The sequence below is a fragment of the Streptosporangium nanhuense genome, assembly GCF_059358815.1.
The window spans coordinates 1-56,994 of record NZ_JCADBG010000022.1; the positions used below are offsets into that span (position 1 = coordinate 1).

The 56,994-nt window shown below is 71.3% G+C and carries 49 protein-coding genes, 1 rRNA gene and 1 riboswitch (1 of these 51 only partly in view); of the genes, 27 read left to right on the forward strand and 23 right to left on the reverse strand.

Going from position 1 to position 56,994, the window contains the following annotated elements:
- Window positions 1-142: 142 nt before the first annotated feature.
- Window positions 143-259, forward strand: a 5S ribosomal RNA gene (gene rrf, locus AC5L38_RS33520).
- 144 nt (window positions 260-403) lie between these two features.
- Here rrf and AC5L38_RS33525 read toward each other — a convergent pair.
- A complete protein-coding gene (locus tag AC5L38_RS33525) occupies window positions 404-1,378 on the reverse strand; it encodes a serine hydrolase domain-containing protein (protein ID WP_495246812.1) in 975 nt (324 codons plus the stop codon).
- Window positions 1,379-2,551: 1,173 nt separating this feature from the next.
- Here AC5L38_RS33525 and AC5L38_RS33530 point away from each other — a divergent pair.
- Window positions 2,552-3,736, forward strand: a complete 1,185-nt coding sequence (locus AC5L38_RS33530) for a sugar phosphate isomerase/epimerase family protein (RefSeq protein WP_495246813.1) — start codon at window positions 2,552-2,554, stop codon at window positions 3,734-3,736.
- Window positions 3,737-3,972: 236 nt separating this feature from the next.
- On the forward strand, window positions 3,973-7,311 hold the full coding sequence (locus AC5L38_RS33535) for a PQQ-dependent sugar dehydrogenase (protein ID WP_495246814.1): 3,339 nt from the start codon (window positions 3,973-3,975) through the stop codon (window positions 7,309-7,311).
- 264 nt (window positions 7,312-7,575) lie between these two features.
- Here the strand turns inward: AC5L38_RS33535 and mctP are convergent, their stop codons facing one another.
- The 5 genes from mctP to AC5L38_RS33560 form a co-directional block, all read right to left on the reverse strand.
- The gene (gene mctP / locus AC5L38_RS33540; RefSeq protein WP_495246815.1) at window positions 7,576-9,234 is read right to left on the reverse strand and encodes a monocarboxylate uptake permease MctP; all 1,659 of its coding nucleotides are present in this window, start codon (window positions 9,232-9,234) and stop codon (window positions 7,576-7,578) included.
- 4 nt (window positions 9,235-9,238) lie between these two features.
- A complete protein-coding gene (locus tag AC5L38_RS33545) occupies window positions 9,239-9,451 on the reverse strand; it encodes a DUF3311 domain-containing protein (RefSeq protein ID WP_495246816.1) in 213 nt (70 codons plus the stop codon).
- 350 nt (window positions 9,452-9,801) lie between these two features.
- The gene (locus AC5L38_RS33550) at window positions 9,802-10,356 is read right to left on the reverse strand and encodes a VOC family protein (RefSeq protein ID WP_495246817.1); all 555 of its coding nucleotides are present in this window, start codon (window positions 10,354-10,356) and stop codon (window positions 9,802-9,804) included.
- Between the two features lie 107 nt (window positions 10,357-10,463).
- On the reverse strand, window positions 10,464-11,276 hold the full coding sequence (locus AC5L38_RS33555) for an MBL fold metallo-hydrolase (protein WP_495246818.1): 813 nt from the start codon (window positions 11,274-11,276) through the stop codon (window positions 10,464-10,466).
- A 168-nt stretch (window positions 11,277-11,444) separates the two neighbouring features.
- Window positions 11,445-12,635 (reverse strand): cytochrome P450, encoded by a 1,191-nt coding sequence (locus AC5L38_RS33560; protein ID WP_495246819.1) that lies wholly within the window; start codon window positions 12,633-12,635, stop codon window positions 11,445-11,447.
- A gap of 336 nt (window positions 12,636-12,971) precedes the next feature.
- Between AC5L38_RS33560 and AC5L38_RS33565 the strand changes: the two genes are divergently transcribed.
- Window positions 12,972-13,886: an SDR family oxidoreductase gene (locus AC5L38_RS33565; protein WP_495246820.1), complete on the forward strand. Its 915-nt coding sequence runs from the start codon at window positions 12,972-12,974 to the stop codon at window positions 13,884-13,886.
- Between the two features lie 201 nt (window positions 13,887-14,087).
- Here the strand turns inward: AC5L38_RS33565 and AC5L38_RS33570 are convergent, their stop codons facing one another.
- Window positions 14,088-15,191 (reverse strand): helix-turn-helix transcriptional regulator, encoded by a 1,104-nt coding sequence (locus AC5L38_RS33570; RefSeq protein ID WP_495246821.1) that lies wholly within the window; start codon window positions 15,189-15,191, stop codon window positions 14,088-14,090.
- A 394-nt stretch (window positions 15,192-15,585) separates the two neighbouring features.
- Here AC5L38_RS33570 and AC5L38_RS33575 point away from each other — a divergent pair, with 394 nt between their 5' ends.
- The 3 genes from AC5L38_RS33575 (at window position 15,586) to thyX (ending at window position 20,053) form a co-directional block, all read left to right on the forward strand.
- Window positions 15,586-17,727, forward strand: coding sequence for an anthranilate synthase component I (locus tag AC5L38_RS33575; RefSeq protein ID WP_495246822.1), 2,142 nt, complete (start codon window positions 15,586-15,588; stop codon window positions 17,725-17,727).
- A gap of 123 nt (window positions 17,728-17,850) precedes the next feature.
- On the forward strand, window positions 17,851-19,248 hold the full coding sequence (locus tag AC5L38_RS33580) for an amidohydrolase (RefSeq protein ID WP_495246823.1): 1,398 nt from the start codon (window positions 17,851-17,853) through the stop codon (window positions 19,246-19,248).
- Window positions 19,249-19,321: 73 nt separating this feature from the next.
- Entirely contained in the window at window positions 19,322-20,053 is a 732-nt protein-coding gene (thyX, locus tag AC5L38_RS33585) for an FAD-dependent thymidylate synthase (RefSeq protein WP_495246824.1), read from the forward strand.
- 23 nt (window positions 20,054-20,076) lie between these two features.
- Here thyX and AC5L38_RS33590 read toward each other — a convergent pair whose 3' ends face one another.
- Both AC5L38_RS33590 and AC5L38_RS33595 read right to left on the reverse strand, forming a co-directional pair.
- Window positions 20,077-20,406 carry a ubiquitin family protein gene (locus AC5L38_RS33590; protein WP_495246825.1) on the reverse strand — a complete coding sequence of 110 codons (330 nt, stop codon included), beginning with the start codon at window positions 20,404-20,406 and terminating at the stop codon, window positions 20,077-20,079.
- Window positions 20,407-20,807: 401 nt separating this feature from the next.
- Window positions 20,808-21,923 (reverse strand): globin domain-containing protein, encoded by a 1,116-nt coding sequence (locus tag AC5L38_RS33595; RefSeq protein ID WP_495246826.1) that lies wholly within the window; start codon window positions 21,921-21,923, stop codon window positions 20,808-20,810.
- Window positions 21,924-22,412: 489 nt separating this feature from the next.
- On the opposite strand from AC5L38_RS33595, the gene AC5L38_RS33600 reads away from it, so the two are divergent.
- Together AC5L38_RS33600 and AC5L38_RS33605 are read left to right on the forward strand one after the other, a co-directional pair.
- Window positions 22,413-23,099, forward strand: coding sequence for a gamma-glutamyl-gamma-aminobutyrate hydrolase family protein (locus AC5L38_RS33600; protein WP_495246827.1), 687 nt, complete (start codon window positions 22,413-22,415; stop codon window positions 23,097-23,099).
- 172 nt (window positions 23,100-23,271) lie between these two features.
- Window positions 23,272-24,204, forward strand: coding sequence for an alpha/beta hydrolase (locus tag AC5L38_RS33605; protein WP_495246828.1), 933 nt, complete (start codon window positions 23,272-23,274; stop codon window positions 24,202-24,204).
- Between the two features lie 127 nt (window positions 24,205-24,331).
- Here the strand turns inward: AC5L38_RS33605 and AC5L38_RS33610 are convergent, their stop codons facing one another.
- From AC5L38_RS33610 to AC5L38_RS33620, 3 genes are all read right to left on the reverse strand, one after another.
- Window positions 24,332-24,748 carry an SRPBCC family protein gene (locus AC5L38_RS33610; protein WP_495246829.1) on the reverse strand — a complete coding sequence of 139 codons (417 nt, stop codon included), beginning with the start codon at window positions 24,746-24,748 and terminating at the stop codon, window positions 24,332-24,334.
- Window positions 24,749-24,828: 80 nt separating this feature from the next.
- Window positions 24,829-26,010, reverse strand: coding sequence for an acyl-CoA dehydrogenase family protein (locus tag AC5L38_RS33615; protein ID WP_495246950.1), 1,182 nt, complete (start codon window positions 26,008-26,010; stop codon window positions 24,829-24,831).
- 174 nt (window positions 26,011-26,184) lie between these two features.
- On the reverse strand, window positions 26,185-26,793 hold the full coding sequence (locus AC5L38_RS33620; RefSeq protein ID WP_495246830.1) for a class I SAM-dependent methyltransferase: 609 nt from the start codon (window positions 26,791-26,793) through the stop codon (window positions 26,185-26,187).
- 233 nt (window positions 26,794-27,026) lie between these two features.
- On the opposite strand from AC5L38_RS33620, the gene clsA reads away from it, so the two are divergent.
- From clsA to AC5L38_RS33660, 8 genes are all read left to right on the forward strand, one after another.
- Window positions 27,027-27,623: a cardiolipin synthase ClsA gene (gene clsA / locus AC5L38_RS33625; RefSeq protein WP_350977386.1), complete on the forward strand. Its 597-nt coding sequence runs from the start codon at window positions 27,027-27,029 to the stop codon at window positions 27,621-27,623.
- 3 nt (window positions 27,624-27,626) lie between these two features.
- A complete protein-coding gene (locus AC5L38_RS33630; RefSeq protein ID WP_495246831.1) occupies window positions 27,627-30,128 on the forward strand; it encodes a sugar phosphate nucleotidyltransferase in 2,502 nt (833 codons plus the stop codon).
- 285 nt (window positions 30,129-30,413) lie between these two features.
- Window positions 30,414-30,926, forward strand: a complete 513-nt coding sequence (locus AC5L38_RS33635) for a double zinc ribbon and FHA domain-containing protein (RefSeq protein WP_329079681.1) — start codon at window positions 30,414-30,416, stop codon at window positions 30,924-30,926.
- A 26-nt stretch (window positions 30,927-30,952) separates the two neighbouring features.
- On the forward strand, window positions 30,953-31,603 hold the full coding sequence (gene ftsR / locus AC5L38_RS33640) for a transcriptional regulator FtsR (protein ID WP_425581855.1): 651 nt from the start codon (window positions 30,953-30,955) through the stop codon (window positions 31,601-31,603).
- 79 nt (window positions 31,604-31,682) lie between these two features.
- Window positions 31,683-32,153 (forward strand): bifunctional nuclease family protein, encoded by a 471-nt coding sequence (locus AC5L38_RS33645; protein ID WP_326639501.1) that lies wholly within the window; start codon window positions 31,683-31,685, stop codon window positions 32,151-32,153.
- 144 nt (window positions 32,154-32,297) lie between these two features.
- The gene (locus tag AC5L38_RS33650) at window positions 32,298-32,918 is read left to right on the forward strand and encodes a MerR family transcriptional regulator (protein ID WP_440087401.1); all 621 of its coding nucleotides are present in this window, start codon (window positions 32,298-32,300) and stop codon (window positions 32,916-32,918) included.
- A 15-nt stretch (window positions 32,919-32,933) separates the two neighbouring features.
- Window positions 32,934-33,026, forward strand: a riboswitch (glycine riboswitch).
- A gap of 182 nt (window positions 33,027-33,208) precedes the next feature.
- The gene (gcvP, locus tag AC5L38_RS33655; protein ID WP_495246832.1) at window positions 33,209-36,064 is read left to right on the forward strand and encodes an aminomethyl-transferring glycine dehydrogenase; all 2,856 of its coding nucleotides are present in this window, start codon (window positions 33,209-33,211) and stop codon (window positions 36,062-36,064) included.
- 113 nt (window positions 36,065-36,177) lie between these two features.
- Window positions 36,178-36,960, forward strand: a complete 783-nt coding sequence (locus tag AC5L38_RS33660; protein WP_495246833.1) for a hypothetical protein — start codon at window positions 36,178-36,180, stop codon at window positions 36,958-36,960.
- 112 nt (window positions 36,961-37,072) lie between these two features.
- Here AC5L38_RS33660 and AC5L38_RS33665 read toward each other — a convergent pair whose 3' ends face one another.
- Window positions 37,073-37,393 carry a hypothetical protein gene (locus AC5L38_RS33665; protein ID WP_495246834.1) on the reverse strand — a complete coding sequence of 107 codons (321 nt, stop codon included), beginning with the start codon at window positions 37,391-37,393 and terminating at the stop codon, window positions 37,073-37,075.
- A 163-nt stretch (window positions 37,394-37,556) separates the two neighbouring features.
- Here AC5L38_RS33665 and AC5L38_RS33670 point away from each other — a divergent pair, with 163 nt between their 5' ends.
- Window positions 37,557-38,189 carry an alpha/beta hydrolase family protein gene (locus tag AC5L38_RS33670; RefSeq protein ID WP_495246951.1) on the forward strand — a complete coding sequence of 211 codons (633 nt, stop codon included), beginning with the start codon at window positions 37,557-37,559 and terminating at the stop codon, window positions 38,187-38,189.
- 6 nt (window positions 38,190-38,195) lie between these two features.
- On the opposite strand, the gene AC5L38_RS33675 is transcribed toward AC5L38_RS33670, so the two are convergent.
- Window positions 38,196-38,387, reverse strand: a complete 192-nt coding sequence (locus AC5L38_RS33675) for a DUF5999 family protein (RefSeq protein WP_329094021.1) — start codon at window positions 38,385-38,387, stop codon at window positions 38,196-38,198.
- A 424-nt stretch (window positions 38,388-38,811) separates the two neighbouring features.
- Window positions 38,812-39,399: a TetR/AcrR family transcriptional regulator C-terminal domain-containing protein gene (locus tag AC5L38_RS33680; protein ID WP_495246835.1), complete on the reverse strand. Its 588-nt coding sequence runs from the start codon at window positions 39,397-39,399 to the stop codon at window positions 38,812-38,814.
- A gap of 196 nt (window positions 39,400-39,595) precedes the next feature.
- Here AC5L38_RS33680 and AC5L38_RS33685 point away from each other — a divergent pair, with 196 nt between their 5' ends.
- Entirely contained in the window at window positions 39,596-39,997 is a 402-nt protein-coding gene (locus AC5L38_RS33685; RefSeq protein ID WP_495246836.1) for a hypothetical protein, read from the forward strand.
- A gap of 345 nt (window positions 39,998-40,342) precedes the next feature.
- On the opposite strand, the gene AC5L38_RS33690 is transcribed toward AC5L38_RS33685, so the two are convergent.
- The 3 genes from AC5L38_RS33690 to AC5L38_RS33700 all read right to left on the reverse strand — a co-directional run bounded on the left by AC5L38_RS33690 (window position 40,343) and on the right by AC5L38_RS33700 (window position 43,224).
- Window positions 40,343-41,002, reverse strand: coding sequence for an isochorismatase family protein (locus AC5L38_RS33690; RefSeq protein WP_495246837.1), 660 nt, complete (start codon window positions 41,000-41,002; stop codon window positions 40,343-40,345).
- Between the two features lie 193 nt (window positions 41,003-41,195).
- On the reverse strand, window positions 41,196-42,437 hold the full coding sequence (locus tag AC5L38_RS33695; RefSeq protein ID WP_495246838.1) for an isochorismate synthase: 1,242 nt from the start codon (window positions 42,435-42,437) through the stop codon (window positions 41,196-41,198).
- 19 nt (window positions 42,438-42,456) lie between these two features.
- On the reverse strand, window positions 42,457-43,224 hold the full coding sequence (locus AC5L38_RS33700) for a 2,3-dihydro-2,3-dihydroxybenzoate dehydrogenase (protein WP_495246839.1): 768 nt from the start codon (window positions 43,222-43,224) through the stop codon (window positions 42,457-42,459).
- A gap of 388 nt (window positions 43,225-43,612) precedes the next feature.
- On the opposite strand from AC5L38_RS33700, the gene AC5L38_RS33705 reads away from it, so the two are divergent.
- Entirely contained in the window at window positions 43,613-43,822 is a 210-nt protein-coding gene (locus AC5L38_RS33705) for an MbtH family protein (protein ID WP_495246840.1), read from the forward strand.
- A gap of 299 nt (window positions 43,823-44,121) precedes the next feature.
- Here AC5L38_RS33705 and AC5L38_RS33710 read toward each other — a convergent pair whose 3' ends face one another.
- The 3 genes from AC5L38_RS33710 to AC5L38_RS33720 all read right to left on the reverse strand — a co-directional run bounded on the left by AC5L38_RS33710 (window position 44,122) and on the right by AC5L38_RS33720 (window position 47,360).
- Window positions 44,122-45,546, reverse strand: coding sequence for an RNA polymerase sigma factor (locus AC5L38_RS33710; protein WP_495246841.1), 1,425 nt, complete (start codon window positions 45,544-45,546; stop codon window positions 44,122-44,124).
- Window positions 45,547-45,741: 195 nt separating this feature from the next.
- The gene (locus AC5L38_RS33715; protein ID WP_495246842.1) at window positions 45,742-46,116 is read right to left on the reverse strand and encodes a hypothetical protein; all 375 of its coding nucleotides are present in this window, start codon (window positions 46,114-46,116) and stop codon (window positions 45,742-45,744) included.
- A 50-nt stretch (window positions 46,117-46,166) separates the two neighbouring features.
- A complete protein-coding gene (locus AC5L38_RS33720; protein ID WP_495246843.1) occupies window positions 46,167-47,360 on the reverse strand; it encodes an AMP-binding protein in 1,194 nt (397 codons plus the stop codon).
- 117 nt (window positions 47,361-47,477) lie between these two features.
- On the opposite strand from AC5L38_RS33720, the gene menB reads away from it, so the two are divergent.
- Together menB and menD are read left to right on the forward strand one after the other, a co-directional pair.
- Window positions 47,478-48,329, forward strand: coding sequence for a 1,4-dihydroxy-2-naphthoyl-CoA synthase (gene menB / locus AC5L38_RS33725; protein ID WP_495246952.1), 852 nt, complete (start codon window positions 47,478-47,480; stop codon window positions 48,327-48,329).
- Window positions 48,330-48,552: 223 nt separating this feature from the next.
- Window positions 48,553-50,211, forward strand: a complete 1,659-nt coding sequence (gene menD, locus AC5L38_RS33730; protein WP_495246844.1) for a 2-succinyl-5-enolpyruvyl-6-hydroxy-3-cyclohexene-1-carboxylic-acid synthase — start codon at window positions 48,553-48,555, stop codon at window positions 50,209-50,211.
- Between the two features lie 126 nt (window positions 50,212-50,337).
- On the opposite strand, the gene AC5L38_RS33735 is transcribed toward menD, so the two are convergent.
- Both AC5L38_RS33735 and AC5L38_RS33740 read right to left on the reverse strand, forming a co-directional pair.
- Entirely contained in the window at window positions 50,338-51,072 is a 735-nt protein-coding gene (locus tag AC5L38_RS33735) for an ABC transporter permease (protein ID WP_495246845.1), read from the reverse strand.
- Window positions 51,069-51,755 (reverse strand): ABC transporter ATP-binding protein, encoded by a 687-nt coding sequence (locus tag AC5L38_RS33740; RefSeq protein WP_495246846.1) that lies wholly within the window; start codon window positions 51,753-51,755, stop codon window positions 51,069-51,071. Before AC5L38_RS33740 ends, AC5L38_RS33735 begins: the two co-directional genes overlap by 4 nt.
- A gap of 155 nt (window positions 51,756-51,910) precedes the next feature.
- On the opposite strand from AC5L38_RS33740, the gene AC5L38_RS33745 reads away from it, so the two are divergent.
- From AC5L38_RS33745 to AC5L38_RS33765, 5 genes are all read left to right on the forward strand, one after another.
- Window positions 51,911-53,011, forward strand: a complete 1,101-nt coding sequence (locus AC5L38_RS33745; protein WP_495246847.1) for a sensor histidine kinase — start codon at window positions 51,911-51,913, stop codon at window positions 53,009-53,011.
- A 301-nt stretch (window positions 53,012-53,312) separates the two neighbouring features.
- Window positions 53,313-53,954 (forward strand): response regulator, encoded by a 642-nt coding sequence (locus AC5L38_RS33750; RefSeq protein WP_495246848.1) that lies wholly within the window; start codon window positions 53,313-53,315, stop codon window positions 53,952-53,954.
- Window positions 53,955-54,066: 112 nt separating this feature from the next.
- Window positions 54,067-54,549: a YflT domain-containing protein gene (locus AC5L38_RS33755; RefSeq protein ID WP_495246849.1), complete on the forward strand. Its 483-nt coding sequence runs from the start codon at window positions 54,067-54,069 to the stop codon at window positions 54,547-54,549.
- A 298-nt stretch (window positions 54,550-54,847) separates the two neighbouring features.
- Complete coding sequence (gene dnaK / locus AC5L38_RS33760; protein ID WP_495246850.1) at window positions 54,848-56,767, forward strand: molecular chaperone DnaK; 1,920 nt, start codon at window positions 54,848-54,850, stop codon at window positions 56,765-56,767.
- Window positions 56,760-56,994, forward strand: partial view of a nucleotide exchange factor GrpE gene (locus tag AC5L38_RS33765; RefSeq protein ID WP_495246851.1) — the 5' portion only. It continues 626 nt past the right edge of the window; the window shows 235 of its 861 coding nt (coding positions 1-235); it begins with the start codon at window positions 56,760-56,762; the stop codon falls past the right edge of the window. The genes dnaK and AC5L38_RS33765 overlap by 8 nt, the downstream gene beginning before the upstream one ends.

Consider the following 56,994-nt stretch of genomic DNA (forward strand, 5'->3'; position numbering starts at 1 on the left):
GATAGGCTGGAAGTGGAAGCGCAGTAATGTGTGGAGCTGACCAGTACTAATAGGCCGAGGACTTGACCACAAAGCAACTTTTGCTCGCGTCCACTACGCAATTCTGAGACAACAAACAGTAGGTTTGTGTGTTTCATAGGGTTACGGCGGTTATGGCGAAGGGGAAACACCCGGTTACATTCCGAACCCGGAAGTTAAGCTCTTCAGCGCCGATGGTACTGCACCGGGGACGGTGTGGGAGAGTAGGTCACCGCCGGACAATCTTTCATGAGGGCCCCCACCGTTTGGTGGGGGCCCTCATGCTTTTCCGGACCCTTTTGCGGCGGCATCCGCCTGAGGTTTCCCGTGATCTTCCGGGGGCCTGTGAGGGGTTCCGGCTCCCGCGGATCACCGGCACAGGCGATCAACGGCACATGAGCCTTCCCGCCGTTGCGATCGCCTGTCCCGCCGCCGGGGAGTTGAGCTGCACCACCACCTGGCGCCGGCCGTCCTCGCTGCTCATGGCGATTCCCGAGTATCCGTAGATCATCCCGGAGTGGTTCCACACCCGAATTCCGCATGGCAGCCTGTCGGCGAAGACGCCCAGGCCGTCCGCGCGTTTCAGTGCGGTTCCCTCAAGCAATGGTTTCGGCGTCGCCCCTCTGGAGGGTTCACCGCCGGACACGGCCCGCTTCCCGCCGAACAGCGCCTCGTAGAAGCTGCCCACGTCCCGCGCGGTCGATACCAGCCCGCCCGCGGACCAGAAGATGGAGGAGTTCACGACCGTCGCTCCGGGACCGTCGCCCTGCCTGCCCGCGGCGAGCCCGGGGGGCCGTAGATCCCGCGGCAGTTCGGTGTCGCGCAGTTTCAGGGGGCCGGTGACGCGCTCGCGGAGCGCCTCGGCGTAACTCTGGCCGGTGACCTTCTCGATGATGAGACCGAGGAGGATGAAGTTGCCGTTGGAGTAACGGTTCACCCCGCTTTTCCCCGGCCTGCCGCCGTAGCCGAGGAGTTCCCGCGGCGGCCAGTCGCGCGTGTGCATGCCGCCGTCGACGATGGCGTCCATGAAGCGGGAGTCGGTGAGATAGTCCGGTATCCCGCTGGTGTGGTTGAGCAGTTGTTCCACGGTCACCCGGCCGGCGCCGGGAAGGACGCCGGGAAGCAGCTTGCCGAGCGTGTCGTGAAGGGCCAGCCGTCGCTCGCGTACCAGCTGCAGTGTGATCGTCGCGGTGAACGTCTTGGTGATGCTCGCGATCCGGAAGCGGTGGTCGACCCGCATCGGGGTGCGCGCCGCCGGGTCGGCGAATCCCGAGGCGGCCTCCTGGACCCTCCCGTTGTCGCGGACATGCACGACCGCCCCCGGGGATCCGGCCGCCGCCACCAGGTCATCCGCGATCATCTGGAGGGTGGAGGCCGAGCCGGCGGGATCCGGCGACGCCGGGGGACGCGGCCCTTCAGAGGACGACGAGGGAGAAGAGGGAGAGGAGGGGGACGCGGGCACGGGACTCGTTCGCGGGGGAGAGGGGGGCGGGGCGGCGCTGGGAGCGGGGGAACAGGCGGTCAGCGCGATCACCAGCGAGATGGTCCCGAGTCCGGTCGCGCGCATCCGGCGTTTCCCTTCTCGTTCCTTGTGCTCCTCGCCGGGGTCATCACTTCTCCCTGAACGCGACCTGAACGCGAACTGGACGCGGGTCGGAAGCGGGCCGGACATAGTCGGACATGGGTGGGACGCGAAAACCTCCGCCCCCCGGGCGGAACCCGGGCGGGAAGGATGTCAAGACGCTACAAGCGGCGCGGCGAATGGGAAAGCCCGCCTGATGGAGGCCCGGTCCTCGGATGGAGGTCCGGCGTCGGCTGCTTCCGGCCCCGCCGGTCGGCGGGATGCTCGGCGGCCTCGTACCACTTCGACGCGCTGCTTCGATGTGCCACTCCGATGTGTCATCAGACGGCTGTCGGATGTGTTCCCGATGTCTCAGCCGACGTGTCGCACTCGATCTGTCGCATCCGGCGCACAACCATGATGCTTCTGCCGATTATGGGCGAAAGTCCTACGCTTCTCAACCAAAGTACCCGCCGAACAGGCTCCGTGACGGTTCGTGGCGGGGTGAGTCGCCCGTCGCCGGGCGACCTCACAGGTCCGGCTGGATGCAGGGCGCGAGGGAGCCGTTCGGCGGTGCTATCTGCTCATATCGTTACAAACCAAGTCTGTTGTGGCGCCTCGGAGGGCGGTCACCCCGGCTCATCAGGCAAGATCCCCCGCCGAGGGGGCTGTTGGGGGCCGGTGGGCGGGGCTGCGGACCGAGGCGACTTTGGTCGTTGATCGTAGAAAGTTCAAGTGATCATGGCAAAAGTTCTTCCAAAAGCGTCAGAAGACGCGTAACTTCCACGCCAAGTTCTCTGCACAACATCAAGAGGGCGCGGTGAGTCGGTCGGTGGCGTTCGTGGGCGGATCTCCTCGAAGAGGTGACCCGCCTGACGGGGCCGCCGGCCTGCGGTGGAAGGGGATCTGCGGTCATCCGGCTGAGGCGTCGGGGATCACGGGACTCCGTCCACCCACACGGAAGCAGGAAACATGAGTGCACACGAAGAGATCGACGAGGTCGCGGGCGCGCTGCGCCGCGGGCTCGGACTGAACCGCCGCCAGTTCCTCGCGGCCACGACGGGGGTCACCGCGGTGGCCGCCGTCTCGGCGGTGGGCCCGCTCGCGTCGGCCGCGTACGCCTCTCCCGGTGACGACCAGGAGCGCGGTCAAGGTCACGGTCACGGCGACCGGAACGCCCTGGTGCCCGAGGCCAAGCGGGGCATCATCCTCTACACGGTTCGTGACGTGATCTCCCGTGACCCGGCGGCGAACCCGAGCCTGCCGGCCGGCTTCCGGCGCGTGTTCGAGGAGCTCTCGCGGATCGGCTACAGGCAGGTGGAGTTCGCCGGCTACCGCCAGCACGCGAACGCCGAGGGCGGGGCCGACCTGGAGACCGTCGAGGGAGCCAGGCTGCTGCGCCGCTGGCTCGACGACAACGGGCTCAAGGCCCAGGGCAACCACGGCTTCATCCCCGGCTCGTGGCCGCTCACCGAGGCCGATCTCGACCGCTTCAAGCGGACCCTGGAGATCGCCGGCATCCTCGGCATGGAGCACGTGGGCACCGGCGGCGACCCGACCAACAGCGCCTACAAGGCGGACTGGGACCTCGCGGCCCAGAAATGGAACGGTCTCGGCTCGATCGCCTCGGCCGCGGGGCTCAAGCTGTACACGCACAACCACGACGCGGCGTACGGCTTCCTCCTCGACACGGGCCCGCTCGACGAGCTCGGCCGGCCCACCCGCTCGTCGGGCGTCCGCAAGCTGGAGTACTTCCTCGACATCACCAGCCGCAGGCACGTCCACCTGGAGATGGACATCTTCTGGGCGCACGTGGCGCAGTACAGGTTCCGCACGTACACCGCGCGCGACGGCTCCACCCGGACCGACATCTTCGACCCGCTGAAGCTCGTACGGCAGAACGAGAAGCGGTTCCCGCTGTTCCACGCCAAGGACGGGAAGTCCAACACCGCCGCCGCCGACGGCTACGACATGGTGCCGTTCGGCACCGGTGACATCGACTACCGCGCCTTCTTCTCGAAGCTGGACATCGAGAAGCGCCACAACCCCATGTACGAGCAGGACAACGCGCCCGGAGGGGCCGAGGAGCCGGGCCGCTCGCTCCAGTACGCCGACCTCAGCCACAAGAACCTGGCCGCCCTGCGCCGCCGCCGCTGAGAGCGCGGCGGAGGACAAGGCGAACCTTTCGAAACCCCCTCAAGAACCCGAACCCCCCAAGAGGTCGCCCCCTCAAGAACCCGAACCCTCGCACCGAAGAACACCTCGCACCGAAGAGCACCTCGAAAAAACCCGGAGACGGGTTCCGCGGACCGCCACGTGATCGAAGCCGTTGTCGCGGCACGCGTGGTGACCCGCCTTGTCCTGACACCCCCCTGAAGAAGAGGCTCAGGAAGTTGAAGCGCACCCGCGCCATGCTCGGTGGAGCACTGGCCGCCCTGTTGTTGCCCCTTGTGGTGCCCGGCACCGCATCCGTACAGGCCCAGACCAGCGTCCTGGACGCGCCCACGGACTGGTCGAACTACGAGAAGATCACGCTGACCAAGAACGTCGGCGAGCCGATCGACCTGGCGGTGCTGCCCGACAAGAGGGTCCTGCACACCGCCCGTAACGGCGACATCCGCCTGACCGACGGCGCCACCGGCCTCACCAAGGTCATCAACACGATCCCCGTCTACGCGAACTCCGAGGACGGTCTCCAGACGATCGCGATCGACCCGAAGTTCGCCGAGAACAAGTGGGTCTACGTCTACTACGCGCCGAGGACGATGACGGCGCCGTACCCGCAGACGACCCCCACCGGTTCGGCGCCCAACTCGCTGCCCGCCGGGGCGGACGAGTCGTACTGGAACCAGTGGAAGGGCTACAACCAGCTGTCGCGGTTCAAGTGGACCGGTGACGCGCTGGACCTCTCCACCGAGCAGGCCATCATCAAGGTCGAGGCGCAGCGCGGGCAGTGCTGCCACGTCGCGGGCGACGTGGACTGGGACGCCGCCGGCAACCTCTACCTCGTCACCGGTGACAACACCCCCGCGGGCACGCCCGGGGCCAACGGCATGGCGCCCAACAACGACGCCCCCGGGATGAACCCCGGCCTCGACGCGCGGCGCGGCGCCGGCAACAGCAACGACCTGCGCGGCAAGATCCTGCGCATCACGGTGCAGGAGGACGGCACCTACACCGTCCCGGCCGGCAACCTGTTCGCGCCGGGAACGGCCAAGACGCGCCCTGAGATCTTCGTGACGGGCGTGCGGAACGCCTTCCGGATCGACGTCGACGACGCGACCGGCACGCTCTCCTGGGGCGACTACGGCCCCGACGCCGGTGCGGCCGACCCCGCCCGCGGGCCCTTGGGCTACGTGGAGTGGAACGTCACCCCCCTCGACAAGCCGATGAACAGCGGCTGGCCCTACTGCACCGGCAACAACTTCAACTACAACGACTGGAACTTCGCGACCTCGACGCCGCGTGAGTGGTTCGACTGCGCGGGCGGGCCGACGAACACCTCCCGCTGGAACACCGGCATCGCCAAGCTGCCGGCCGCGACCCCCGCGGACCTCTACTACGGCGACAACAACACCCACCAGCCCGCGGAGTGGGCCGGGCTCACCGACTTCGAGCCGGCGGGCGGCCAGGGGCCGATGGGCGGTCCCGTCTACAACTACGACGCGGCCAACCCGTCGCCGACGAAGTTCCCGGCGTACTGGGACAAGAAGTTCTTCTACGGCGAGTTCTCCCAGGACTACCTCGCGGCGTTCACCGTGACGGGGTCGGACGGGCCGGTGACCAAGCTTGAGCACTTCCTGCCCAACGACGCGCTGAACACGGCGGTGATGCCGATCACCGACAGCCCGATGGACATCGAGTTCGGTCCCGACGGGTCGCTGTACGTGCTCGACTACGGCGACGGCTTCTTCCGCGCCAACCCCGACGCGGGCCTGTACCGCATCGACTACGCCGAGGGGAACAAGACGCCGCAGGCGAAGATCGTCGCCAAGCCGGTGTCGGGCAGCGCCGCGCCGCTCACCGTCGCCTTCAGCGCCGAGACGTCCACCGACGCCGAGCCGGGCGCGCTGACCTACGAGTGGGACTTCGACGGCAACGGGACCTTCGACGCCACCGGCGTGACGGCCTCGCACACCTACCCGGCCCTCGGCCAGTACTCCGCCAGGCTCCGGGTGACCGACGCGCAGGGCAAGTTCGGCCTCACCTCGACCGAGATCACCGTGGGCAACACCGCGCCCGAGGTGACCATCCAGACGCCGGGCAACGGTTCCTTCTTCAACTGGGGCGACGCGGTGCCGTTCCGGATCGGGGTCACCGACAAGGAGGACGGCAACAACCCGGTGTGCAGCCGGGTGCAGTGGACCTTCGGCCTCGGCCACGACACGCACGCGCACCCCGAGACCCTCGGTTCGGGATGCTCGGGCGCCTGGCCGACCCCGGCCGACGCTCCCGAGCACGGCGAGACCGAGAACATCTTCGGCGTCGTCGTCGTGAGCTACCGGGACAACGGCGCCGGCGACATCCCCGGGGCGCTCGGCGACGCCACGCTCATCCTCAACCCCAAGGAGCTGCAGGCCGAGCACTCGGACGCGAACAGCGGCGTCACCAAGGTGGAGGACGAGAGCGCGTCCGGCCTGGCGAAGATCACGTCCTTCGACGCCGGTGACTGGATCGCGTACGACCCGGTGAACTTCGCCGGTGTCACCGGCGTGAAGACCCGCGCCTCGGGTGCCGGAACGCTGTCGCTGCGGTGGGGTTCGGAGACGGCGGAGCCGTTCGCCACCGTCACCGTGCCGGCCGGGTCCGGCTGGCAGACCGTGGACACCTCGCTCACCGGCGCCCCGACGGGCAGCGGCAAGCTCTACGTCACCTCGACCGGCGGCGTGGAGGTCGACGGGTTCACCTTCCAGGGCGACGGTGTCTCCGACGAGACGCCTCCGACCGTGTCGGCCACGCTCACCCCGGCCGCGCCGGGCGGGGAGAACGGCTGGTACACCGGCAACGTCACGCTGACGGTCACCGCGACCGACAACGGCACGGTGTCGAGCCGCCAGTACTCGCTCGACGGCACGACGTGGTCGAACGCCAACAACCCGGTCACCCTGACCGCCGACGGGACGGCCACCGTCCGCTACCGTGCGACCGACAGCGCGGGCAACGTCTCGCCGGTCGGCACCGCCACGGTGAAGATCGACAAGTCCGCCCCGGTCCTGACCGTGAGCGGGGTGGAGCCCGGCAAGTACGGTGACTCCGCGTCCATCACGCCCGTCTTCTCCGCGGCCGACGCGACGTCGGGGGTGGCGAGCGTGACGGCGGCCATCGGTGACCTGGCGGTGGTCTCCGGCGAGCCGCTCGCCCTGTGGAAGCTGGCACTCGGCGCGAACACGCTGACCGTCACCGCCAAGGACAAGGCGGGTCACGTCACGAAGCAGACCGTCGCGTTCGAGGTCACGACCTCTATCGCCGACGTGGAGAAGCTCATCGACATCTTCGAGGCGGCCGGGCAGCTGTCGGCCTCCGGCGCCGCGAAGCTCCAGGACAAGATCTCCAAGGTCATGGTGTCCGAGGACAAGGGGCGCGAGCGCGACAAGAAGAAGATCGTCAAGAAGCTTGAGCGCTTCGTCGAAGCGGTCAACGACCCGAAGATCGTCTCCAACCCGACGGTGAAGGCCACGCTTCTGCGTGACGCCAACGCCCTGATCGTCGCCAACGGCGGCACGCCCGTGTAAGCGGGACCACGGCCCCGACCTGAGGGTGTCGCCACGTTGACCACGGCCCCGACCTGAGGGTGTCGCCACGTTGACCACGGCCCCGACCTGAGGGTGTCGCCACGTTGACGGCGACGCGCTGACGACGACGCGGGGGGAGAGCCTGACAGGCTCTCCCCCCGCACTCGTTTCCGGGTACCGGGATCGGACTGCGCCCGGGATCCCGTCGGGGGTCTCGGACCCGGAGTACGTCCAGTGTGCCGGTGGATTCCGGGGCTTCGGCGCCTAGGGCTTGGGGCTCCGGGGCTTCGGGGTCTTGGGATCGGGGCCTGGAGCCGTCCCGTGGGTTCCGTGGGTGGCGAGGTCGAGATCCTTGATCCTGGGGTCGCCCTCGTCGGCGAAGTAGTGGTCGGGCTGGGTGGAGTCGACACCGTCGGAGGACTTCACGGCGCGCGCGATGACCGTGCCGAGCGCGGCGACGGCCAGGTTGACCGCGAGCGCGAGGATGCCCGCGTAGATCGTCATCTTGGTGTCCAGGCCCAGCTTCTCCAGCGGGAACGCCGACCCGGCGAAGTGCAGCTTGCCGGTGGCCGGGTTGCCGATGTTGTAGAGCAGGAGCATCCCGGCTCCCATGCCGCCGATCCATCCGGCGATCAGGCCGCCGCGGTGGAACCAGCGGGTGTAGAGGCCGAGCGCCACCGACGGGAGCGTCTGCAGGATGATGACGCCGCCGATGAGCTGCAGGTCGATGGAGAAGCCGGTGTCGAGGAACAGGATGCACAGCACCGCGCCGACCTTGACGAGCAGTGAGGTGATCTTCGAGACGCGGGCCTCGTCGGCGTCGCTCGCGTGCGGCTTCAGATACTCCCTGTAGATGTTGCGGGTGAACAGGTTCGCCGCGGCGATCGACATGATGGCCGCCGGGACCAGCGCGCCGATGCCGATCGCGGCGTACGCGACGCCGGTGAACCAGTCGGGGAACATCTTGTCGAACAGCTGCGGCACGATCGTGTTGTTGTCCGTGCCGATGGGCTTGATCCCGGCCGCGATGGCCATGAAGCCGAGCAGCGCGATCAGGCCGAGCAGCAGGCTGTAGGCGGGCAGCGCCGCCATGTTCCGCTTGATCACGCCGCGGTTCTTGGAGGCGAGCACGCCGGTGATGCTGTGCGGGTAGAGGAAGAGCGCGAGCGCCGAGCCCAGGGCCAGCGTCATGTACTGCAGCTGGTTGTTCGCGTTGAGCAGGATCCCGTCGCCGGGCGCGGCGCTGGCGGCGAACTTGTCCTGGGCGGCGCCGAAGATGCCCGACCAGCCGCCCTCGATCTGGGCGGGGATCGCGAAGATCGCCACCAGGATCACGATGTAGATCAGCGTGTCCTTGACGAACGCGATCAGCGCGGGGGCGCGCAGGCCCGACTGGTAGGTGTACGCGGCCAGGATCGCGAACGCGATGATGATCGGCAGGTGGCCGGTCACGCCCATCGACTTCAGCACGGCCTCGATGCCGACGAGCTGGAGCGCGATGTAGGGCATCGTCGCCACGATGCCGGTGATCGCGACCAGCAGCGCCAGCGTGGGCGAGCCGAACCTGGCCCGGACGAAGTCGGCCGGGGTCACGAAGCCGTGCACGTGCGAGACCGACCAGAGGCGGATCAGCACCAGGAAGACGATCGGGTAGACCACGATCGTGTACGGCACCGCGAAGAAGCCCATCGCGCCCGCGCCCCAGATCAGGGCGGGCACGGCCACGAAGGTGTAGGCGGTGTAGAGGTCGCCGCCGATGAGGAACCAGGTGACCCACGAGCCGAAGTTGCGGCCGCCGAGCCCCCACTCGTCGAGGCTCGCCAGGCTGTCCGGCCGGCGCCAGCGCGCGGCCACGAACCCCATGCCGCTGACCACCAGGAACAGCACGGAGAAGATGATGATCTCTGTCAGGTGAGCTTCCATCGGGTCACCGCCGCCGCTTCGTCATCTGGTAGACGATCGTGGTGCACGTGACCCCGACCGCGATGAAGGCGAGCTGCAGCCAGTAGAACAGCGGAAAACCGAAAAGCCGGGGCTCATCGGAATTGTAGAGAAACGGGAGCAAAGGTAGGATGATCGGTACGATAAGCAGCCAGTTCCATGGGCTGCGATCGCTCCGGTTCCCGTTTGGAGTGGTCAACACGGTCTCCTTGAGCTGGAGAAGGGACGTCCGGACAGGATCGTCCCCTTCGGCTGACCGGCAGCGTAATTACGCGGTCGTTTCATTCAGGTCACCGAGCGCCGAGCGGCACGGGTGGCGCGACGAACGGCAACACGGCTCCGCGTTCACGGCCGCAGGCGAGGTCAAGGGGGTCTTACCTCCCGCACCGCTCCACTTCGCCGACGAACTCCCCCCGGTCACCGAATCCCCGGCGCGGCTTCCTTGACATGATCGAGCAAGTTCTCGTAAAGGCATGCCTCGTGGGAGCACGCCACGGGAAGACGTCTCATGCGGCGGGCGGATCCAGGAAATCCCGGCCGTGCGCGGGCTCAGACGGTCCTGTCGGCGGCGGTTCTCGGCTCGTGCCGCACGTCCTCCGGCAGGCCGAGCTCCCTGGTCCAGGCGGCGAACTCCACCAGGATGCCGTCGGGGTCCTTGAAGTAGATCGACCGGACGAACACGTCCTCTCCCATGGCGGCCGCTATGCCGAGCTCGCTGTCGTCGTGGTTGAGGATCACCCCGACGTCCACGCCCTTGGCGATGAGCTTGTCGCGGTACTCCTCGATCCGGTCCGGGGCGACGTCGAGGGCGATGTGGTTCATCGAGCCGACCGCCGAGAGCAGCTCACCCCGGTCGGGCAGGTTCTTCGGCGCCGAGACGCCGGGAATCCCCTCGGGCGCGTCGGGGAACCAGAAGAACGCCAGCGCGTTGCCGCCTCCGCAGTCGAAGAAGAAGTGCTGCCCCCAGCCCATCGGCAGCTCGATCGTCTTGATCAGGGGCATGCCCAGGACGCCGGAGTAGAAGTCGACCGTCTGCTTCATGTCCGAGCACACCAGTGCGAGGTGGTTGATCCCGCGCAGCTCGAACTCGGTGTTGTCCGCCATGTTCTCCTCGCTCCTTCGAGTAATGACTGCCTATCACAGGAGGGCGGGGCGAGACCCGGGCGCCGGTCGTGGGCGGTGGCGGAGAGCGGCGCCGCCGGCCGCCTCGCTCACGGCCGTTCGGGCACCTCGTAGCTCTCTCCCCTTTCCAGGTAGGTGACCCGGCCTCCGTGGCCACTCCGCTCGACGTGGTCGCGGAAGTCGGAGAGCGGAGAGCTGAAGGCGCCGTAGTCGTCGTAGTGCACCGGCAGCACGCGGCGCGGCCTGATCAGACGCACCCATTCGCTGCCCTGCCGGCCGTCCATCGTCACCAGCAGGACGCCCAGCAGTTTCGTGCCGCCCAGGTGGACGATCCCAAGGTCGATGTCCGGGAAGCGGCGCGGGATGGCGTCCAGCTCCCTGGTCATGAGCGTGTCGCCGCTGACGTGCATGCGCAGGTTCACCCGGCCGTCCGTGCCGGAGAACTCCAGCATGCTCCCCATCACGGGTGGCAGGAGGACGTCCGCCAGGCCGGGGCCGTGGCGCGCGGGCAGCGAGGTGATCCTCAGCGAGCCGCCCGCGGCCCGGAGTTCGTGGTCGTGCCAGGTGGCCAGGCCGACCGCTCCGCCGAAGCCCTGCCGCTTCAGCTTCCGCGCCGCCTGCGGTGTGGTGACGATCGGCGTGCTGTGGTCCAGCCCTCTGCGGGCCACCCGGTCCCAGTGGTCGCCGTGCATGTGCGAGAGGAGAACGGCGTCCAGCGGCGGGAGCCGGTCGACGCTCAGCGCGGGCTCGGTCAGCCGCCTGGTGAACAACCCGTAGCCCAGGTAGGCGTGCTGGCCGCGGTGCAGGAAGTTGGGGTCCGTGAGGACGGTGAACCCGTTGCAGCGGATGAGCGTCGTGGCGTTGCCGACGAACAGCACACTCGCCCTCTCCTGGTCGGACATGCCGTGACCCCCTGTCAGGTCAGTGAAATGATTGTCATGCCCGGACCGCGCCGGCCGCACACATGGTCGAACCTCGCCGGCCGCACACATGCCCGGCCCGTGACCCGCGCCTGCCGGTGCGGGGGGCTTCGCCGCCCTCTCACCCCGGCCGGCGGGCGGCCGTCGCGGTCACCAGGCGACCTTCAGGGACGACAGGCCGTACACGAAGCTGAAGGAGCGGAAGTGCGCCTCGGATTCGACCTCGCGCAGCTCGGGGAAGCGCCTGAGCAGCGCGGGGAAGGCGATGCACATCTCCATCCGCGCCAGCGGCGCACCCAGGCAGTGGTGCACGCCGTGACCGAAGGCCACGTGGCCGGGCGCGCCCCGGGTGAGGTCCAGCACCTCCGGATCCGACAGGAACGCGGGGTCGCGGTTGGCGCCGAGCAGCGAACACATCATCAGCTCGCCGGGCCCGATCTCCTGTCCGGCGATCTCGACCTTGGTGGTGGTCATCCTGAAGGTGCTGGAGTGGACGATGCTGAGCCAGCGCAGCAGCTCCTCCACCGCGGCGTCGACGCGGTCGGGCTCCTTCTTGAGCAGCTCCAGCTGTGCGGGGTCGCGCAGCAGGGCGAGCGTGCCCAGCCCGAGCATGTTGGCGGTGGTCTCGTGACCGGCCACCAGCAGCAGGCCGCCGATGCCGATGAGCTCGTCCGTCGTCAGGTCGGCGTGCTCGCGGACCAGCGTGCCGAGCAGTTCCTCCCCTGGGGCGGCCTGGGCACGCGCGACCAGCTCGGCCATGTAGGCGCGCGACTCCATCTGCGCCGCCCTGCGCTCCTCGAAGGACGCCGACATGTCGAGCATCCGGCGGGTCCTGCGCTGGAAGTCCTTCCGGTCGGCGTACGGCACGCCCAGCAGCTCGCAGATCACCAGGGAGGGGACCGGCAGCGCGAACGACGACACCAGGTCGGCGGGGGACCCCGCGCGCTCCATCGCGTCCAGGTGATCTTCGATGATGCACGAGATCCGCGGCTCCAGCCGGCGTATCCGGCGCAGGGTGAACTCCGGGGTGAGCATCCGGCGCAGCCGGGTGTGCTCGGGAGGGTCGCAGGCGAGCAGGTTGCCCGCGCGGAGCGCGGCGAGCTCCTCCTCGCCGATCCGGACGCCGGGCGGCTGGAAGTTGATCGTATGGGCGTTGCTGAACCGCTCCGCGTCGCTCAGTACCGCGCGCACGTCCTCGTAGCGGGTCACCAGCCAGGCGTCGACACCCGGCGGTGTCCTGGCGAGCCTGACTCCCTCCCCGTCCCGCAGCGCCTCCAGCTCCGGATCGGGACCGAAACCCGCTCGCCGCATGTGCGGAGGCAGCGTCGAAGACTCTCCCATGGGACCCCCCTCGATGACTCGCCGTTCTGGCCACTGCGAAAAAACGCTAGCAACCCATCGATTGCACACAAAGGACCCTGACGGCCGTCCCGGGTCAGTTTCGTGTCACTGACCAGCCACTACTTGATTCGGCTCGCTCCGGCGGCGGTGCGGACCGCCGGTTCTCCGGCCCGGGACCGGGACGCTGGCACCACGGTCCCGGACGCGGGAGGCCCGGGGCGCGGCACGGTTCTCCCGTCCTCTCCGTCGACCGTTTCGCTCCACGGCCATATCCCTCGATGGACGTCGCGCGAAAACATGACAGTAGATGTCCCCTTTTCGCGCCACGCTGGCCTCATGACAAGAACGCTGGAAGGGAAGGTCGCCCTGGTCGCGGGGGCGACGAGGGGGACCGGCCGGGGAATCGCGGCGGAGCTGGGCGCGGCCGGTGCCACGGTCTACTGCACCGGGAGGAGCACGCGGGAGCGGCGCTCGGAGATGGACCGGCCGGAGACCATCGAGGAGACGGCCGAGCTGGTGACCCGCGGGGGCGGGCGCGGCATCGCGGTCAGGGTGGACCACCTGGACCCGGAGCAGGTACGCGCCCTGGTGGAGCGGATCAGGACCGAGCAGGGCAGGCTCGACATCCTCGTCAACGACGTCTGGGGCGCCGACCCGCTCACCGAGTGGCACGTCCCCGTCTGGAAGCACTCCCTCGACGACGGCCTGCGCATCCTCCGGCTGGCGGTGGACACCCATCTCATCACCAGTCACCACGCCCTGCCCCTGCTGATCGAGAACCCCGGGGGCATGGTGATCGAGGTGACCGACGGCACCCTGGAGTACAACACCGTCAACTACCGGCTCTCGGCCTTCTACGACCTGGCCAAGATCTCGGTGAACCGCCTGGCGTTCAGCCAGGCCCACGAGCTGCGCCCGCACGGCTGCGCCGCGATCTCGCTCACCCCCGGCTGGCTCAGGTCGGAGAGCATGCTGGAGCTCTTCGGCGTCACCGAGGAGAACTGGCGGGACGCCACCGACAAGCAGCCGCACTTCGTGATCTCCGAGACACCCGCCTACACCGGTCGCGCGGTCGTCGCCCTCGCCGCCGACGAGGACCGGATGCGCTGGTCGGGACAGTCGGTGTCCAGCGGGCGGCTCGCCCAGGTCTACGGCTTCACCGACGTCGACGGCAGCAGGCCCGACGCCTGGCGCTACATCGAGGAGGTCGAGAGCAAGGGCAAACCCGCCGACGCCACCGGCTACCGCTGACCTTCGCCGGTTCCGGCGCCGGTGCCGGAACCGGTGCCGGGCCCGCCGACCGGAAAAGCCGGCCGGGAAGGTCGGCGCGGAACCGGCGCCGGGCCCGCTGATCGGAAAAGCCGGCAGGAAAGGATCGGCCGGGAAGGTCGGCAGGGAAGGTCGGCAGGGAAGGTCGGCAGGGATCGCGGTGGGGAAGCGGTGGGGGAGCGGTCAGCGGCCTGAGGTGCCGGTGTCGGCGGTGTCTCCCGCACCGGCGGTGTCGCCGGTGCGGGAGACGCAGGTCGGGTCGGCGGGGGAGTCGGGGGCGGCGTACAGGTCGCGCAGGCGGGTGGCGGCCTCGGTGAGGCGGGCGCGGAGGACGGGCGGGTCGACGACCTCGGCCTCCGGGCCGAAGCGGAGGATCTGGCTGTAGGCGATCTCCGGTGACTCGACGGGCAGCCGGAACGTCACCCACCCCTGCCCGTCGGGCTCGCCGGCGGAGGCCAGGGCGGCGTCGAGGGCGGCCGGATCGGCGACGGCGGGGAGCGCGCGGCGGCCGGCTGGGCTCAGCCGTACGGTGACGTGCGTGGTGAGCAGGGAGCCGGCGAAGCGCGCCGCCCTCTCGCTCCAGAACGCGGCCAGGTCGAAGGTTCCGTCCCGCTCGAAGTGCAGGTCGTGATGGATCTCGACCTCGTCGAAGCGGTCGACCCGGTAGATGGCGAACCGGGTCGCCAGGTACCAGACCCCGGCCTTCAACACGAGCCCGTACGGATCCAGGCGCCGCCGGGCGGCCTCGGCCCGCTCCGTCCGCCCGCCCTCCCCGGTCCGCTCGTCGGGTCGGGGGCGGGTGGCGCGCCGGTACAGGGCGGTGACCGGGTGGTCGCCCCACACCGCTCTGGCCAGGGGCGCCAGCGCCGCCGGTGGGGGACGCTCGCTCGCGAACCAGCCGGGGGCGTCCAGGTGGAAGCGCTGGGCCGCGGTCGCGGGGGCGTCGCGGAGACCGGGGGAGAGCGCGGCGGAGGCCTTCAACCGGGCGGTGGCCGCCACCTCGCTCAGCCCCATCTCCCGCAGCGCCTCCGGGACGCCCGACAGGAACAGCGCCTCGGCCTCGGCGCGGTCCAGCCCGGTGAGGCGGGTGCGGTACCCGTCCAGCAGCCGGTAGCCGCCGCCTCGGCCTCGGTCGGCGTACACCGGCACGCCGGCCTCCGACAGGGCCAGCACGTCACGGTGGACGGTCCGCTCGGAGACCTCCAGCTCCCTGGAGAGCTCCGCCGCGGTCATCCCGCCCCGGGCCTGGAGCAGCAGCACCAACGACATCAACCTGGCCGCGCGCACTCCCCGACCCTAGCCCTGGCGCACCCGTGACGCGGCCGGGCGAAACGGAGCCGCCGGGCCGGGACCGCCGGAACGGGACCTCGGGAACGGGAACGCCGGAACGAGGGCGGTTGGATCACTCGGCGCGCGTACCTCACGTGGATTCTGGTGATTATGGGAGGTTTTGGGCGTGTGTGAACGGGGGGCGGGCCGGGCGTGGGTGTCACGTTGCATGATCGCGGTCGCCGCCGGTACTCTGGCCACATGCGACACCCGTTTACCCTTCAGTGGTGGCGCCGCTTCTGAGCGGCGCAGGTTTCGCATTCGCGAGCAGACAGGCGGCCGCCCAAGGGAGGCGGCCTTTTCTGTGTCCGCTCCCTTGAGGCATCAGGGAAACAAGAGGGGCGATACCGCAGTGGAGACGAGCCGATATACCACCGCCGGCGGCATAGGGGTCGAGGTCACCGCGTCCGACGTGCCCGAGACGGTGCTTGAGGACGTCGTCACGACGCTCGGCGAGCGCCGTGGCGGAGTGCTCTCCTCCGGGATGGAGTATCCCGGCCGCTACAGCCGATGGCACCTCGCCTACGTCGACCCCTGCCTGGAGATCGTCGCCAGGGGGCGCAGGATCTCCGCCCGCGCGCTGAACGCCCGGGGCAGGGTGGTCCTGCCGGCCATCGTGTCCTGCCTGCTGGCGGCGGGCAAGCCCGTCGAGGAGCCGACGGCCGACCTCGTCGAGGTCCACGTGGCCGAGTCCGAGGACATCCTCCCCGAGGAGATGCGCAGCCGCCGTCCCACGGTCTTCACCGCGATCCGCGAGGTCATCGCCGCGTTCAAGGGCGAGAACGAGCACCTGGGCCTGTACGGCTCCTTCGGCTACGACCTGGCCTTCCAGTTCGAGCCGATCAGGCAGGTCCTGACGCGGGCCGCCGACCAGCGCGACCTCGTGCTGCACCTGCCCGACCGGGTGATGGTGATCGACCGCAAGAGGGAGACCAGCAAGGAGTTCCGCTACGAGTTCACCGTGGACGGCGTCTCCACCCACGGGCTCGCCCGCGAGGGGGAGGTCGTGCCGCTCACCCCGCCGCCGTCCGAGCTCCCGGCCGACCCCGAGAAGGGCTCCTACGCCCAGGTGGTGGCCGCGGCCAAGGAGAAGTTCGTCCGCGGCGACCTGTTCGAGGTCGTCCCCGGCCAGGTCTTCCACGCGCCCTGCACCGACCCGGCCGCCTTCTACCGGGGGCTGCGCAAGGTCAACCCGGCGCCGTACGAGTTCCTGTTCAACCTCGGCGAGGGCGAGCACCTGGTCGGGGCCTCCCCGGAGATGTACGTCCGGGTCAGCGGCGACCGCGTCGAGACCTGCCCCATCTCCGGCACCATCGCCCGCGGCGGCAACCCCATCGAGGACGCCGACGCGATCCGGACCCTCCTGTCCAGCGTCAAGGAGGAGTCGGAGCTGACCATGTGCACCGACGTGGACCGCAACGACAAGTCCCGCATCTGCGTGCCGGGGACGGTCCAGGTGATCGGCCGGCGCCAGATCGAGATGTACTCCCGGCTCATCCACACCGTCGACCACATCGAGGGCCGGCTGCGCCCGGAGTTCGACGCCCTCGACGCCTTCCTCACCCACATGTGGGCCGTCACCGTCACCGGCGCCCCCAAGACCTGGGCGATGCAGTTCATCGAGGACCACGAGGCCACCACGCGGCGCTGGTACGGCGGCGCGGTCGGCTACATCGGCTTCGACGGCTCGATGAACACCGGCCTGACCCTGCGCACCGCGCAGATCCGCGGCGGGGTCGCCACCGTCAGGGCCGGGGCCACGCTGCTGTTCGACTCCGACCCCGAGGCCGAGGAGCGGGAGACCGAGCTCAAGGCCAGCGCCCTGCTGGGCGCCCTGGCCGCGGTCGGCGCGGCCCCGCAGGAGCGGGCCGAGGCGGAGGCGGCCGCCACGCCGCCGGGAGACGGGATGAAGGTGCTGCTCGTCGACCACGAGGACTCCTTCGTCAACACGCTCGCCGACTACTTCCGCCAGCAGGGCGCCGAGGTCGTCACGCTCAGGCACGGCTTCCCCGTCACGATGATCGACGAGATCGCGCCCTCCCTGGTGGTGCTGTCGCCCGGCCCCGGCTGGCCGTCCGACTTCGGGCTGCCCGCCCTGGTCGGCGCCCTCTACGAGCGCGACCTGCCGGTGTTCGGCGTCTGCCTCGGCCTGCAGGGCATGGTGGAGCAGGCCGGCGGCACCCTCGAACTGCTGTCCTACCCCGAGCACGGAAAGCGCGGCCGGGTGCGGCGGCTGGGCGCCAGCGCCCTGCTCGACGGGCTCCCCGAGGAGTTCACCGCCGCGCGCTACCACTCGGTCCACGCCAAGCGGCCGGGCGTCGGAGGGTTCACCGCCACCGCGCTCACCCCGGACGGCGCGGTGATGGCCATCGAGGACGTCGAGCGGCGCCGCTTCGCGGTGCAGTTCCACCCCGAGTCGATCCTCACCGCCGAGGGGGGCGCGGGAGCGAAGATCATCGCCAACGTTCTCCGGCTCTGCCGCAAGGGCGGGTAAAGACCTCGTATTCCGCGCCCGGCGGTCACGCCGGGCGACCCTAGAGTTCTCCCCGTCGTGGAGACCGCCGGGCGTACCGGGCCGAGATCGGCCGGTACGCCCGGCGGCGGGGGAGGAGCGGGCATGAGGTCGGACGGCGTGCTGCCCGTCGAACTGCCCGACGCCGTACGGGAGGCGCTGCTGGCGCCGCTGGTCGACCACAACTGCCACGGCGTGCGCCGCGACGACCTGACCCGGGCCCGCTTCGAGACGCTGCTCACCGACACGGGGACCCCGGCGCCGCCGGGCACCACCCACTTCGACACCCCCGCGGGCGCGGCTGTCCGGCGCTGGTGCGCCCCCGTCCTCGGCCTCGCCCCGCACGTGCCGCCCGCCGTCTACCTGGCCCGCAGGGCGGAGCTCGGCGCGGCCGAGGTGAACCGGCGGCTGCTGGACGCCGCGGGGATCTCCACCTTCCTGCTTGACGGGTCCGGCTCCGACTTCGACGACCACGACGGTCCGATGGTTCACGAGGACGGCGTCGGCGGCATGGGCGGCATGGGCGGCATGGGCGGCATGGGCGGCGCGGACGGCGCGGACACCGTGCGGGTCGTCCACATCGAGCGGGCCGAGGAGGAGGTCGCCGGGACCGCCGTCTCCGGGGTCTCCTACATCTCCGCCCTCGCCCAGAGGCTCGCCGAGCGGGCCGTCCGCGCCGTCGCGCTGAAGTCGGTCACCGCCCACCGCTCCGGCCGGCCCCTCGATCCGGCCAGGCCGAGCCGGGGAGCGGTGATCGCGGCGGCCACCCGGCGGCTGGCCTGCCCGGGGGAGCGGCTCACCGACCAGGTGCTGCTGCGCCACCTGCTCTGGACGGCGGTCGACGTGGCCAGGGAGTACGGGCGGCCGCTGCAGTTCCACACCGGCCTCGCCCGGCACGCCGGGGACACGCGCCACGAAATTCCGCCGGGGCGCGGTGGCGGCGACCGTACCGTCCCCGGCGGTCGCGGCGCGTACGGCGGCCACCGGCCCTACGCCGGCGGCGGGCACGGCGGCTTCGGCGCCGCCGGGGGCGCCGGCGGTTTCGGGCCCTCCGGAGGGAACGCCGGTCCCGGCTGGGGCCCCGACCCGGGTCCGTACGGCGCGGGCCCGGCGCCGCTGGCCGGTTTCATCATGGCGACGCAGCCGGTGGGCGTCCCCGTCGTCCTGTTGCACTGCCACCCGTACCACCGGCAGGCAGCCCATCTGGCGGGCGCCCTCCCGCACGTCTACGTCGACGTGGGAGCGGCCCTGACCCGCAGCGCCACGGGGTCGGCCGCGGTCATGGCGGAACTCCTGGAACTCGTGCCGTTCCACAAGCAGCTGTTCGGCTCCGGCGGGCACGGCGTGGCCGAGAACTGCCACCTCGGCGCCCTGCACTATCGGCGCGGCCTGGCCGGGGCACTCGCCGCGCGGCTGAGCGACGGCGAGTGGAGCACCGCGGACGCCGCCCGGGTGGCCCAGATGATCGGCTCGGGCAACGCCCGCCGGATATACCGGTTGTGACGGATGCCGCCACCGGGGCGCCTGGGTTCCCTGGAATAATGAGGCGACTGTTGGTACGACGAGGGGGAGCAAGTTGACGGACGACGGGGCAGAGGCGCGTTTTCTCGACGACGTGACCGTGGAGCTGGTCAAGCACAGCGCCTCCGACACCGACGTGCTCTGGGCCGCGCGGGTCTCGACCGCCGGGGAGCAGTCCCTGGAGGAGATCGGCAAGGACCCCGAGCGTTCCAGGGGACTGCTCAACTACCTGATGCGCGACCGGCACGGCAGCCCCTTCGAGCACAACTCGATGACCTTCCTCGTCAGCGCGCCGATCTTCGTTTTCCGTGAGTTCCATCGCCACAGGGTTGGCTGGTCATACAACGAGGAAAGCGGACGGTATCGCGAGCTTCGTCCTGATTTCTATGTTCCGGGGGCGGAGCGGAAGCTGGTCCAGGAGGGCCGTCCGGGCAAGTACGTCTTCGCCGAGGGCAGCGCCGAGCAGCACAAGATCGTCACCGAGGCGATGGAGTCGTCGTACCGGCAGTCCTACGCCGCCTACCAGGAGATGCTGGAGGCCGGGATCGCCAGGGAGGTGGCCAGGGCCGTGCTGCCCGTCGGTCTCTTCTCGTCGATGTACGCCACCTGCAACGCGCGCTCGCTCATGCACTTCCTCTCCCTGCGCACCAAGAACGAGCAGGCCAAGGTGCCCTCGTTCCCGCAGCGCGAGATCGAGATGGTGGCGGAGAAGATGGAGGCGGCCTGGGCGGAGCTGATGCCCCTGACGCACGCGGCCTTCGTGGCCTCGGGCAGGGTCGCTCCCTAGGTGTCAGCGGGTGTCGGCAGGTGTCAGCTCGTGGTCTCCTGACGGCGGGAGAGGGCGGGCAGGACGAAGATCTCGGCACCCGGGGGCAGCGCGCAGTCGAGGCCGCCGAGGTGCCGGGCGTTCTCGCCGCAGACGAACATGCTGATGTGGCGCCGGATGCACCCGTAGTCGTCGCGGAGCCGCTGCTCCAGGAACGGGTGCGTGCGGCGGAGCATGTCGAGGGCGGAGCCCAGCGTGGGGTGGCCGTCGTCGTGGTCGGCGATGGCGAAGACGCGGATCTCGGTGGTCTCGCCCGCCCAGTGCCGCAGCGTGGCGGGAAGCATGAAGGTCACGAGGATGACTGGTCTGGCCATCGGCTCAGAGCACCGGTGCGCGAGGGGCGGGCGCGGCCGGAGAGCCTGGCAGCGGTTCGCGCAGGGCGGGCGCGGCGAGGAGGCCTGGACGTCGCGTGCCGCGGCCGACCGGGTGCCGCGGGCGGGCCTCGCCCCGGCTTGCGGGGAGCCGCCGCCGGTGGAGGGGACCGGGGACGGGCTCGTGCGGCCGAACGGCTCCGGCCCGGGGGCCGGACGGATGACGATGGTGGCGGACGTGGCCGCGCGGATGGCGGTCGAGAGGTGGGCACGGGCTGGGAGGGGGGCCGTCGTGCATGACCATCTCCTTTCGGATTGGGCCTCATGCTGCCATGCCACGCCGTGTCCTGCCGTGCTCTATGAAATTTGCGTGATCAGTTCGGGGCGTTAGTCCCGAATGTCGTTCAAGGCTCGCCCTGCACGATGTCCCGGTGGATGTGGGGCAGCGGCATCCCGCCCCGCTGGAGCCTGCGGACCGCCTCGTTGACCATGGCGCTCGGGCCGCAGACGTAGGCCTCGTGGTCGGCCCACGAGTGGAACCGCTCCATCACCTCGGCCACCTGGCCCCGCATGCCGTCGTACCCCGGTTCGCCGGAGACCACGGGCAGCACCCGCAGCCACGGGAAGGCCGACTCCATCCGTACCAGGTCGGTCAGGTCGTAGAGCTCGGCGGCGGTGCGGGCTCCGTAGAGCAGGTGGACGTTGGGGCGGAGCCCTGAGTCGATCACGTGCTCCAGGATCGCCTTGATGGGGGCCAGGCCGGTGCCGCCCGCCACGCACAGGATGTCGCGCCCCGAGCCGGCGGGCACCATGGTGCCCATCGGGGGGCCCAGCGTCAGGGTGTCGCCGATCCGGGTGTGCTGGACCAGCGTGCTGGAGACCCAGCCGCCGGTGATCGCGCGGACGTGCAGGCGGACGGTGTTGTCGTCCCTGGGCGCGTTCGCGATGGAGAACGTGCGCCAGACGCGCGGCCAGCGCGCGGTCTGCACGTTGACGTACTGGCCGGGCGTGTAGGGCAGGTGCTGGTCGAGCCGCAGGGTGATCACCGCGATCTCCGGCGTGCGGAGCTCGTGGTCGATCACCTCGGCCAGCCACCAGGCGGGCGACACGCCCGCGTCCGACTCGGCTGATTCGATCATGAGATTGGCGGCGGCGGTGTACGCGGCCACCCACGCCGCCTCTATCTCGTTGTCCCAGATCTCGGCGGCGAAGCGCCTGATCGTGGCGAGGAGCGCGTTGCCGACCGCGGTGTAGTGCTCGGCGAGGACCCCGTACTTGCGGTGGTCGCGGCCGAGCTGGCCGAGGAACGACGCCAGGCTGCCGGGGCTGTCCAGGCTCCAGACGATCCTGGTCAGCGCGCTGAACAGGCGGTCGCGCTGGACGTCCATCGCCGGGGGGAACATCGCCCGCAGGTGCGGGCTCTCGGCGAACAGGCGTCCGTAGAAGTACGCCGCGGCCTTGTCCGCGACGGGTTCGACGACGGCGAAACTTTCCTTGACGAGACGCGGATTCAAAGACATTTAACGAACCCACCCTAATTGACCGGCTCAAAGTCCGATCATGCAGATCCACCTCCCTGACGGCTCCGGGTGATGAGCGACCGGGGGCCCCGGCTCACCTGGTCACTCGAATTTGAGTCTTCCATCACCATGTAGACGTCACAACCGTTTCTCAGCAATATGGTGGGAAATCTAACTATCCGTAATTGAAAAGTTATTTTGCGTGACCAACTAATTGGCGGTGAACGAAATAGGCGAATAATAATCACGTTCGATTTGAAAGAGATTCTTACTGATCGTAAGCCCTGCGGTCATGGCTGAGTTCCAGGTCGCCGGGGATGTGAACCGTCCTCGTGGTGAGAGTTGGGGGCTCCTGGCGAGACGACACTGATACCTCGAATGTGTGACATGACCGAAATAGAGTGCGCCATGATAGGGGAGCCGTTGCAGACGGGATCGGTGCTGTCCGAAACAGGTGGCACCACCTCACGCACGCCCCCTGGAGAACGCATGCCCCGACCCTTGATCGGTATCACCGCCTACCTCGAGGCCGCCCGCTGGGGCGACTGGGTCAGGGAGGCCGTCCTGTCGCCGCCCTCCTACGCGCGAGCCGTCGAGAAGGCGGGCGGCGCCCCGGTGGTGCTGCCCCCGCTCAATCTCGGCGGGATCGACGACTACGTCCGCGGGCTGTCGGGCGTGATCCTCGCCGGAGGGGGTGAACTCGACCCCTCCCTCTACGGGGCCGCCCGCGAGGAGCGCGTCAGGGATCCCCAGCCGCACCGCGACCGCTTCGAACTGGCGCTGGCCCGCGCCGCCGTCAAGGCCGACCTGCCGCTGCTCGCCTCGGGGCGGGGCATGCACGTCCTGAACGTCGCCCAGGGCGGCACCCTGATCCCCTGGCTTCCCGAGGTGGTCGACCACGGCCGCCACGCCGCCGCCCAGGCGCACCGTATCCACATCAGCGCCTCCAGCAGGCTCGGCAAGACGATGGGCGACACGGTCGAGGTGGCCGCGCCCCACCACCAGGCCGTCAAGAGGCTGGGCACCGGCCTGCTCGCCGTGGCCTGGGCCGACGACCAGATCGTCGAGGGCGTCGAGCTGCAGGGGCACCGGTTCGGCATCGGCGTGCAGTGGAACCTCGGACGCGCCGGGGACGACCGGCTCGTGGAGGCCCTGGTCGAGGAGGCCCGGCACTGAGGCCCGGCACTGAGGTCCGGCGGCGAAGCGCGACGGCGAGGTCCGGTGGTGAGGCACGAAGGGGCCGAGCCCCGAAGGCGGGTCCGGAGGGACGAGGCCCGGGGGCGACGTTCGGCGGTGAGGCGCGTCCGGGTCACGCCGTGCCGGGGACCCGGCGGGTAAAGTGCCGATCATGCCGTTGCACCCGCAGGCCGAGGCCTACCTGAAGCTCTTCCGGACGGACCTCGGTGCCCCGCTCTCCACGCTCACCCCCGAGATGGTCGCCGAGCTGCGGACCCTGGACGCCTTCGCCGAGCAGCGCGGTCCGATCCTCCCCCTCCCGGTGGTCAGGGACGACGTCGCCGCGGGCGTGCCGGTTCGCGTCTACCGGCCCGAGGAGGGCGACCGCCCCCTCCCGGTGATCGTCTACTTCCACGGCGGAGGCTGGGTCTTCGGGAGCGTCGAGCGCAACGACGCCCTCGGCCGGGACCTCGCGGCGCGCAACGGGGCGGTCGTGGTCTCGGTCGACTACCGGCTCGCGCCCCACGACCCCTTCCCCGCGGCGGCCGACGACGCGTGGAGCGTCGTCCAGGACGTCTTCGCCCGCCCCGGCGCCTACGGGGCCGACCCGGAGCGCGTCGCGGTCTGCGGTGACAGCGCCGGGGGCAACCTCGCGGCCGTGGTCGCCTGGCAGGCCAGGGACGCCGGGCTCGTACTGGCCCATCAGCTGCTCGTCTACCCGGTGGCCGACGTGGCCATGGACACCGGAAGCTACCGCGCCTACGCCACCGGCTTCGGGCTCGGCGCGGATGAGATGGCCTGGTTCGTCACGCAGTACGGCGGCGACCCGGCCGACCCCCGGCTGGCTCCGGCCAGGCTGGCCGACAAGTCCGGCCTGGCCCCGGCCACGGTGATCGTCGCCGAGTGCGACCCCCTCTGCGACGAGGGCGAGGAGTACGCCGCCCAGCTCGCCGCGGCCGGAGTGCCGGTCGAGGTCAGGAGGTACGAGGGCGCCATCCACGGCTTCTTCGGCCTGCCGGGCTTCTTCGACCAGGCGACCGAGGCCCGCGAGTACGCCGCGGCCCGCCTCGCGAAGGCCTTCCGCCAGGCGGACCTCCCGCGGTGAGCGGCTCCCCTCCCGGGGGCGGGTCGCCCTTCCCCGGTGGGGGACCCCTTTCCGCGAGGCGGGATCCATGCCGCGACGTCCGGCCGGACCTGTGCGGCACGGCCGCCCCAAGGGGGACGGCGCCCGGTCAGAAACGTCCGTGCAGGGCGGCCAGGCCGGGCTCGAAGACCTGGCGGACGACGAAGTCCGTCACCTTCGCCGCGTCGTCGGTCTCGAAAGTGGCCGACCACTCGACGAACGCCCTCCCGCTGTCGGTGACGGGGGCGACACGATAAAGAGCCCGGTAGTCGCGGACCGGCAGCGGGCTCTCCAGGATCGCGTACGTCGCCGAGCGCGAGGCGTCGTCGAGGGTGAGCAGCCGCTCCCTGAAGACCCCGGCGGGGCTCTCCAGCCTGCGCACCGCGCCCGGCCGGGAGTCCCCGCCGTCCTCGACCTCGCAGCCGGTGATCCCCGGCAGCCACTCGGCCACGTTGCCGAAATCCCGCAGGTACTCCCACACCTCGTCGGCGGAGGCGTCGATCACCGTGCTGGCGTACGCGGACATGACCACTCCTCGTCCTGGCTCGTCGCCGACGATCGTGCCCGCGCGCGCCACGGGGTAATCGGGGTCGCGGGGTAATCGGGTCAGAAACTCCTCGGCAGCCCGAGCACCTGGGTGGCCAGGTAGTTGAGCAGGAGTTCCTCGGTGACCGGGGCGACCTTGCCGATGCGGGCGCCGGTCAGCAGGTGGGCCACCGGGTACTCCAGCGAGTAGGCCATGCCGCCGTGCGTCTGGAAGGCGTGGTCCGCGGCCTCCCACGCGGCCTGCGAGGCGGACAGCTTGGCGATGTTGGCCTCGGTGGCGCAGGGCAGCTGCCTGTCGAACAGCCAGGCGGCCTTGTAGATCATCAGCCTCGCCAGCTCGATCTTCGCCTTGACCTGGGCGAGCGGGAAGGCGATGGCCTGGTTGGCGCCGATCGGGCGGCCGAAGACCTCGCGCTCCTTGGCGTACTGCACGGCCACCCGCAGCGCCACCTCGGCGCCGCCGAGCGCGGAGGCGGCGAGCAGGACGCGCTCGGGGTTGAGGATGTCCCACAGCACCAGCGAGCCCTGGTCGACCTCGCCGACCACGTTCCTCTCCGGGACCCGCAGGTCGTCGATGAAGACCATGTTGGACGGGGTGGTGTTGGCGCCGAGCTTCGGGATCGGCTGGAAGGACAGCTGCCCGGCGGCGACCGCCTCGGGGACGTTCACCAGGAGGACGGTGAGCCCGTTGGAGCGAGGCTTGGCCTCGGCGGCCGGGATGGTCCGGGTGACCAGGAGCATCCAGGTGGCGCGCTGCACGCCGGTGATCCAGATCTTCTGGCCCTTGACGACGAACTCCGCGCCGTCGCGGCGGGCGAAGGTGGAGATGCCCAGGGCGTTGGACCCGGCGTCGGGCTCGGTCAGCGCGAAGCAGGTCTCCAGCTCGCCGGTGGCCAGCTTGGGCAGCAGCTCGTCGCGCTGCCACTCGCTGCCGTGCCTGGACAGGGTCATCGCGCCGAACCCGGGGGTGAGCACGTAGGTGAACGCCGAACCGCCGGCCGACCCCGAGGCCGACAGGGTCTCGGTGGCCACGGCCAGCTCCAGCAGGCCCTGGCCGCCGCCGCCGTACTCCTCTGGCACGGCCAGGCCGAGCCAGCCGCCCTTGGCCAGGTCCCGCCAGACCTCCTCGGGCCAGCGTTTCTCGCTCTCGCACCGCTGCCAGTAGTCCAGGTCGTAGCGGGCGCAGATGTCGCCGATGCCGCGTTGCACGGCGAGGGCGCTCTCGGGGAGGGTGAAGTCCACGATGATCAACTCCATTCTAGCTGCGGGCGCAATCGTAGAACGTAGTTCGGTATCTTCGTGGCCCCCGCGCGCCGGACCGCGAGATCAGGCCTCCCGGGCGCCGGACCGAGGGAGGCAGGCTTTCCGGGCGCCGGACCGGCGAGATCAGGCCTCCCGGGCGCTGGACCGGCGGTGTCAGGCCTCCTGGGGGGTCTCCAGCCGCGGCCTGCGCGCGTGGTAGACGAAGGCGGGCGGCACGTTGCCCCACACCGTCCGGCCCGTGACGACCTCCTCGAAGGTGTCGATCAGGCGCCTCCTGAAGCGCCGCGCCGGGGGAAGGCGCTTGGCGAAGCTGTAGGCGAAGGTCGTGAAGGCCGTGTGCGGGCCCATGATCGCGGTGACCGCGCCCAGCAGGCGGGCCTGCGTCTCCTCGGAGAACGCCGCCCAGGGCAGCCCGCTCACGATCGCGTCGGCCTGGGGCAGGCCGCGCTCCCGGAGCAGCTCGGGCAGCCGTGCCGCGTCGTCGACCACGACGTCCACTCCCGGGTTCCCGGCGGCGAGGAACTCGGCCAGCTTCGGGTTGATCTCGACGGCCAGGTGGTGCCCCCGGCCGCCCAGCCGGCGCTGGATCTCCGCCGTGAACGCGCCCGTACCGGGGCCGAGCTCGACGATCACGGGATCGCCCCGGTGCGGGACCGGCGAGGCCACCGCCTCGGCGAGCCGCCGCGAACTCGGCGCCACCGCTCCGACGGTGCCCGGCGAGCGGATCCACTGCCCCAGGAAGAGCGTGGTGTCATTGGTCATGGTTTGAAGGGTAGAGGGTGCGGGAGGGCGGGCAGTACGCCGTCCGGCCGATCTTGACGGCCTCGGGGAGGAGGGATTCCCCCCTCCCCGAGGATGACCGGAAGCCGGTGCGCCGCCCCGCCTGCGGCCCCGCGAGCCGGGTGCCTCTCACGCGCGGGGACGCGCGCCCACATCCACCCGTCCGCATCCGACGCAGTAGTGTCACCATCAGGTACGGGGAGGGAGATCAGCCGGTGAATCCGGAAGCATCGGGGGCCGAGGACCGAATCTGGACGGTCCCCAACGCGTTGAGCCTGGCCAGGCTTCTGGGGGTGCCGGTCTTCCTGTGGCTGGTGCTGGGCCCGAAGGCCGACGGCTGGGCCGTCGCCCTGCTGATGCTGGCCGGGTTCTCCGACTGGCTCGACGGCAAGATCGCCCGTGCCTGGAACCAGACCAGCAGGCTCGGGCGCCTGCTCGACCCGCTGGCCGACCGGCTCTACATCCTGGCCACCCTGTTCGGCCTCGCCATGCGCGAGATCATCCCCTGGTGGCTGGCGCTGGCCATCCCGCTGCGCGACGTGATGCTGCTGGGCATCCCGCTCATCCTGCGCCGCCTCGGGTACGGTCCCGCGCTGCCCGTGCACTTCCTGGGCAAGGCCGCCACGGCCAACCTGCTCTACGCCTTCCCCCTGCTCTTTCTGGCCCACCATCCCTCCTGGTACGCCGAGGCCGCCGGGATCGTCGGCTGGTCCCTGGCGATCTGGGGCACAGGCCTGTACTGGTGGTCCGGAGTGCTGTATTGGGTACAGGTGCGTCAGCTGACAAGCGAGGCCAAACGCCTTAAGAGGTGATCTGTGAAGGCCGTCGTCATGGCGGGCGGGGAAGGGACACGGCTCCGGCCGATGACCGCGAACCAGCCCAAACCTCTCCTGCCCGTGATCAATCGGCCGATCATGGAGCATGTGCTTCGCCTGCTCAAGCGGCACGGCTTCACCGAGACGGTGGTCACCGTGCAGTTCCTGGCCGCGCTGGTCCGCAACTACTTCGGCGACGGCGACGAGCTCGGCATGAGCCTGTACTACGCCACCGAGGACACGCCGCTCGGCACCGCGGGCAGCGTCAAGAACGCCGCCGACCGGCTCCGTGACGAGCGCTTCCTGGTCATCTCCGGCGACGCGCTGACCGACATCGACCTGACCGACATGATCCGCTTCCACCGCGAGAACGGCGCGATGGTCACGATCGGGCTCAAGCGCGTCCCCAACCCGCTGGAGTTCGGCATCGTCATCGTCGACGACCAGGGCAGGGTGGAGCGCTTCCTAGAGAAGCCCACCTGGGGCCAGGTCTTCTCCGACACCGCCAACACCGGCATCTACGTGATGGAGCCCGAGGTCCTCGACGAGATCGCGGCGGGGGAGTCCGTCGACTGGTCGGGCGACGTGTTCCCCAAGCTGCTGGAACGCGGCGCCCCGCTGTACGGCTACGTGGCCGACGGTTACTGGGAGGACGTCGGCACCCACGAGAGCTACCTCAAGGCCCAGGCCGACGTCCTGTCCGGCCGGGTCAAGGTCGACATCGACGCCTTCGAGGTCTCGCCGGGCGTCTGGGTCGCCGAGGGGGCCTCGGTCGACGCCGACGCCGTCCTCAAGGGCCCCCTCTACGTCGGCGACTACGCCAAGATCGAGGCGGGGGCCGAGCTGCGCGAGTACACCGTGCTGGGCAGCAACGCGGTGGTCAGGGAGGGGGCCTTCCTGCACCGCGCGGTCGTCCACGACAACGTCTACGTCGGGCCCAGCGCCCACCTGCGCGGCTGCGTGATCGGCAAGAACACCGACCTGATGACCGGCGCCAGGGTCGAGGAGGGCGCCGTCGTCGGCGACGAGTGCATCATCGAGGCCGAGGCCTACATCTCCTCCGGTGTCAAGATCTATCCGTTCAAGACCATCGAGGCCGGGGCGGTGATCAACAACAGCGTCATCTGGGAGCCGCGCGCCCAGCGCAACCTGTTCGGCCCCCGCGGGGTCTCGGGACTGGTCAACGTCGAGATCACCCCCGAGCTGTGCGTACGGCTCGCCAGCGCCTACGCCACCACCCTGAAGAAGGGCGCCTCGGTCATCACCTCCCGCGACTCCTCCCGCGCGGCGCGGGCGCTGAAGCGGGCCGTGATCAGCGCCCTGAACGCCAGCGCGATCAAGGTGCTCGACCTGGAGGCGTCCCCGCTGCCGGTGGCCCGCTTCCACACCGCCAGGGAGAACGCCGTCGGCGGCATCGCGCTGCGCACCACCCCCGGCGACCCGCAGAGCGTCGACATCATCTTCATGGACGAGCACGGCGCGGACCTGTCCCCGGCGGCCCAGCGCAAGCTGGACCGGGTCTTCTCCCGGCAGGAGTTCCGCCGTGCCTTCCCCGGGGAGATCGCCGAGCTGAGCTTTCCCGCCCGCGCGGTCGAGGACTACACGCACGAGCTGCTGCGCCTGATCGACATCAGCGGGGTGCGCGACGCCGACATGAAGGTCGTGGTCGACTGCGCCGGAGGCACCTCCTCGCTGGTGCTGCCCAGCCTGCTGGGCCGGGTCGGGGTGGACGTGCTGACCGTCAACAACCGGCTGGACGACGCCTCGCCCACCGAGACCCTCGCCGAGCGCCGCCGTGACCTGCAGCGCCTGTCGGAGCTCGTCAGCTCCTCCAGGGCGGCCTTCGGGGTGCGCTTCGACCCGGTGGGGGAGCGGGTCGCGCTGGTGGACGAGATGGGCCAGCTGATCAGCGAGGAGCGCGCCCTGCTGGTGGTGCTCGACCTGGTCGCCGCCGAGCGGCGCGGTGGCAGGGTGGCGCTGCCGGTCACCACCACCCGGGTGGCCGAGCAGGTCTGCAGGTTCCACGGCGTCCAGGCCGAGTGGACCTCCACCGCGATCGACGCGCTCACCGCCGCCGCCAGGGGGCCGGAGATGATCTTCGCGGCCGACGGGCGCGGCGGCTTCATCGTGCCCGAGTTCGGGCCCACGGTGGACGGCCTGGCGGTGTTCCTGCGCCTGCTGGGCCTGGTCGCCAGGACCCGGCTCTCGCTCAGCCAGATCGACGCCAGGATCCCCGAGGCCAAGCTGCTGCGCCGGACCGTGCCGACCCCCTGGGCGGCCAAGGGCGCGGTGATGCGCTCGGTCATCGAGGCCGCCGAGCACTACCGCATCGACACCACCGACGGGGTACGGGTCGTCGCCGAGGACGGCAGCTGGACCCTGGTGCTGCCCGACCCGACGGAGGCGGTCACCCACCTGTGGGCCGAGGGGTTCGACGTCGACTCCGCGCAGACCCTGATCGAGCACTGGGCGCGGGTGGTCGAGGAGGCGGCGGGCGGCTGACGGGCCCCGGCCGGGTGCGCGAAGGCGCGGGAACGGGGCCCGGGCGGGGGCTCCGGGCCGAGCGGTTGCCACAAACACAGCGCGGCGCCATGGACCGGGGACAGTGCCCCACTGTAACTTTGTCACCGACCGTACCCGCGGTTCAGCGTCAACCTTGACCTTCGCCCCTCATCACTGTAGGTTGCGGCATTCGCAGTCCGAGAAAACACTTGAGAAGCGAAGAAGCGAGGCGCGCATCACTGAGCACCGTTGCCGCGTCTTCGCGGTAGGAGGCCGAGCCGATCGATGCCGAGCGTCTACTGCACGCAGTGCGGTCATGCCAATCCTGAGGATGCCCGTTTCTGTTCACGATGCGGGTCGCCGCTTACCAAAGCCGAGACCCCCGGAGACAGCACATCGACGATCTCCCTCTCCGGGATCGAGGCCTACGAGGCGGAGACAGGTGAGACGCTTCTCGCCGAACGGCAGGCCGTCGAGCAGTTGCCCCCGGGCACAGCGCTGCTGGTCGCGATGCGCGGCCCCAACGCCGGCAGCCGGTTCCTGCTCGACAGCGACCTCACCACCGTGGGCCGTCACCCCGAGAGCGACATCTTCCTCGACGACATCACGGTCTCGCGCCGCCACGTGGAGTTCTACCGGCGCGGCGGCGGGGTGTTCACCGTCCGCGACGTCGGCAGCCTGAACGGCACGTACGTGAACCGCGAGCGCATCGAGGAGGTCCCGCTGTACGGCGGGGACGAGGTGCAGATCGGCAAGTTCCGCCTCGTCTTCCTCACCCGCGGCGCCGCTGGAGGATGATGAGCTCGCAGGCCGCTCGTGCGCACATGAGCATCGGGGAGGTGCTCGCTCTCCTGCAGGGCGAGTTCCCCGACGTCAGCATCTCCAAGATTCGTTTCCTGGAGGGCGAGGGGTTGATCGAGCCGGAGCGCAGTCCCTCCGGCTACCGCAAGTTCACCTACGCCGACGTCGAGCGGCTCCGTTACATCCTCAGCGAGCAGCGTGACCGCTACCTGCCGCTACGCGTGATCAAGGACCATCTGGAGGCGGCCGACCGCGAGGAGCGTCCGGCCGCCCGGCCGCGCGCCGTCCCCGACGACGCTCCCCCCGAGGTCAGGCTCACCCGCGAGGAGCTGCTCGCCGCCGCCGAGCTCGACGAGGAGACCCTCGCCGAGCTGGAGGACTACGGCCTGCTGGCCGCCGTGGCCCGCTACTACGACGCCGAGGCGCTGGCGGTGGCCCGCAGCGTCGGGGCCCTGGCCGCCTTCGGCCTGCGGGCCCGCCACCTGAGGGCCGTCAAGGCCGCCGCGGAGCGCGAGGCCGGGCTGGTCGAGCAGGCCGTCGCCCCGCTCCTGCGCCGCCGCGGGCCCGGCGCCATCGACCAGGCCGACGAGACGGCGAGGGAGATCTCCGGCCTGTTGCTGGAATTGCACGCCTCTCTGCTGCGTTCCGGCGTTCGTGGGGCCCTGGGCCGGTGAGAACCTGACCAGGCACTCGTACCCCCACGAGTGTTACGTTGAACAAACCGGTCGGAATCCAGCGAAGACGGAGCAGCCCGTGTTGCAGATGGAGGTCGTGGGCGTTCGAGTTGAGATGCCCTCCAACCAGCCGATCGTCTTGCTGAAAGAGACGCATGGGGAGCGTTACCTACCTATCTGGATCGGCATGACGGAGGCCACGGCGATAGCCATGGCCCAGGCCGAGGAACCACCACCCCGGCCGCTCACCCATGACCTGTTCCGCGACGTGCTCGAAGGGCTGGGAGTCCGGCTGAGCACGGTCAACATCGTCGCCCTGCGCGACGGCATCTTCTTCGCGGATCTCGTGTTCTCCAACGGGGTCGAGGTGAGCGCGCGTCCCTCGGACTCGATCGCCTTGGCACTTCGCACCGGCGCACGTATCTTCGCGAGTGAGGACGTGGTCCGGGAGGCCGGGGTGATCATCCCCGACGACCAGGAGGACGAGGTGGAGAAGTTCAGGGAGTTCCTTGACACGATCACGCCCGAGGACTTCGGCCGCGCGGGGTAGGAATTTCGGTGCATTTACGCTTCACGACGCGCCGAGTGGGGTCGTTGACTGGACTTGGCCCCAGTCCTACGGTGCAAGTGAAACCCGCGGTCGTGCGTAAACCCCCAGATCAGGCCGTGGGATGAGAGAAAGCCGGAGGTCCGCGTGGCGGTCAGCAGCGGCGAGGGTAGAAACGCCGATCAGGATGACCCGGAACGGCGCCAGTCGGCACGTCAGCGCGCGGGTGAAGAGGGTCTGCTGTTCGACGGGCAACCGGTGAAGGTGCCCGCCGACATCGGCTACCGCGGTCCCACGGCCTGTTCCGCGGCCGGCATCACCTACCGGCAGCTCGACTACTGGGCGCGCACCGGCCTGGTCGAGCCCACCGTCCGGGCCGCCCACGGCTCCGGCTCCCAGCGGCTCTACGGCTTTCGCGACATCCTGGTCCTCAAGGTCGTCAAGCGGCTCCTCGACACCGGCGTCTCCCTCCAGCAGATCCGCATCGCCGTGCAGCACCTGCGCGACAGGGGCGTCAACGACCTGGCCGGGATCACCCTGATGAGCGACGGGGTGAGCGTCTACGAGTGCACCTCGCCCGACGAGGTCATCGACCTCCTCCAGGGCGGTCAGGGAGTCTTCGGGATAGCTCTGGGACGGGTGTGGCAGGAGGTGGAGGGCTCCCTCGCGGATCTGCCGGGCGAACGTGCGGAGTCGAGCGAGGGCCCTTTAGGAGATCATCAGGCCGATGAGCTGGCCCGCCGTCGCAGAGCACGACGAACCGGGTAAACTCGGACTTGCCACTGACCCTGTGCGGGAGAGACCCCGACCGCGATCGGGGCGCCGAAGGAGCAACCTCCCCGGAATCTCTCAGGCACCCGGTACCGCACGGACGAGGCAACTCTGGAAAGCAGGCGCGCTCGCCAGGCGCGACTCACCGACGGTGCAAGCCGCCCCATGAGGGGCAGGTGAAGCTCTCAGGTCACGACCCGCGACGACGGTCGTGATGACAGAGGGGGAGACCAGGCATACGCCCGCGCCCAGCGCCGGTCTCCACCCCGTCCCGGGAGGCTTCACCAATGACCGACCTGTCATCGCTCAGCGAACTCGGCTCCCCCGCCTTCGCGACCCGCCACATAGGACCGGACGACGCCGGCCAGGCCCGCATGCTGGAGGCGGTCGGGTTCGCCTCCGTCGCCGACCTGGTCGCGGTGGCCGTACCCGAGGCGATCCGCTCCTCCGGGCGGCTGAGCCTGCCCCCGGCGGCAGGGGAGTCCGAGACCCTCGCCGAGCTGCGCGTCCTCGCCGGCCGCAACACCGTGCTCACCTCGATGATCGGCCTGGGGTACCACGACACGATCACCCCGGGCGTCATCCGTCGCAACCTCCTGGAGAACCCGGGCTGGTACACCGCGTACACGCCCTACCAGCCGGAGATCTCCCAGGGCCGTCTGGAAGCCCTGATCAACTTCCAGACCGTCGTCTCCGACCTGACCGCCCTCGACGTCGCCGGGGCCTCCCTGCTGGACGAGGCCACCGCCGCCGCCGAGGCGATGACCCTGGCCCGCCGCGCGGGCCGCAGCCCCTCGAAGGTGTTCGTGGTGGACGCCGACGCGCTGCCGCAGACCAAGGCTGTGCTGCGCACCCGCGCCGAGCCGCTCGGCATCGAGCTGGTCGAGAGCGACTTCACCGCCGAGCTGCCCGAGTGCTTCGGGGTGCTCGTGCAGTACCCCGGCGCCAGCGGCAGGATCCGCGACTTCCGCGCCGTCGCCGACGCCGCCCACGCGCGCGGCGCCCAGGTGGTCGCCGCCGCCGACCTGCTGGCCCTCACCGTCCTGGCCGCGCCCGGCGAGCTCGGCGCCGACATCGCGGTCGGCTCCTCGCAGCGCTTCGGCGTGCCCCTCGGCTTCGGCGGCCCGCACGCCGCCTACATGGCGGTCCGCGACGGCCTCCAGCGCCAGCTGCCGGGCCGCCTGGTGGGCGTCTCCCAGGACGCCGACCAGCGCCCCGCCTACCGGCTCGCGCTGCAGACCCGCGAGCAGCACATCCGCCGCGAGAAGGCCACCAGCAACATCTGCACCGCGCAGGTGCTGCTCGCCGTGATCGCCGGCATGTACGCCGTCTACCACGGCCCCGAGGGCCTGCGCAGGATCGGCCGGCGCACCCACCGGCACGCCGTCGTGCTCGCCGAGGGCCTGCGCCAGGGCGGTGTCGAGGTGGTGCACGACACCTTCTTCGACACCGTGCTCGCCAGGGTGCCCGGCCGGGCCGAGGCGGTCGTCGCCGCGGCCCGCGACAACGGGGTGAACCTGCGCCTGGTCGACGCCGACCACGTGGGCGTCACCTGCGACGAGAGGACCGAGCTCCTCCACCTGGAGCAGGTCCTGGCCGCCTTCGAGATCAGCGGCGCCGTGCTGGCCGACCTCGACGCCGCCGCGCACGACGCGCTGCCCGCCGCGCTGGCCCGGGTCAGCGACTACCTGACCCACCCGGTCTTCCACAGCCACCGCTCCGAGACGGCCATGCTGCGCTACCTGCGCAGGCTCCAGGACAAGGACATCGCGCTCGACCGGTCGATGATCCCGCTGGGCTCCTGCACCATGAAGCTCAACGCGACCACCGAGATGGAGCCGATCACCTGGCCGGAGTTCGCCGGGCTGCACCCCTACGCGCCCGAGGACCAGGCCGCGGGCTACGTCGAGCTGATCGGGCAGCTGGAGAACTGGCTGGCCGAGGTGACCGGCTACGACGCCGTCTCGCTCCAGCCGAACGCCGGCTCCCAGGGCGAGTTCGCCGGGCTCCTGGCGATCCGCGCCTACCACACCGCGCGCGGCGAGTCGGGCCGCGACGTCTGCCTGATCCCCTCGTCCGCGCACGGCACCAACGCCGCGAGCGCCGTCATGGCGGGCATGCGGGTGGCCGTGGTCGCCTGTGACGACCAGGGCAACGTGGACGTCGACGACCTCGTCGCGAAGATCGGCAAGCACCGCGAGCAGCTTGCCGCGATCATGGTGACCTACCCGTCCACGCACGGCGTGTACGAGGAGACCATCGTCCGGATCTGCGAGCTGGTGCACGAGGCCGGCGGCCAGGTCTACGTCGACGGCGCCAACCTCAACGCGCTGGTCGGCCTGGCCAGGCCCGGCGAGTTCGGGGCGGACGTCTCCCACCTGAACCTGCACAAGACCTTCTGCATCCCGCACGGCGGCGGCGGCCCCGGCGTCGGCCCGGTCGCGGTCCGCGCCCACCTGGCCGACTACCTGCCCGGCCACCCGCTGCGTGAGGGGACCGCGGTGGGCCCGGTCTCGGCCGCGCCGTACGGCTCCGCGGGCATCCTGTCCATCTCCTGGGCCTACATCCGGATGATGGGCGCCGACGGCCTGAAGGCGGCCACCGAGCAGGCCATCCTGTCGGCCAACTACCTGGCCCGCAGGCTCAGCCCGCACTACCCGGTCCTCTACACCGGCCGCGGCGGCCTCGTCGCCCACGAGTGCATCGTGGACCTGCGCCAGATCACCAAGGAGACCGGCGTGACGGTCGACGACGTGGCCAAGCGCCTCATCGACTACGGCTTCCACGCCCCGACCATGTCCTTCCCGGTGGCCGGCACGCTGATGATCGAGCCGACCGAGAGCGAGGACCTGGCCGAGCTCGACCGGTTCTGCGAGGCGATGATCGCGATCCGCGAGGAGATCGCGAAGGTCGCCTCCGGGGCGTACGACAAGACCGACAACCCGCTGCGCAACGCCCCGCACACGGCCGACAGCCTCGTCGCCGACGAGTGGAGCCACCCCTACGGCCGCACCGAGGCGGCCTACCCGCTGCCGTCGGTGCGCGAGGGCAAGTACTGGTCGCCGGTCCGCCGCATCGACCAGGCCTACGGCGACCGCAACCTGGTCTGCTCCTGCCCCCCGCTGGAGGCGTACGAGGACTGATCCTCACGGGGGCGGAAAGCGCGCGAACCTCGATATTCGCGGGGAATGCGACGGGACGGAGGGCGCCCCGAGTCGTTAGGCTCGGGGCGTCTCCGTATCCGGAAGGATCATGCATGCCTGAGGTGGACACCCGTCCCTTGGACACCGCGCGAAGACTGGCCGAGTCGGGGGATCTCGACGGCGCCGCCGCGATCTTCGCCGAGCTGGCCGCCGATCCCGACGAGCCCGACCGGGCCCAGGCCGCGGTGGGTCTCGCGGTGGTGCTGGAGGAGAGCGGGGACGTCGCGGGCTCGCGCGCCGCCGCGCGCACCGCGCTGGCCACCGGGCATCCGGAGTTCGCCGCCCAGGCCGCCTGCCTGCTCGCGGGGAGCTTCGAGCGGGAGGGGCTGGCCGACCAGGCCCGCGCCGCCTGGCAGGCCGCGCTGGGCGTCGGCCACCCCGCCTACGTGCCGCCGGCGCACATGGCCCTCGCCAGGCTCGCCACGAGCGAGGAGGAGGCCGAGCGGTCGCTGCGCGACGCACTGGCCACCGCCGACCCGGAGATCGCTCCTCGTGCCGCCCAGCGGCTCGCGGAGGCACTCCTGGAGGAGGGCGAGCCGGGCGAGGCCGCCCAGGTGCTCCTGGAGGCGCTCGCGGTGCCCGACGCGGTCGAGGTGGCGAGACTGCGGGTGATGCTCGGCATCGCCCATCTGGAGCTGGCGTGCGCGGAGTTCTCCGGCGCGATCGAGGAGGGCGGCGACGTCGAGACCGGCGCGCTGGCCATCGAGCTCCTGGCCCGCACGCTCCCGCTCAGGGGACGCGACGAGGACGCCGAGCGGGTGTGGCGCTACGGCCTTGACAGCGCCGACGAGGACCTCGCCGGCGAGGTCCGCCTCCGCCTCGACCGGGATCTCTGAACCCGGGGCGCGCGGCGCGCCGTCTCCCGCGCGAGGGCGCGGTGGGTGCCGGGCCCGCGGAGGACCTCGCCGATTCCCGGCCGCCCCGGGTGGGGGCGGGGCTCCGGGGGCGTCAGCCGCGCTCGCGCCAGCGGCTCAGGGCGTGGGCGAAGTTGATCGCCACGATCCCGCCCCAGGCCAGCAGCAGCCCGGCGGTGCCGGAGGACTCCGCGGCGATGGCGGTCAGCGGGATCCCGATGCCCATCGAACCGAGGGCGATCGGGATCGAGCTGTTCGAGTTCTTGCGCGGCTTGGCCTTCGGCGCCCCGGCGGCCTGCATCTCGGCATGCACCCGGTGGGCGATGGTCGCGTCCAGGCGCGACACGAACGACTCGATGAGGGCGGTCTCGTACTCCGGGCCGAGGTCGCGCCGGGCCTCGACGGTGGCACGCATGTCCTGGCGGATATCTTGATAGTCCTGCACACCTCGATTCTTCCTTCCGGCCGCCCGCCGGACATCAGTCAATAGGAGGAGATCCGTGTCCACCTCCAAGTCCACCCCTCTCGCCGGCGCGTCCACGCCGGGCGCCCGGCCCCCGGCGGTCGCGGTCCCGCCGATGGAGATCGCGACCCCGCACGGCCCGGCGCTGGTGGAGATCGACGAGGTGGCCTCCCCGCGCTTCCTGCTGGTGCTCACCCACGGCTCGGCCGGGGGAGTGGACGCCCCGGACCTGCTGGCCGTACGGGACGCCGTGACGGCGATCGGCGGCACGGTCGCGCGGGTGCTCCAGCCGTTCCGGATGCGCGGAGCCCGCGCGCCGGGGTCGGCGGTCAAGCAGGACGAGGCGTGGGAGACACTGGTGGCCGGGCTGCGCGGGCGCTATCCGGGACTGCCGCTCGCGCAGGGCGGGCGGAGCAACGGGGCCAGGGTCGCGTGCCGTACGGCCGGGAGGGTCGAGGCCCGCGCGGTCGTCGCGCTGGCCTTCCCGTTGCACCCGCCGGGGAAGCCGGAGCGGTCACGCGCCGGGGAGCTGCGCGCGGCGGGTGTGGACGTGCTGGTGGTGAACGGAGACCGTGACCCGTTCGGCGTGCCCGAGGCGGCGGACGCCGCGCGCCTGGTGGTGCTGCCGGGAGAGGGTCACGACCTCGGGAGGAATCCCGCCGGGGTGGGCGAGGTGGTCGCCGAGTGGCTCGACACGAGGATGCGGCCGGGCTCGGTGGACCGGCTCAGCGCGACCGGCCGGGCGTGACCGGCCTCAGACGACGCCGGCCAGTGGCCGGTGCGGCTCGATGACGGCACCGTCCGGGAGGAGCTCGCCGGTGTCGTCGAACAGCACCACACCGTTGCAGAGCAGACTCCAGCCCTGCTCGGGGTGGGCCGCCATGGTGCGGGCGGCTTCGCGGTCCAGCGCGTCGGCGGACGGACAGGACGGCTCGTGCGGGCACATCGGCGTGCCTCCGGATCTCTCGTGTCGGCTCGCCCGGTCACACCGGGCACGGGTGGGCATCGGACATCCGGCGGCACCGTCACCGATGGGTCTCCGTTCCCACGTATGACGGGGACGAGCATCTTAATGTTGATATATGGCCATGCGGCCCCTAACAGAACGGGGGCCGCACATCAAGCAGATCAAGTGTGCGATCGATCGCACCTCGGCGACATAGCCCGTTAGGACTGTTTGAGAACTGGTAAGGGGTCAGTCCGGCAGGGCTTTATCAGGGGATGTGACCTATAACACAGCATGCCTCATATAAGGACATTCGACCAAGTGCGACACGCCGCCGAGCAGGTAAACGATCGGTTACAAGTTTCTGACGTGCGCCGACGCGGATTTCCTGGCCCGTGACCGTCCGTTACCCGATCCGATGCGTTCACCGCGTGCCCAGACCGGCCAGGAGCGCGTCCAGGCCGTGCTCGAAGTCGGCGTCGGCCGCCGGGCTGCCGCCTCCCCTGGACGGGGGGCGCCAGGGCTCGTCCTCGTCGCCGGAGGGGTCGGCCCAGCCCGACTGCTGCACCTCCACCGCCACCGCGCCGAAGACGTAGGCCCGCAGGGCCCGCACCGCCCCCGCGGGATCGGCCAGGCCCGCGTCGGCCAGCTGGTCGGTCTGCTCCCTGATCGCGATCGCCGCCCTGCCCCTCGGCGGCTTGGTCAGGGCCAGGGCGAGCACCCCGGGATGCTCCCTCAGCGCGGCCCGGCTCGCCCGGCACCAGGACCTCGCGCTCTCCTGCCAGCTCTCGCCGGGCTCGGCGTGGACGGTGGTGACGTGCTCGGCCAGCGCGTCCATCAGGGCGTCCTTGCCGCGCGGCAGGTGGTGGTAGATGGCCATCGCCTCCACCTGGAGCGCGTCACCCAGCCGGCGCATCGTCAGGCGCCGGAGCCCCTGGCCGTCGGCGATGTGGAGGGCGGCGTCGATGATGCGCTCCCTGGAGAGCGGGACGGGTGGTCGCTTGGCAGGCATGGGAGGCATCCTGCCACCGCTCACCTTACTGCGTAAAGGACGGCGCGCCGGGCCGCTGCGAAGAGGTCCGCGGAGATCTGCGGAGGTCCGTGGAGGTCCGGTCCCTTCCCTGAGTGTGTGGGGCGGGGGCGGACCGCGTAGGCTACGAGCGGTGATCTGCCGGAGGAGATCCGGCGACGGCGAGAGAGGGAAGAAGATGGCGTTTTTCCGACCGCGCGTGAGCCGGGAGGCGGAGGTTCGTCACCACGCTGACCAGGAGGTCGGGAAGAGCTTCCCCGAGCTCCTGGAGAAGGCGCGCCAGGCCGAGGCCGAGGTGCGCCGGGCGCAGGCCGCCGCGGCCCCCGTGCAGGAGCTGCGGGCCGCCGGGCTGGCCTTCGACAGGGCGCTCACCGAGGCCCTGCGCGCCGCCGAGGCCAACCAGCGCGCGACGTTCGGGATCAGGTCCTACGACGACCGGATCCGCCGCCGCAAGGGCAGGGCCACCCCCAGGGGCGCCGAGTGGACCACCGAGGTCAACCGCCTGCGCACCCTTCGCGAGCAGAACCGGCTGACCGGCATCCCCAGGGTCCCGCGCCCGGTCACCGCCACCGCCCGCTGACCCGCGGTCCAGGTCCTCGTCCCGGTCCGCGCCGGGGGTTTCCCCCGCGGGCGCCCGGGCGCGGGCTTGGTCCCGATCCGCCCGGCGGCCACCGCCCGCTGACCTGATCCGAACGGCCTCTCGCCGCCCGTCACACGTTCCCGTGACGGGCGGTTTCGCCGTCCAGGGGTTCGGAAGTTCGGGAGGGGCCGTGCGGTGTGCCCGCACCTCGTGCCCGCGTCTCGTCTCGGACACCTCGTGTCCGCGTCTCGCGCTCGGAGCCGTCTCGGACTCGCGCGAGGGGTCGTCCACCCGTGCGCGGGGCCCCCGCCCGCGCCGTCCGGCCTCCGGGTAGGCCGGTACGGCTCAGCGGGTGGCGTGCGCGGCGGAGGCGGAGAGCATCCGCCGTACGCGGACGGCCGGCAGGACGGCCGCGCACCGCTCCGCCGCGTAGGTCTGGGCCATCCGGTGGTGCTCGGCGGAGAAGTCGGCCACCCCGTCGGCCACGAAGAACACCTCCACGTCGCCCATGAAGGCGTCGCAGGCCGTCATCAGGCATCCGATGTGGGCGTAGATGCCGGTGACGATGAGCTGGTCGCGCCCGTGGTCGGCGAGCAGGTCGCGCAGCGGGGTGCGGTGGAAGGCGCTGTAGCGCCACTTGGTCAGCCGGATGTCGTCCGGGCCGGGGGCGAGCGGGGCGATGATCTCCTGGGCGCTCGGTTCGGCACCGACACCGGCCCCCCAGAAGTCCTCCAGCAGGCCGCGCTGGGCCGAGGTCTGCCCGCCGGGCTGGGCCGAGTACACGACCGGGACGCCGGCCTCCCAGGCCGTCTCGCGGAGCTCGGCGATCGCCGAGACCAGCTCCACGATCGGCGAGGTTCCCGGTGCGAACGCGTTCACGAAGTGGTTCTGCATGTCGTGGACGAGGAGTACCGCGCGGCGGGCGTCCGGGGTCCAGGAGACGCGGTTGGCGGGCATCTCGTCCTCGCGGGGCATCGGATAGGGGGTGATCACGGGTAAGGCCACGGCTGCCTCTCTTTCTGTTTTCTCTGGTGTCTCGACGTGCCGGGGGTCACCGGGGTCGGTGGCCTCGGCGGTCCCGATCCCGATCGCGGTGGTCCGGCGGGGCGCCCCGCCCGTGGGAGGGGGCTCCGGAGCGCCGAGGGGCACTCCGGAACGGGCGTCCCCCGGGCCGGACGCCCGGCCCGGGGGACGCCCGTCACGTGTCTCCTCTCCGAGGCTGCTCGCCGACGACCGCGACGGCGTCCAGGCCGGGAACGGTGTCCAGGCCGGGAACGGCGTCCGAGCCCGCGCCCAGGTCCACGTCGAGGTCCGGGGCCAGTCCGAGGGCCTGCAGGAGGGTGCGGAACTTCGCCGAGGTCTCGGCCAGCTCCTCCTCGGGGACCGAGCCCGTGACGATCCCGCCACCGGCGAACAGCCGGATGCCGCCACCGGTCACCTCGGCGCAGCGGATCGCCACCGCCCACTCGCCGTCCCCCGAGGCGTCGCACCAGCCGACCATGCCGGTGTAGAAACCCCGGTCGAAGGGTTCGATGCCGGCGATCGCGGCGCGCGCGGCGACGGTGGGCGTCCCGCAGACCGCGGGGGTGGGGTGCAGGGCGACCGCCAGGTCCAGCGAGGTGGTGCGCGGGTCGGCGAGCCTCCCGGTGATCCTGCTGGACAGGTGCCACATGGTGGAGGTGCAGATCAGCGACGGCTCGGCCGGGACGCTCAGCGCCCGGCAGTGCGGGGCGAGCGCGGCGGCCACGGCCTCGACCACGACCGCGTGCTCGTGCTGCTCCTTGGCCGAGCAGAGCAGCGCCGCCGCTCGGCGGCGGTCCTCGGCGCGGTCGGCGCTGCGCGCGGCGGAGCCGGCCAGCGGGTTGGCGACGACGGCGGGCCCGTCCCTGGAGACCAGCAGCTCGGGGCTGGCGCCCACCAGGGTCCGCCCGCCGGGCAGGTCGACGGCGAAGACGTGGCCGTGCGGGTCGCGGACCGCCAGGCGCCGGACCATCGTGGCGATGTCGGCCGGTTCCGGGCTCGTCAGCTCCAGCGACCTGGCGAGCACCACCTTCTCCACCGCGCCCGTGGCGAGCAGTTCCAGCACCCTCCGTACGCTCTCCAGGTGCTCGGAGGGGGTGGGGACCGGGGTGATCCGCCACGGCCGCGCGCCCTGCCGGGGAGGGGGTTCGCCGGAGACGAAGGGATCGGCCCAGCGGGCCCGCACCGGGGTGATCAGCCGGGCCGAGGCGGGGTCGTCGAACGGGATCGCGCCGAGGACCAAATCGCGGTGTTCTCGTACGCGTTCGGCCAGCTCCCGCATGGTCCAGGCGGGCGCCACCACGTCGGCGACGCCCCCGGCCAGGAGGGTGTGCCGGGGAGAGGAGAAGATCGATGAGGAGCCCGGCCGGTACTCGTCGAGAAGCTCGGTGGCGCTGACCGCCTCGTATGCGATTGTCAAGGCTGACCTTTCGGGGAGCTCAGGCCCTGAGCGTGGCACCGCCGTCCACGTACAGGTCTTGCATGGTGATGTGCCGGGCACGGTCCGAGGCCAGGAAGAGAACGGCTTCGGCGACGTCCTCGGGGTCGGCCAGCCGGCCCAGCGGAATGCCCACGCGGTAGGAGGAGGGGTCTCCGTCGATGACCGCGCGAGGGTCGAACCCCGCCTGCATGGCGGTGTCGGTCGATCCGGGCGAGACCACGTTGCAGCGGATGCCGTGGCGGGCGAGTTCCAGCCCGGCACACCGGGTGAACATGACCGCGGCGGCCTTGGACGCCGCGTACGCCGCCATGCCGACGCGCGGCACGCCCGCGGCGTTGGAGGCCACGGTCACGATCGTCCCGCCGCCGCGGGGGATCATGCGGCGGGCGACGGCCCGGACGGCGTGGAAGACCCCGCCGGTGTTCACCGCGAACACCTGGGCCCAGTCGTCGGCGCCGATCTCGGTCACCGCGCCGGTGCGCAGCACGCCCGCGACGTTGACCAGGACCCCGATCGGTCCCAGCTCGTCCTCGACCCTCGCGACGACCGCGTCCACCTGTCCGGGGTCGGTGACGTCGGCGCGATGGCGCGTCACCGGCTCCCCGCGGTCGTCCCAGGGGCCGTCCCGTACGTCGGCCCCGGCCACGACCGCCCCGGCCCGGGCGAGGGTCGCCGCGACGGCGGCTCCGATGCCCCCGGCGGCGCCCGTGACGAGGGCCACCGTCCCGGAGAGCCCGGGATGGTCCTGCCGATCGATCACACTCACCTCACTGATTTACTTAGGTTAGCCTTGCCTCACTTACCCTGGTTGTCGAGAGCGTGGCGGGTAAGAGTCAAAAGGTGGTCTGGCCCCTGATGATTGGGCATCTTGACATTGTCGTCAATGGGGTGGATCTTAGGTTAGGCTTCCCTAATAAGACACTCCGCCCCAGTGGTCTCTCGGGCCACTCGTTCAACGTCGTGACCAGGCACTTCGCTGAGGTACACACAGTTATGCCATTTTCGTCTGCCTTTTTCCCGTGCCCGGACGACCCATCACATCCGGGCGGGGGGAACGGCGGTCGCCGACCCCCGGGCGCCGGTGCCGGGACCGGCGCCGGGCGAATCCACGCAGCCGGGTCCGCCGCCCGGCACACCCACGCTGGAGGTATCCGATGACCAACCCCTTCGACGACGAGAGCGCGTCCTTCGTGGTGCTGGTGAACGCCGAGGGCCAGCACTCGCTGTGGCCCGCGTTCGCCGACGTCCCCCCGGGTTGGGAGATCGCCCACGGTGAGGACTCCCGCGCGGGCTGCCTGGCCTACGTCGAGGGCTCCTGGACCGACATGCGCCCCAGGAGCCTCGTCGCCGAGATGGGCGCCTGACCTCCTTCAAGACCTCCAGGGCCTTCCAGATCTTCAGGCCTTCCAGACTTTCAGGGCCTTCAGGCCTTCAGGCCTTCCAGACTTTCAAGGCCTTTCAAGCCTTCGAGGGCCGGTACGGAAACCGTCGCCCCGGTACCCGTACCGGCCCCTCGGGGAGGGGCGCTCCGCGCTCCTGCCGGTCCCATCGGGGGGCACTCCCCGCCGGGGCCGGAACACGGCGAAGGGCGCCACCGCGGACCGTGAGGTCTCGCGGTGGCGCCCTTCGGAGATATCGGGACTTCGGGAACCGCCGGACGGGGTCAGCTGGCCCAGTCGAGCAGCGGGCGGGTGTTGCTGGGGTGGCGCAGCTTGGAGAGCGACTCCTTCTCCAGCTGGCGGATGCGCTCGCGCGTCAGGCCGAGATACTTGCCGATCTCGTCGAGGGTGTGGGGCTTGCCGTCGACGAGGCCGAAGCGCAGGGCCATGATCTTGGCCTCCCTGGGAGAGAGGTTGCCGAGCACGCCGCGCAGCTGCTCGCCCAGCAGCTGGCGGTCGACGACCTCCGACGCCTCGGGCGAGTCGACGTCCTCGATGAGGTCGCCGATGGTGGTCTCGCCGTCCTCGCCGATGGTGGCGTTGAGGCTGATCGGCTGGCGGCTGGTGCGCAGCAGCTCCTCGATCTGGTCGGGGGTCTTGTCCAGCTCGACGCCCAGCTCCTCCGGCGTGGGCTCGCGGCCCAGACGCTGGTGCATGTCGCGCTCGACGCGCGACAGCTTGGAGAGCATCTCCAGCACGTGCACCGGCAGCCTGATGGTGCGGGCCGAGTCGGCGAAGCCGCGCTGGATGGCCTGGCGGATCCACCACATGGCGTAGGTGGAGAACTTGTAGCCCTTGGTGTAGTCGAACTTCTCCACCGCGCGGATCAGGCCCAGGTTGCCCTCCTGGACCACGTCGAGCAGGGCCATGCCCCGGTCGGTGTACTTCTTCGCCACGGAGACGACCAGGCGGAGGTTGGCCTCCAGCATGTGGTCCTTGGCCCGGCGGCCGTCCTCGGCGATCCACTCCAGGTCGTCGCGCGCGACCGCGGACAGGCCCGGCTCGGCCTCCAGCTTGGACTCGGCGTACAGGCCGGCCTCGATGCGCTTGGCCAGCTCGACCTCCTGCGCGGCGGTGAGCAGGGTGCGACGGCCGATCGACTTCAGGTAGGTGTGCACCGAGTCGCCCATGACCGAGGACTGGTCGTCGAGGTCGAGGGTCGGCTCGGCCTCCACCTCGGCGACCTCGGCCTCCTCCGGCGGGTTCCACTCGTCGTCGAGCTCCGCCGCTGCGTCCTTTGTGTCCTTGGTGTCCTTGGCGGTCGTGGTCTTCTTCGCGGCCCTGGCGGTCTTGAGACCGCCCGCGGGCTCGGTCTTGGTCGTGGCTGCGGCGCCCTGGACGTCGTCGGCGGCCTCGGTCTTGGCCGTGCCCTTCCTCGCGGGCGCGGCCTTGGCCTTGCGGACGGGGGTCTTGCGGGTGCTCTTGGCGCCGGACGCGGACAGCGCGGGCTCGTTCTCGGCCGCCAGGCTGACGCCCGCCTCGGTGAGCTCCCGCAGGATCGACCTGCCCTCGGTGGGGCTGATGCCCGCCTCGGCGAAGGCGTGGCGCAGCTCCGCGAGGGAAAGGTGGCCCTGGACTCGCCCTCGGTCAAGGAGCTGGTCGAGGGTCGTCGGGGCCTCAGATGAGGTCGCCACGGCGGTTGGGGGCATGAGGACACCTCCTCCATCACGGAGTCTTCTGAATTTACGGTTTGCTGGTCTTGGGGTGGCGCGGTCTGGGGGCCGCTCGGCGCACCAGTACCAATAACCCCAGTCAAGAACTTTCTGTTCCCGACCCGGCCCGGAAAATATGAAGGGCGGACCGCCTTCCCGGCGATCCACCCGCGTCCGGGCGCCCGAGAGGGCCTACTCGATCACTTCCACGGGACTCTCTCCCGCCGGGCCCAAGGAGCCTTCGACCAGGGGGCCGTCGACCATGGGCAGCGGGAAGGGCTCGGCCTTCTCCAGGCGGTTCTCGTTCCAGTAGCCGATGACCTTCTCGGGGTCGGGGTTGACCTCCTTGGAGACGACGAAGTCCTCCGCGGGAGGGGTGGGCGTGGTCGGGGACGGCTCGTACGAGGGCGGGCCCGGCTCGTTCGGGGCGACCGGCACCGGCTCGGCCGACGGTTTCCCCGCCCTGCCGATCCCGCCCGAGGCGGCGGCCGCCGTGACGGAGATGCCGCCGGCGAGGACCAGGCTCACGATTCCAGCCGAGACCCATGTCTTCCGGGTGACGTTCATCGGGCTTGTCCTTCCTGCTTCGGCTACCTGTTGGACGTGTCAGGGCACCTTCACGGTTCCCGATCACGACCATAACGGAGAGTTTCAAGATCTGGTTTGCCATTGGCCAGAAGCGGTATTTCGGTCATAACTACCAGCTCGGCAGGGGCCGCGTAGGCGGGCAGCCGTTCCTTGGCGAAGGCGCGCAACTCGGCGAGGGACGGCGGGTCGGGCGAGACGACGACGGCCACCACCCGCTCGCCCCACTCGGGGTCGGGACGGCCGACCACGGTGGCGTCGACGATCGCGGGATGCTCGGCCAGCACGGCGGCCACCGCCGCGGCGACGACCTTCTCGCCCCCGGTGTTGATGACGTCGTCGGCCCGCCCCAGCACGCGCAGCCGCCCGCCCTCCAGGACGCCCAGGTCCGAGGTGAGGAACCGGTCGCCGTCGCGGGCGGCCTCGGTGAGGTCGGGGCGCAGCCGGTAGCCGGAGAACAGCACGGGCCCGCCCAGGCGGATCCGGCCGTCGCCGCCGACGCCGACCTCCACCCCGTCGAGGGGCTCGCCGTCGTAGACGCACCCGCCGCAGGTCTCGCTCATGCCGTACGTGGTGACCACCCTGGCCCCGGCCTCGCGGGCCGCGGCGAGCAGGCCGGGGGGAGCGGCGGCGCCGCCGAGCAGGATCGTCCTGAACGCCGATATGCCCGTCCCGCCCGCCTGGAGCAGCCGGCGCAGCTGGGTCGGCACCAGCGAGACGTGGTCGGCGCCGCCGGAGAGCGCCGAGAGCACGGCCTCGGGGGAGAACCCGTCGTGCACGATCGGCTCGGTGCCGCCCAGCAGCGACCTCACCAGGACCTGCAGGCCGGACACGTGAGAGGGTGGCAGGCAGCACAGCCAGCGCTCGCCCGGCCCCGCGTCCAGGCGCCGCAGCGAGGCCGACGCCGAGGCGAGCAGGGCCTCGGCGGACAGCTGCGCGCCCTTGGGGACGCCGGTCGAGCCGCTGGTGGCGATGACCACCGCGACCTCGGGGGGCACGCCGACGCCGCCCTCGCGGCGGACCCCGTCGACGTGGGTCGGGCGCAGCGCGTCGAGCGTCGCCCGCAGCGCGGGGGCGGGCAGGGCGGGGGAGAGGGGCAGCACGGCTGGACCGCGGCCGTCCAGTGCCGCGCCGACGGCCCGGAACAGCTCCGGGCCCGGCGCCGAAACCACGGCGTGCAATTCCCGTTGCACGGAAAGCCACTCCTCCTGCACAGGAATGGTCATCACAGTCGTAAGGTTAGTGCCGAATGCCGGACAACGGCCGGGCTGGTCCCGGCAAAGGGGAAGGGTGAAGTCATCGTGGGCACGGAGCGGGTCGAGCCGGGCGTGAACGAGCAGGTGGTGTCGGAGACGGCCTCCGAGAGCGACGGCGCGGTCGACTGGAAGAGGTCCGGGCAGTACGAGGACATCATCTACGAGACCGGCGAGGGCATCGCCAAGATCACGATCAACCGCCCCGAGCGGCACAACGCGTTCCGCCCGACGACGCTCTTCGAGCTCAAGGACGCCTTCAACGCCGCCCAGGAGGACGCCGAGGTCGGTGTGATCATCTTCACCGGCGCGGGCGACCGGGCCTTCTGCTCCGGGGGCGACCAGAAGATCCGCGGCGACGACGGCTACGTCGACAAGTCCACCCCGCACGTCGGCCGCCTCAACGTGCTCGACCTGCAGGTCCAGATCCGCCGCTGTCCCAAGCCGGTCATCGCGATGATCGCCGGTTACGCCATCGGCGGCGGCCACGTGCTGCACGTGTGCTGCGACCTGTCCATCGCCGCCGACAACGCGATCTTCGGCCAGACCGGCCCCAAGGTCGGCTCCTTCGACGGCGGCTACGGCTCCTGGCTGCTGGCCGAGACCGTCGGCCTCAAGCGGGCCCGCGAGATCTGGTACCTCTGCCGCCAGTACGACGCGCAGAAGGCCCTCGACTGGGGCCTGGTCAACGCGGTCGTGCCGCTCGCCGAGCTCGAGGCCGAGACGGTCAGGTGGGCCAGGGAGATGCTGGACAAGTCGCCGCTGGCCCTGCGCATGCTCAAGGGCGCGCTGAACGCGGTGACCGACGGCGCCGCGGGGATGCAGCAGTTCGCCGGTGACGCCACCCTGCTCTACTACATGAGCGAGGAGGCGCAGGAGGGCCGCAACGCCTTCAAGGAGAAGCGCACCCCCGACTTCGGCAGGTTCCCGCGCCGTCCCTAGGGGCGGCCGAGGACGCTGGAAACAGGTCGCCGTCATCAAGGGCGGCCGGAGACAGGTTTCAGCGCGGTCGTGAGCGGCGGGAGCGGGTTCCCCCGCCGCTCCCGGGGGCAGCGGGGATCCGGACGGATCGGTCCCGAGGCGCGCGGTCCCGCGTAGGCGAGGTGGCTTTCGCGCGCCTCAAGACGGACTCACCCCCGGGTGCGGAGATGAAGGAGGCGGTGCGGTGAATCCCGCGACCGCGCTCGCGACGGTGCTGGTCGACGAGCTCGCCCGCTGCGGTCTCACGGACGTGGTGCTCGCGCCCGGTTCGCGCTCGGCGCCGCTCGCCCTGGCCGTGCACGCCGACAGCCGCATCCGGCTGCACGTGCGGGTGGACGAGCGCTCGGCCTCCTACCTGGCGGTGGGCCTGGCCCGCCGCAGCGAGCGGCCGGTCGTGCTGATCTGCACCTCGGGCACCGCGGCGGCCAACTTCCACCCGGCCGTCATCGAGGCGCACGAGTCGGGGGTGCCGCTGCTGGTGCTCACCGCCGACCGCCCGCCCGAGCTGCGCGACACCGGCGCCAGCCAGACGGTCGACCAGGTCAAGCTGTACGGCACGTCCGTCCGCTGGTTCAGCGAGGTCGGCGTGCCCGAGAACCGCCCCGGCCAGGTCGCCTACTGGCGGTCGACGGCCTGCCGCGCCTACCAGCGCGCGATGGGCCCCTACGACCCGGGCCCCGTGCACCTCAACCTGGCCTTCCGCGAGCCGCTCATCCCCGACGACGACCCGTCCTGGTGCGAGTCCCTCGACGGTGACGACGGAGGCCCGTGGGTCCGCGCCCGGGTGGCCTCCCCGCCGGTGGCGCTGCACCTGCCGCCGACCAGGCGGGGCGTGCTGGTCGTCGGCGAGGGCGCGACCAACACGCGCAGGTACGTCGCGGCGGCGGGCATGGCCGGGTGGCCGGTCCTGTCGGAGCCCAACGGCGGCGCCCGCTACGGCGACCACGCGATGTCGGCCTACCACTTCCTCCTCGGCACCCCGGAGTTCGCCGACCGGCACCGCCCCGACGTCGTGGTCACCCTGGGCCGTCCCGGCCTGTCCAAGCCGCTGCTCAAATGGCTGAGGCACGCGGGCGAGCACATCGTGGTCGCCTCCGACCTGACCCGCTGGCCCGACCCGACCCGCTCGGCCACCCAGGTGGCCCAGGTGGTGGAGATCCCGGTCGCCGCGGGCGACGACGCGTGGCTGCACTCCTGGCGCCGCGCCGACACGGCGGCCAGGGCCGCGATCGACGAGGTGCTGGACGGGGCCGGGCTCAGCGAGCCGCGCCTGGCCCGCGACCTGGTGGAGGCGCTGCCCAACGGGTCGCTGCTGTTCTCCGGCTCCTCCATGCCGATCCGCGACCTCGACCAGGCCATGCGCCCCCGGAGGGGCCTGCGGATCATGGCCAACCGGGGGGCGGCGGGGATCGACGGGGTGGTGTCGTCGGCGATGGGCGCCGCCCTCGCCCACAACGGCCCCGCCTACGCCCTGATGGGCGACCTGACCTTCCTGCACGACCAGAACGGGCTGCTCCTCGGCTCCCGCGAGCCGCGCCCCGACCTCTGCCTGGTCGTGGTGAACAACGACGGCGGCGGGATCTTCTCGCTGCTTCCCCAGGCCGCGCTGCGCGACCCCTTCGAGCGGGTCTTCGGCACCTCGCACGGGGTGGACCTGGGCTACGTGGCCGCCGCCACCGGCACGCCGTACACCTTCGTGGACGAGCCGGGCCAGCTGGTCAAGGCGCTGCGCGGCGACGGGCTGCGCATGGTCGAGGTGCGCACCGACCGGGAGTCCAACGCGGTGCTGCACGCCATGATGCGCGACGCGGCCCACGACGCCGTCCGCGGCGCCATGGCGTGACACGCGTGCTCCCGGGGGCGGGCCGTGGCGCGTGCCCCCCGGGAGCATCCGGTACGGCCGTGCGGTTCTCCGTGCCGTGGTTCGTGACACCGTGCGTGCCGTGGTCCGTGACACCGTACGGCGAGGTCACGTGACGTCGCGGCGGAGCGTCAGCGCGCGGGCGGCGAGCACGGCCACCGCGACGTAGCCCGCGAACAGCAGCCCGCCGGCCCAGACGGGCAGCAGCTCACCGCCCAGGGGCATGCCGCCCAGAGCGCGGGCCGCCCCGGTCGGCAGCCACCTGCCGAGGTCGGGCAGGAAACTGACGAGCAGGTAGTCGGCGTACATGAACCAGGCCAGTGCCACCGCCACCGCGGCGACCTGGTTGCGGATCAGGGCCCCCAGGCCCACCCCGAGCAGGCCGTACAGGACGACCGCGAGCGCCGAGCCGAGCAGGACCGCGGGCACCCGGGGGGTCCAGGCGGGGTGGCCGGCCAGGCCGAGCATGACCAGCCCCGCCACCAGCGTGACCAGCGCCGAGACCACGGCGATCAGCAGGCCGACGATCCCGTACGCGGCCAGCTTGGCCCTCACCACCCGGTCCCGCCGGGGGCTGACCAGGAACTGCCAGGTGATCGTCTGGTGGCGGTTCTCCCCGGCCATGCCGAGCACGCCGAGTACCAGGGTGAAGACGTAGGCCTGCTGGGTCATGCTGTAGACGTTCTCGATCCGCGCGTCGAGCGGCATGCCGCCGCCCTGGCCCATCAGGAAGACCATCAGCCCCGCCCAGGCCACGCACAGCGGGGGCGCGAGGGCGGCCAGGATCCAGGTGATGCGGTTCGAGCGCGCCTTGAGCAGCTCGGCGCGGATCAGGCCGGTCATGCGGTCACCTCCATGTAGAGCTCCTCCAGGTCGGTCTCCGGGCTGAGCGGTCCCTGCCAGGCGAGGCGCCCCGCCCGTACGACGATCACCTGGTCGGCGATCTGCTGGATCTCGGCGAGTACGTGCGTGGAGACCAGGACCGTGCGCCCCTGGTGGGTGTAGGCCCGCAGGAAGCCCCGCAGCCAGCGCATGCCCTCCGGGTCCAGGCCGTTGGCGGGCTCGTCGAGGATGAGGATCTCCGGGTCCCCCAGCAGGGCGGAGGCCAGGGCGAGCCGCTGGCGCATGCCCAGGGAGAAGCCGCCCACCTTGCGGCCGGCGGCGGCGGTGAGGTCGACCTGTTCCAGCACGTGCTCCACGCGCCCGGGACCCAGCCCGGCGGCCAGGCGGAGCGCCTCCAGGTGCGTGCGGGCGCTCAGGCCCGGGTGGAAGGCCGTGGCCTCCAGTACCGCGCCGACCGTGGAGACCGGGCGCTCCAGGTCGCGGTAGGGGCCGCCGCCGATGGTCGCGGTGCCCTCGGTGGGCGTGACCAGGCCGAGGATCATGCGCAGGGTGGTGGTCTTGCCCGCCCCGTTGGGGCCGATGAAGGCCGTGAGTGTTCCCCGTTCCACCGTGAACGACAGGTCGTCGACGGCTCGTACCCCGCCGAACGACTTGCCGAGGTGGGTGACGCTGATTGCTGACATGCCTCGACGATGGCCCCCGGGCGGGTGGGAAGGCACGGTCCCGGGGGTGGATCCCGAGAGGTCCACCCGGGGGGAGGCGGCGGTGGCCGGGGGTGGAGACGATCTCCACCCCGGGGCCCATGGTCCGCCGCGGGGAGGGTCGATACCTTGTGGCCGTGACGTTCCTCCGTAGCCCCCCGGTGCGCTGGTTCCTCGCCGTCGTGCTGGCGGCGTACCTGGCCTTCGGCCCGCTGTTCGCCGTGGTCGAGATGGGCTGGCCCGGCGTGCTCTGGCTGCTTCCCCTCGGCGCGGCGGCCCTGGGCTGCTGCGCGTGGGCGCTGCTGGGCGGGGACGAGCGGCGCAACGCCTGGCTGCTCGCGGCCACCCTGGCCGGCGGGTTCACCCTGCACGCGGTCAGTCACTACAGCGGCATGGGGTTCCTGTACGTCGTCATCTTCGCCGCGCCGTTCAGGACCCGCTTCTGGCCCGCCGTGCTCCTGGTCACGGCCGACCTCGCCGGAACGACGGCCCTGTCCTTCCTGGTCGGGCTGCGGGGCTGGGAGGTGTGGGGCAACCTCCTCGGCCTCACCTACGTCGCGGTCCTCATCTTCCTGGTACGGCACGTGAGGACGACCAGGGAGCACGCCGCGGCGCTCGCCGAGGCGCGGGCGGGAGAGGCCGTGCTGGCCGAGCGGGCGCGGCTGGCCAGGGAGGTCCACGACATCCTGGCGCACTCGCAGTCGGCGCAGATCGTCCACCTGGAGGGGGCGCGGCTGCTGCTGGAGCAGGGCGAGGACCCGGCGGCGGCCCTCGACCGGGTCAACCGCGCCGTGCGGCTGGCGCGCGCCGGGCTGGAGGAGACCCGCCGGGCGCTCGACGCGCTGCGCGGGCAGGAGCTTCCGCTGGCCGAGCGGCTGGAGCTGCTGGCGGTGGAGTTCCGGTCGGTGACCGGCTCGCCCTGCGCGGTCTCGGTCGCCGGGGACCTCGGTTCGCTGGAGGCGGGGGCCAGGCTGGCGGTGGCCAGGACCGCGCAGGAGGCGCTGACGAACGCGCGCAAGCACGCGCCGGGCGCCGCGGTGTCGGTGGCGCTGCGCCGCGCCGGCGCGTGGTGCGAGCTGGAGGTGCGCGACACGGGCGGCCCGCCGGGCCCGCGGGAGTCGCGGGAAGGGGGGTACGGGCTGGTGGGGATGCGCGAGCGGGCCGAGCTGATCGGCGGTTCGCTGGCCGCCCGGCCGGGCGAGGAGGGTTTCGAGGTCCTGCTGCGGGTACCGGCGTGAGCCGCCCGCGGCGCCGTTCCGCCGCGGGGGCGGGAGCGGTGCCGCGGCCCGGCGGCGGGTCCGAGGGGCTTCGGGAGACCGCGCGGGACTTCGCGGGACCGCGAAGGTTTTCGCGGTACTTCGCGGGACTGCGAGGGACTTTGGGAGACTGCGAGGGGTTTCGAGGGACCGCGTGGGATTTCGCGGGATCGCGGGGGACCGCGCGGGACCTGCGGGATTTCGAGGGACCACGAAGGATTTCGCGGTCCCTCGCGGGACTTCGCGAGACTTCGCGAGACTTCGCGAGATGAGGAGGGCCGGTGTGACCGTGCGGGTGCTGGTGGCCGACGACCAGACGGTGGTGCGCGAGGGGCTGGTGCTGCTGCTGGGACTGCTGCCCGGCCTCGAGGTCGTGGGGGCCGCGGCCGACGGGCGGGAGGCGGTCGAGCTCACCGGCTCGCTGCGGCCCGACGTGGTCCTGATGGACCTGCGGATGCCCCGCATGGACGGGGTGGAGGCGACCCGCAGGATCAGGGCGGCCCACCCGGAGATCCACGTGGTGGTCCTGACGACGTACTCCGACGACGAGTCGGTCTTCGCGGCGCTGGGCGCGGGCGCGCGGGGCTACCTGACCAAGGACGCCGACGCCGAGTCCCTGGCCTCGGCCATCGCCACCGTGGTCGGGGGCGAGGCCCAGTTCGACCCCGCAGTCCAGCGGCGGCTGGCCGAGGCGGTGGCCGGGGGCCGCCGCTCGCCCGAACCGCCGGACGGGCTGACCCGCCGCGAGAGCGAGGTGCTGCGGCTGATAGCGGCGGGCCGCTCGAACGCGGAGATCGCCGGGGAGCTGTTCATCTCCGAGGCGACGGTCAAGACGCACATCAACAACCTCTTCGCCAAGGCGGGACTGCGTGACCGGGCCCAGGCGGTGACCTACGCCTTCCGGCACGGCCTGGTCCCCGACTGACCCTGACGGAACGGCGATGACTGTCAGGTCTGGGGATGTGGGGACGCCCCCACGGGGTCAGGGTGGATCGGGTACGGATTCACCTCGCGGGTGCCCGTTGGAGGGAAGTGCCATGCGACCTGACGTCAGTTTGACCGGCCACGAGACGGTGGCGGGTTTCGGCAACTACGCCGAGGCCCAGCGTGCCGTGGACCGGCTGTCGGACCAGAAGTTCCCGGTCGAGCACACGATGATCGTCGGAGTGGGTCTCCGGCTTGTCGAGCAGGTGCTCGGGCGGCTGACCTATCTTCGCGCCGCCGGGATGGGCGCGGCGACCGGAGCCTGGTTCGGACTGCTGATCGGCCTGTTCTTCGCGATCTTCACGCCCGGACGGTTCCCCTTCATCCTGGTCCTGTGGGGCCTGATCTGGGGTGCCATCGCCGGAGCGATCTTCGGACTGGTCGGCCACGCGCTCACCGGGGGCAAGCGCGACTTCCTCTCGTCGAGCGCGATCGTCGCCGACCGCTACGAGGTTCTGGTCGCGGCCCCGCACGCCGCCGAGGCGCGCAGGCTGCTCGACGTGGGCACGTCCCAGCAGATGCATCAGCAGATCTGACCGGAGCCTCCCGGGCCGAAGCCCGTACGGGCGCGCGGCCCGGCCGGTTCCGTGTCCCTGACCGGGAATCCGGCCGATGTCCCTGACCGGGCCAGGGCCCGCACGGGCGGCGGTGCGGACGGCGGTGTGGGCGGGTCTCGCCCGAGCCGCTGTCCGCTGTCCGGGGTCCGCCGCCGGGCCGCCCGTCCGGGCGGTCCACGATGTCCGGGAACGCCGGGACGTCGCGGGCGGGCGGGGCGGCGGTGCCGTCCTGTGGGTGCCGGGGCCACAGCGCACAGACAGCGCATAGGAGGACAGCATGCCTAAGACAGTCGGAATCGACCTAGGTACCACCAACTCGGTGATCGCCACGATGGAGGGCGACAAGCCCACGGTGATCCCCAACGCGGAGGGGGCGCGGACGACACCCTCGGTGGTGGCGTTCACCGACAACGGCGAGCGTCTGGTCGGCCAGCTGGCCCGCCGCCAGGCGATCCTGAACCCCAAGGGGACGATCTACTCGGCCAAGCGCTTCATCGGCCGCCGCTACGACGAGGTCGCCAGCGAGCTGACCGCCGTGTCGTTCGACGTCGTCCCCGGCCCCGACGGCGCCGTCCGCTTCAAGATCAACGAGAAGTTGTACGCGCCCGAGGAGATCGCCGCGGCCGTCCTGCGCAAGCTCGTGGACGACGCCTCGAAGTTCCTGGGGGAGAAGGTCACCGAGGCGGTCATCACCGTGCCCGCGTACTTCAACGACTCCCAGCGCCAGGCCACCAAGGACGCCGGGAAGATCGCCGGTCTGGAAGTCCTGCGGATCGTCAACGAGCCGACCGCGGCGGCCCTCGCCTACGGGCTCGACCGCCAGGAGAGCGAGACCGTGCTCGTCTTCGACCTGGGCGGCGGCACCTTCGACGTCAGCGTCCTCGCCATCGGGGACGGCGTCGTGGAGGTACGGGCGACCGCGGGCGACTCCCACCTGGGCGGCGACGACTTCGACCGGCGCGTCGTCGACTACCTCGCCGACGAGTTCCAGCGGGACAACGGCATCGACCTGCGCGGGGACCCGCAGGCCCTGCAGCGGCTGTTCGAGGCCGCGGAGAAGGCCAAGGTCGAGCTGTCGGCGGTCACCCAGACGCAGATCAGCCTGCCCTTCATCACCGCGGACGCCTCGGGCCCCAAGCACCTGAACACCACGCTCAGGCGCTCGACCTTCGAGGAGATCACCGCCGACCTGCTCGAACGGTGCCAGGGTCCTGTCCAGCAGGCCATGGCCGACGCCAAGCTCACCGCCGACGACATCGACGAGGTGATCCTGGTGGGCGGCTCGACCAGGATGCCCGCCGTGCAGAACCTGGTACGCCGCATGACGGGCGGCAAGGAACCGAACATGACGGTCAACCCGGACGAGGTCGTGGCGCTGGGCGCCGCGGTCCAGGCCGCCGTCATCAAGGGCGAGCTGAAGGACGTCGTGCTGCTCGACGTGACCCCGCTCTCCCTCGGCATCGAGACGCTCGGCGGGGTGATGACGAAGGTCATCGAGCGGAACACGACCATCCCGGCCCGCCGTTCCGAGACGTTCAGCACCGCAGAGGACAACCAGAGCGCCGTGGACGTCGTCGTGCTGCAGGGCGAGCGCGAGCGCGCCGCCGACAACCGCCCCCTGGGCCGGTTCCGGCTGGAGAACATCCGGCCGGCGCCCCGTGGCGTGCCGCAGGTCGACGTGACCTTCGACGTCGACGCCAACGGGATCCTGAACGTCTCGGCCAAGGACAAGGACACCGGCGCCGAGCAGCGCATCACGATCAGCGAGAGCTCGAACCTGGACACGAGCGAGGTCGAGCGGATGGTCGCCGACTCCGAGCGGCACCGCGAGGAGGACCAGCGGATGCGGCAGGTGGTGGACGCGCGCAACGAGCTCGACAGCGCCGCCTACCAGGTGGAGCACCGCCTGGCGGAGCTGGGCGACTCGGTGCCCGTCCACGAGAGGGCGCGGGCCGACATGCTGGCGCACGACGCCCGCGACGCGATCAAGCAGGAGGCCCCGCTCGACCGGGTGCGCTCGCTCACCGCCGAGCTCCAGCAGGTCTACCACAGCCTCGGCGCGGCGGGCTCCGGCGCTCCCGGTGCCGGTGCCGGTGCCGGGGCTGGGGCTGGGGCCGCGGGCGGTCCGGGAGCGGCCGGTTCCCCGGGCGGCCGGGACGACGACGTCATCGACGCGGAGTTCACGACCGATGAGTGAGACACCCGGGCGTGGCCGGCACGTCCCGCGCCCTGACGGGGATCCCCGCGGCGGGTACGACCCGCCCGGCCGGGAGCCGTACGACCGGGAGCCTTACGACCGGGAGCAGGGCGATGGCCAGGAGTACCGCCAGGGCCGGAATCAGGGCCAGAAGCAGGACTGGGAGCGGGACGCCGGCGGGGAGGCGCGAGCCCAAGACCGGCAGCCCCCTGACCAGCCCCCTGACC

Excerpts from the sequence above, each read along its gene's own strand:
- AC5L38_RS33560 (WP_495246819.1), bottom strand. The coding sequence starts at position 12,635 with ATGGGAGAGTCTTCGACGCTGCCTCCGCACATGCGGCGAGCGGGTTTC.
- AC5L38_RS33590 (WP_495246825.1), bottom strand. The coding sequence starts at position 20,406 with ATGGCCAGACCAGTCATCCTCGTGACCTTCATGCTTCCCGCCACGCTG.
- AC5L38_RS33595 (WP_495246826.1), bottom strand. The coding sequence starts at position 21,923 with ATGTCTTTGAATCCGCGTCTCGTCAAGGAAAGTTTCGCCGTCGTCGAA.
- AC5L38_RS33610 (WP_495246829.1), bottom strand. The coding sequence starts at position 24,748 with ATGTCCGCGTACGCCAGCACGGTGATCGACGCCTCCGCCGACGAGGTG.
- AC5L38_RS33530 (WP_495246813.1), top strand. The coding sequence starts at position 2,552 with ATGAGTGCACACGAAGAGATCGACGAGGTCGCGGGCGCGCTGCGCCGC.
- AC5L38_RS33715 (WP_495246842.1), bottom strand. The coding sequence starts at position 46,116 with ATGAACGTCACCCGGAAGACATGGGTCTCGGCTGGAATCGTGAGCCTG.
- AC5L38_RS33710 (WP_495246841.1), bottom strand. The coding sequence starts at position 45,546 with ATGCCCCCAACCGCCGTGGCGACCTCATCTGAGGCCCCGACGACCCTC.
- AC5L38_RS33735 (WP_495246845.1), bottom strand. The coding sequence starts at position 51,072 with ATGACCGGCCTGATCCGCGCCGAGCTGCTCAAGGCGCGCTCGAACCGC.
- AC5L38_RS33605 (WP_495246828.1), top strand. The coding sequence starts at position 23,272 with ATGCCGTTGCACCCGCAGGCCGAGGCCTACCTGAAGCTCTTCCGGACG.
- AC5L38_RS33675 (WP_329094021.1), bottom strand. The coding sequence starts at position 38,387 with ATGTGCCCGCACGAGCCGTCCTGTCCGTCCGCCGACGCGCTGGACCGC.
- AC5L38_RS33740 (WP_495246846.1), bottom strand. The coding sequence starts at position 51,755 with ATGTCAGCAATCAGCGTCACCCACCTCGGCAAGTCGTTCGGCGGGGTA.
- AC5L38_RS33525 (WP_495246812.1), bottom strand. The coding sequence starts at position 1,378 with ATGATCGCGGATGACCTGGTGGCGGCGGCCGGATCCCCGGGGGCGGTC.
- AC5L38_RS33755 (WP_495246849.1), top strand. The coding sequence starts at position 54,067 with ATGCGACCTGACGTCAGTTTGACCGGCCACGAGACGGTGGCGGGTTTC.
- dnaK (WP_495246850.1), top strand. The coding sequence starts at position 54,848 with ATGCCTAAGACAGTCGGAATCGACCTAGGTACCACCAACTCGGTGATC.
- ftsR (WP_425581855.1), top strand. The coding sequence starts at position 30,953 with ATGAGCATCGGGGAGGTGCTCGCTCTCCTGCAGGGCGAGTTCCCCGAC.
- AC5L38_RS33685 (WP_495246836.1), top strand. The coding sequence starts at position 39,596 with ATGGCGTTTTTCCGACCGCGCGTGAGCCGGGAGGCGGAGGTTCGTCAC.
- AC5L38_RS33660 (WP_495246833.1), top strand. The coding sequence starts at position 36,178 with ATGCCTGAGGTGGACACCCGTCCCTTGGACACCGCGCGAAGACTGGCC.
- AC5L38_RS33620 (WP_495246830.1), bottom strand. The coding sequence starts at position 26,793 with ATGACCAATGACACCACGCTCTTCCTGGGGCAGTGGATCCGCTCGCCG.
- AC5L38_RS33635 (WP_329079681.1), top strand. The coding sequence starts at position 30,414 with ATGCCGAGCGTCTACTGCACGCAGTGCGGTCATGCCAATCCTGAGGAT.
- AC5L38_RS33670 (WP_495246951.1), top strand. The coding sequence starts at position 37,557 with ATGGAGATCGCGACCCCGCACGGCCCGGCGCTGGTGGAGATCGACGAG.
- AC5L38_RS33720 (WP_495246843.1), bottom strand. The coding sequence starts at position 47,360 with ATGACCATTCCTGTGCAGGAGGAGTGGCTTTCCGTGCAACGGGAATTG.
- AC5L38_RS33600 (WP_495246827.1), top strand. The coding sequence starts at position 22,413 with ATGCCCCGACCCTTGATCGGTATCACCGCCTACCTCGAGGCCGCCCGC.
- AC5L38_RS33665 (WP_495246834.1), bottom strand. The coding sequence starts at position 37,393 with ATGCGTGCCACCGTCGAGGCCCGGCGCGACCTCGGCCCGGAGTACGAG.
- AC5L38_RS33565 (WP_495246820.1), top strand. The coding sequence starts at position 12,972 with ATGACAAGAACGCTGGAAGGGAAGGTCGCCCTGGTCGCGGGGGCGACG.
- AC5L38_RS33555 (WP_495246818.1), bottom strand. The coding sequence starts at position 11,276 with ATGTCCGACCAGGAGAGGGCGAGTGTGCTGTTCGTCGGCAACGCCACG.
- AC5L38_RS33680 (WP_495246835.1), bottom strand. The coding sequence starts at position 39,399 with ATGCCTGCCAAGCGACCACCCGTCCCGCTCTCCAGGGAGCGCATCATC.
- AC5L38_RS33705 (WP_495246840.1), top strand. The coding sequence starts at position 43,613 with ATGACCAACCCCTTCGACGACGAGAGCGCGTCCTTCGTGGTGCTGGTG.
- mctP (WP_495246815.1), bottom strand. The coding sequence starts at position 9,234 with ATGGAAGCTCACCTGACAGAGATCATCATCTTCTCCGTGCTGTTCCTG.
- AC5L38_RS33580 (WP_495246823.1), top strand. The coding sequence starts at position 17,851 with ATGAGGTCGGACGGCGTGCTGCCCGTCGAACTGCCCGACGCCGTACGG.
- AC5L38_RS33550 (WP_495246817.1), bottom strand. The coding sequence starts at position 10,356 with ATGGCGGACAACACCGAGTTCGAGCTGCGCGGGATCAACCACCTCGCA.
- gcvP (WP_495246832.1), top strand. The coding sequence starts at position 33,209 with ATGACCGACCTGTCATCGCTCAGCGAACTCGGCTCCCCCGCCTTCGCG.